Source organism: Pirellulales bacterium (assembly GCA_036267355.1).
Taxonomy (GTDB): domain Bacteria; phylum Planctomycetota; class Planctomycetia; order Pirellulales; family DATAWG01; genus DATAWG01.
In genome coordinates this window covers 57,672-98,105 of record DATAWG010000102.1, presented here as the reverse complement: position 1 = coordinate 98,105, position 40,434 = coordinate 57,672, and the positions used below count along the sequence as shown (strand labels likewise).

Genomic DNA, 40,434 nt, shown 5'->3' with positions numbered 1-40,434 from the left:
GCACTGCAAGACACGTTCGAAGGCCTGCTAGTCGGCCGGCTGGTCGGACAGTTGCATGCGCGCGTCGCCCGCGATGCGACCCATGAAGAACAATTCCTCCGGCCGCGATTCGTGCGGTTCGTGGCATCGCGGAAGGCTAGTGCAAAACCTTCCCATCTTACCAATATTGGGTCGCGTTTTGGGTTCCGCCAAATCTTACCCATTATATGCGCCTGTCCCCTTTATCCTGTCCCTTTATCCTGTCTGTCCCCTTTATCCTGTCCTGTCCCCTTTATCCTGTCCCGGCAGATTAGCTAGTCAATATTCCGCCCGGGTTGCAGTCGGCCGCAATTGCGTGTTCCGCCTTAATCAATTCCGCTATCAGCGCCCCTCTCGCACGAATGGATTTTGTTTCCGAAATTCATAACCGTCGGTTTCCGCGGCTCCCCAGTTGCCCGCATGGGCCTTTTGGATGATGGCTTCCAGAGACTGGGATTCCTCGTCGGTCAATTGGCCGGCCGAGTGGCGCGTGGCGACGCGCTTAGCCGCCGCATCGAGCAAGCTGGGGCTCCTCAAAGTGATCGCGGTAAGAAGCTGGTCCACCGCGCGGCGGTTGTCGCGATCCACCTCGGTCGGGCCGCCGCAGCCCGCGGCGAACAGCACGGCGGATAGCAGGAATTTCCAGCGATTTGGAGATTTCATTGGATCTTCGATTCCAGTCGTTTTCACCAAGGTTGGACTCCGGCCGCGCGACCGCATCGATCCTGGTTTCGTGAATCAGGATCTGCGACGGCTCCAAGTTGGTTTTGTCGAGACGATTGGAAACGTCTTCGTACGCAAAATCCAATCCTGCCAAGAATTCGCCGAGGCGGTCGGCAACGCAGAACCGGATGCGAATTTCATGGAACTTGCGACTCCGCGGAGATTGACCGTGCGGTCGAATCCGCTCGCGGTTCGTTGGTCTCCGACGCGCGGCCTAAGCGGGCAACCTCAAAGAGTAGGGCCATGTCGTTGCGGAACGGCAGATCTCCAAAGCCGACCCAAGAAACCTGGCCGTCGCGCCCGATCACGAATGTCCCGTGCAGCAGCAACTCCGATTGGGACGGGCCCTCGGGCCGAAACATGCCGTACGACCGCGCCACAGCATGGCCGGGATCGGACAACACCGGAAAACCGAATGCCCCGAACTGCTCGAAACGCTGTCGCGTGACCCCCGGGCCATCGCCACTGATGGCGATCACTTCAGCGCCCAATTCGTGAAAGCGATCGAGATCCGCATTCAATTCAAACAGATCGTGTACGCAGTAGTTGCAGTAGAAGCCGAGGTAGAACACCAGAACAACGGGGCCCCTTTTCAACTGGCTCTTCAAGTTCCACGGCTTGCCGCGATGATCGGAAAGCGTGAAATCTGGCGCGGCACGACCGACGAGCGGGCAGCTTTGCGTTGCGACCCGAAACGGAGGATTCGGAGCCAAAAGCTCGCGCCGCCACTCTCCTTTCGGAGCGCTTCGGCGGTCGTCGGCCAGAAGCTTCGCTAATAGGTCGAAATGGACCGTTCCGCCATGCTCCGGGCTTTTGTTTGCCCGCACCGTTTTCTCCGATTTTGCGGCGCCAGGCCGTTTGAGCGGCAAGTCGTAAGCGAGCAAGCCAATGCGTGCGGCCAGCGCCAGAATCGCGCCCACCAACAGCCACCGCCGCGCACCGATCTTTCGCAAGCGATCAATACTGTTCATTGATGGGTTCTCCGCCGTTGCGGCTGATTAGACCAACCCAGGTGGACAGCATGTGGGAGTCGGCATAGAAGTGAACTGAACCGTCGCCCATCAAGATATTTGCGCCGCCGGGATGCATGGACTCCATCTGGTCGCTATGACCGTAGGGACTGTTCGGCGGATGAATGACGACCGGATCTTCGTAGGGGCAAGGGCCGCCGTGGGCGCCAACGTAAGCACCGGGGCCGTCGTAGTTCGTGTTGAAGCCGCCGCTACCGACACTGGCGAACGGCGGATATGCGAAATGGCCGGATAGGGGCACGATGCCCGGCCAAACTGAATCGGCAATGTTCGCGGATCGCTCGCCAACGAATACGGTTTGGGTCAGGCCATCGGTCACATCGACGGTTCGGGTCGCGCTATTGCGAAACATGGCCCCATTCGGCTGAATCGTCACTGGCCAACTACACCACAGCGTGCTGCTGCCGACGCTTGAGACATAGTTCGACCGACCAAAGACGACTCCCATCGGCTCCTGGTTGGTATCGGTTACCATGACCGTCGCATCTTGGTTGGGGTTTTGGCCAAGGCTATCCGAAGGGCAGCGAAAGAGCGTTAGCGGTGTTTGAACGATTGCCGCATTCGCCGGATCCCAGCACGTAAGATTCCGGTTGAGCGATTGATAGACGCCGGTCTCTTCGAGATAAGGAAGCAAAAGCGTCATCCAACTCCAGCCGGGGCCGGCATCGTTGAAGTCTGGATCGATGGGACTCATGGCTGGGTTTTCGGGCTGACTGACGTAGCTCGGCGGAAAAACTCGCTTGCCGCTCTCGAAGTTAAGCAATCCCAAACCGATCTGTTTGAGATTGTTCTGGCACTGGGTCAGACGGGCGGCTTCGCGAGCCGCTTGGACGGCGGGCAGAAGCAAGCCGAGTAAGATTCCGATGATGGAAATTACGACCAGCAGTTCCACCAAGGTGAAGCCGGGCCGACGGCTTCTCCACCGGCTAAATAGGGAGTGCTTAAGCATTACTACCATCGCCACTAAAAACATTATTTAGGTTTGACTAACAACGCACAAAGGTAAGGCTATGAAACGGCGGCACGGATGTCAAGCGAGAGCCAGAAAATTTTCGGGCCAGAGCGTGACCGGGAGATTTGCGATCAATGCGCGCGAAAGCGGCGGGTTACGCGAGCGGGAAGAGCAATATGTTTGGTCCGCTTCTTAACCGGCTTCGCCTTTTCGCCGCGCCTTTTTTGCGGCGGGCCGGCAGGCCCGGGCAGGCGCGACCGGCTCGACGAGAAGACCGGCAAGCCCTTCAGCGCCCAAAACGGCAACCTGACCTCCGACCAGAACGTGGAAAGTGCCGTCGAGAGGTTGGCGGCTGACCAAAGTGACGAGGGCGCCGGGGCGAAGTCCGAGATCGGACCAGCGCCGCAATCGGTCGGGGCGATCGTCCTGCACTTCGCGAATCACCACGCGATCGCCGGGCTCGAAAGAATGCAACGGACGAAGATCTCGGTGGGTAAGCTTTCCTTCGCGAGTTGGGATCGGATGACCATGCGGATCCTCAAGCGGTTCCCCTAGGAATTCCGCAATCGCCTGCTCCAGACGGGCGGACATTGCATGCTCCAATGCCTCGGCTTCCGCGTCAACCTCGCTCCAATCCAACCCCAAAACGCGCGTGAGAAACAATTCCATCAGACGGTGTCGACGGATCACTCGCCGCGCTTCAGCCGTACCCTTGGCCGTCAAACGCGCGCCTTGCCCGACCGTGTAGGCGACCCATCCCCCTTCGGACAACCGCCTGAGCATTCCGGTCACGGAAGCGGCCCGGACTTGCAACCGTGCAGAAAGGTCCACGGGCGAGATCATCTTATCGACCCCGCCCAGGCGATGAATTGCCTTAAGATAGTCCTCGACGGCTCGGGTCAGTTGATTCGCCATTCTTGCCTTGCCGCCGATTCCAGGCCACTAGGTATGGGTTGACAAACACAGGACGCTCGCTCCCAGCCTAGTTTACCAGATGCTTTGCATCCTGTCTTAGATCGCCCGATAAATGCAGACATCTCAAGATAATGCACTGCTTTCAGGGCGCCCGGTTCCATACTGGGCGGAGGATGCCGTCGTGCGCCGGCAAATCCAGTTCTTGAATGGGCGAGTCAGGCCTTGCACCCCGCCTCTGCACAGCAACAGCCCTCGCCTCTAACCGCTGCCGACCTTCTTTCACGAGGAACGGAATCAGGCGGGCCAATAAAGCACTGTCATGGGCGGGCCAATAAAGGGGGGCCAATAAAGGGGACAGGCGCATATATTGGCAAGGATGGGTTGTTCGGGCAAGATGTTGGCCATCCTCGAATCGCACGAGTCGTGCCGCGGCGGGAGGGTTGTTTCACGTGCTGAACCGCGGCGTCGGGCGGATGCACCTGTTCCACCCCGACAGGGATTACCGAGCGTTCGCACGGGTCGTGGAAGAGACGCTGCGCGTGGCGCCGCTTCGCTCAAACAGGTTGCGCCTAACTTGGTGGCATTCGGCTGCGTCCCCTTTGTTGCGCGCTGCGATGATGCCGCAACGATTTTCGTTGGCTAGGCTCGGGCGAAGTCAGTGCCATTCGCCGGCGCGGGGTTGATATTCCCCAATGTCATGTCGATTTGCTGCTCCACCATGGCGCGATATTTTCCCCCTCTGGACATCAGTTCCGAATGCGTTCCGGTTTGGCTGATTCGGCCGTGTTCCACGACGACAATCAAATCGGCGCGGGCGATCGTGCTCAAGCGATGTGCGATTACGAAACTGGTCCGGCCGCGCATGAGATTCGCGAGGCTTTGCTGGATCAGTCGTTCGCTGTCGGTGTCAAGGTTGCTGGTGGCTTCGTCGAGAATCAACAATTTAGGATCCGCGAGGATTGCGCGGGCGATGGCCAGCCGCTGTCGTTGGCCGCCGCTGAGCCGCACGCCCCGCTCGCCGATGACCGTTTGCATTCCGTCGGTCATGCGATCGATGAACTCGGTGGCGTTGGCGGCAGCGGCCGCCGCACGGATTTCGCCGGGAGTCGCGTCGCGTCTGGCATAGCCGATGTTTTGAGCGATCGTCCCGTCGAACAGAAACACATCCTGCTCGACAATTCCCAGCAGCGTGCGAAACGATTCCACGTCGTAGTCGCGCAGGTCACGTCCGTCGAGGGCCACACGACCGGAAGTCGGATCATAAAAGCGGGCCACCAGATTACTGAGCGTTGTTTTGCCCGCGCCGCTGGGTCCAACCAAGGCAACCGTTTGCCCGGCGGCAACCGAGAGGCAGACGTCGCTGAGCGCGGGTTGGTCGGCGCCGGGATAGGTGAAGGACACATGCACCATTGCAATATCCCCGAGGATCGCATGGCGGTCCGCTTTCAAGGAGTCTGGAGTGGACGGCATCTCGCGCGATTCGCCCAACAGGTCGAGCACCCGATCGAGACCGCTGAGGCTGTTTTGAAATTGCGTAGCGCTTTGTGCAAGCGTGGCAAGCGGCTCCAGGAGCATCAGCAGATAAACCAGAAACATCATCAGATCGCCCACGGTCATGTGACCGGCGAGCACGCGCAGTCCGCCGAAGAAGAGCAGTCCGGCGCTGGCAACGGGAATCAGAACTTCCCAAGCCGTTTCGACACCACGCATCCACCACCAGGCGTATAGCTCCTGGCGGGCCATCAAGTTGTTCTCCGTTGTAAACCGAGCCGCCTCGCGCTTCTGTCGGCTGAATGCGCGGACGATCCTCATTCCGGCGAACGATTCCGTGGCGCCCGCGTCAATTTGCTCCCGCTGTTTGCGAATCACGCGAAATTGGGGCCGAATGTTGTTGATCCAAGCGCGATGGGTCACGAACACGGTTGGCAGAAGCACCAGCGCCCCGAGAAGCAGCGACCAGTCGACCCAGGCCAGAATTGCAAGGCTGCCGATCAACTGAATGATGGCGCTCCATGGATTGAACAGCATGCCGAACATCAACTCGCCGACGCTACCGCCATCTTCCCGCAGAATCGACGCCACACCTCCGGAACGAATCTCGTGCACGCGGTGGAGCGGCAATCGCACGGCATGCTCGAATACTCGGCGGCGAACGTCCAACTGGATTTGCTTGGAGATTTTCGTCGCGTACCAACGTCCGCAAATCTGGATCAGGATCTTCAAAAGCGAGACGATCGAAACGGCAAGCACCGTCAGTAATAGAAGGCGCCTGGGATCAGCGAGCGCCGGAAATAGCCGCAGCCAACGCTCCGGCGGCCGTTCATGGCCCAAACCGTAGTCGATGATAAACTTCGTTCCCGCCGGCGGCAGCAGACCGATCAAAGTCGCGGTCGTCGCCGATGCGAGAATCCAGAACGTTTCAAATCGATAGGGGATCAGCAGCCGCAAAAAATGCCAAACGAGTTGGGCTGCGGAACGAACGCGGTCCTGTGGACTCCGAGAATCCCCGGAGGAATGAATCCCGCCCTGGGGCAATTCCTGCCGCTTGAACTTCTGGCGATAGCGTTCGAATCGACGTCGGCTTGAATTCGGCTGCCGGTCGCTAGTCGCCGGCAACGTGCCGCGCTCGTCATGAGGTTCCGCTGGCGAATCCGCTATTTTCTTGTGCATGACCAATCGCAAGCTGCGCCGGGGGTCCTGCGCATCACGAGTCTGACTTGAGACAAGTCGGAGTCGGTGGGTAAATTGTTCGATCCGCTGCGCGGCCTCGCTGCCAAGAGAGCACTGATTTGGCCCTTAAGGCTTTTCGCAGCACCCTTCTTTCGGTACGTCGGCCGCGTCATTTGTGCCGCCGCGCTTCGTCGTGAAACGCCTCTAGAATTGCGGCGATCATAGGACCGAACCGCCTTTTGAGCTCGGCACATCGCGTTTGATTCTGGAGCTCAGTGCCTTTGCGGAGACTGCGGATCAGCCCTGACTCGCGCAGGATTCTGAAGTGCTGAGACACGGTCGACTTGGGCAACGGCCGCTTGTCAATGTGCAAGAACGCCGAACAGTTCTTGGCGCAGTCGGCATCGATCAACTCGACGAGGATTCGCACGCGCGCCGGATCGGACAGGGCATACAAGATGCCCTGAACAGTGATCTCGTCGAGTGAAGGATGATAGAGCGGACGCATGAAAAAACTATACGATGGATTGACTCGGTCGTCCAGTGATACTAACATGCCGATGTTCAGTTTTATTGAACAATTGAGGTGTTGCCCGGGCCGCGCCAAAAGGCCGGCTGCCCGGAGCGAGTTCCTCGGCATGGGGTCTCAGCCGGCTGGGCCACCTGTGGCGTTCGCGAAGCCGCTCGAATTGGTCATCGTGGCCTCCGCCGAAATCCGTAAGAATATCGCGCCATGACGCCACTTGCATTGAACACAACGGCGGCCAGGCGATCGTACGGCCAGGGGACGGGCTTTTTGCTGTTGTTGATCGTGGGTTTGGTGGGCTGCGGAAGATCGGAGCCGCCGATGACTCCGCCGCCTCCGCCCGAAGTGACCGTTGCACGGCCGATTCAAAAGGATGTCGTGGAGTGGGACGTTTACACGGGGCACTTGCAGGCGCCCGAGGTGGCAAACATCATGGCGCGGGTGAGCGGGCTGATCGTCAAGATGCCGTTTGGCGAAGGAGCGATTGTCAAGCAAGGCGATTTGCTGGCTGTCATCGATGATCGGCCGTTCAAGGCGGATCTCGATCTAAAGGAAGCCGAGCGGAAGAAATCGGAGGCCGCCTTGGCCATCGCGCGGGTGACCTCGCGGCGGCTGTCGGCCTTGCAGCGCGAAAACTCCGGCGCCGTTTCGCAGCAAGATGTGGATAATGCCTTGGCAGTCGTCGAGCAGGCCGAGGCGGCGCTCGAGTCGGCGAAGGCAGCGCTCGAATCGGCGCGGCTCGATCTGGAGTGGTGCCGCGTGTTGTCGCCGATCGATGGCCGGATCAGCTACAAAATGGTGACGGTCGGCAATCTTGTCAACGGCGGCGCCGGACAGGCGACATTGCTCACCACCGTCCAATCCGTCTCGCCGATCTACTGCTATGTCGATGTCGACGAGCAATCGGTGTTGAAGTATCAGCGGCTCGCGCAGGAGCGAAAGCTGCTCAGCGCGCGCGAAGGTGCATTGCCATGCAACGTTCAAATCGGGAGCGATCCTCCCACTCAAGGCGTCATCGACTTTCTCGACAATCACGTCGATCCCACGACGGGGACCTTGCGGATGCGGGCCGTGCTGAAGAACGCTTCCGGCGAGCTGATTCCGGGCCTGTTTGCCCGGCTTAGCGTGCCGGGGAGCGGGCGCTATCATGCCCAACTGGTGCCCGACGCCGCGATCGGCAACGACCAGAACCAGCACAATTTGCTGGTCGTCGGGAAGGACAACAAGGTGTCGGTTCGACCGGTGACGCTGGGCGCTTTGTTCGGCGATTTGCGCGCCGTTGCCTCGGGCATCGAGCCGGGCGATCGGGTCGTCGTCAACGGACAGATGCGGGCACGTCCGGGCGCGGTCGTCGTGCCCAACGAGGTTCCGATCAAGGTGAATCCCGGCTCGTTTTCCGATCCGGGAGACAGTGTCGCCGTGCCGCCGGCTGAATCGCCGAGCGGCAAGCGCGACGGAAGCGAATTCGCGGCTCAGCCGCGCTCCGTCAAGCCCAAAGCCGGGGATCGATAAGTGCGATTCGCGCATTTCTTCATCGATCGGCCGGTGTTCGCCGCCGTGCTTTCGATCGTCACGGTGATCGTGGGCGCGGTCGCCGCGTTCTCGTTGCCCATCTCGCAGTTTCCCGACATCGCGCCTCCCACGGTCACCGTCAGCGCGAGTTATCCCGGCGCCAACGCAAAAACAGTCGCGGCGACCGTGGCGACGCCGATCGAGGAGCAGGTCAACGGCGTCGAAGGCATGCTCTACATGTCGAGCCAAAGCACGAACGACGGCAACATGGCGTTGACCCTTACGTTCAAGTTGGGCACCGATCTGGACATCGCCCAGGTGCAAGTTCAAAACCGGGTAGCGATCGCGACGCCGGTGTTGCCGCCCGACGTGCAGCGCGCGGGGATCGTGGTGAAAAAGGCTTCGCCCAACATCACGTTGGGCATCGCGGTCTATTCGCCCGACGGAAGTCGCGATCCGCTGTATGTGAGTAATTATGTCACCTTGCAGATCAAGGACGAGTTGGCCCGGGTGCAGGGCGTCGGCGACTTGACGATCTTCGGAGCGCGCGATTATTCGATGCGTCTTTGGTTGAATCCGGAGAACATGGCGTCGCGAAATTTGACGGCCGGAGACGTCATCTCCGCGGTGCAAGAGCAGAACGTTCAGGTTGCCGCGGGCATCGTGGGGGCGGCGCCGTTGCCCCCCGGGAGAACCTCTTTCCAGTACACCGTCAGCGCCCAGGGGCGGCTGATCGAGCCGAAGGAATTCGGCGAAATCGTCGTCAAGACCGGCGCCGACGGGAGCGTGACCAGACTGCGGGACGTAGCGCGAGTCGAGTTGGGGGCCGCCGATTACACGACCAACACGCACTACAACGGTTTGCCGGCCGTGGGGATCGGCGTTTTCCAGCTTCCTGGCTCCAATGCCATCGCTACGGCAAACGCAATCTACAAGCGGTTGAATGAACTGCGGGCCGATTTTCCCTCGGGAATTGCCTACGCAATTCCCTACGACACGACGACGTTTGTCCGAGACAGCATTCATGACGTCGTGACAACGCTGTTCGAGGCGATTGCCTTGGTGGCGCTCGTCGTCTTGGTGTTCCTGCAGAATTGGCGCGCGGCGCTGGTGCCCCTGCTGGCCATTCCCGTGTCGCTGATCGGGACCTTTGCCGTGATGGCGATCTTCGGTTTTTCGCTCAACAATTTGTCGATGTTCGGATTGGTGCTGGCGATCGGCATCGTCGTCGACGATGCCATCGTGGTGGTCGAAAACGTCGATCGCTGGATCGAAGACGGCCTGTCGCCGCGCGAGGCATCCTTTCGGGCGCTCGAGGAAGTGACGCCGGCCGTCATCGCCATCGCCTGCGGGTTGACGGCCGTCTTCGTGCCTGTCGCGTTTATCAGCGGGATTACGGGCCAGTTTTATCGCCAATTCGCTTTGACGATCTCGTTCTCGACGCTCTTATCCGCCTTCAACTCGTTGACGCTGAGCCCCGCTCTCGCGGCGCTGATCCTCAAACCGCACAAGGCCAAGAAGGATCACCTGACGCGGTTGATCGACATGACCGTCGGCTGGTTTTTCCGGTTGTTCGACCGGGGGTTGGAGAAATTGAACGCCGGCTATGTGATCCTGCTGCGGCAGGCGATTCGGCTCTCGGTGCTGGTTTTGGCCGTGTATGCCGGTCTGCTGTTTCTGACGTATTTGGGCTTCAAATCGGTGCCGACGGGCTTCATTCCTCAACAGGACCAGGGATATCTGATCGTCGCCTTGGCATTGCCCGACGCGGCGGCGATCGATCGGACTGACGCCGTGCTGAACCGGATGTCGGCAATCGCGCTCAAGCGGCGCGGGATCGAGGGAACATTTGCGATTACGGGACTGAACCTCCTGACGGGCACGAATCAGACGAACACGGCCGCGATGTTTCTGCCGCTGAAGAGCTTTCGCGAACGAAGCGGGGATCCCGAACAGTCGGCAAAGGCGCTTACGGAGTATCTCACCGAGCAATACAGCCACATTCAAGAGGGGTTTTGCATCGTGCTGCTGCCCCCGCCGGTTCAAGGTATCGGGCAGGCCGGCGGGTTTAAGATGCAAGTGGAAGATCGCTCCGGCCGGGCGACGCCGCAGCAACTCGAAGCCGCTACCGATGCGGTCGTGGCTGACGCCAGCCAGGATCCGCGATTGACGTCGCTCTTCACGTCGTTTCGCGCGAACGTCCCTCAATTGTACGCCGACGTCGATCGAATCAAGGCGAAGAAGGAGAACGTCTCGGTCACGGACATTTTTCAAACCCTGCAGGTCGATCTGGGCAGTTTTTACATCAACGACTTCAACTATCTCGGCCGAACTTATAAAGTGATCGCCCACGCGGATGCTCCGTTCCGCGCCGTGGCTTCCGACGTCGGTCAACTCAAGACGCGCAATGGGGCAGGCGCAATGGTGCCGCTCCGCACGGTCATGAATCTGCGCGATATCAACGACGCCGATCGAATCAATCGCTACAACCTTTACCCGTCGGCGGAAATCAATGGCGCCGGCGCTCCGGGGATCAGCAGCGGGCAGGCCATCGAGATCATGGCTCGCTTGGCAAAGAAAGACCTGCCGCCGGGGATCACCTACGAATGGACGGAACTGGCATATCAGGAAGAGACGGCCGGCAACACAGCGTTGTTTATCTTTCCGCTATGCGTGTTGTTTGTCTTTCTGACGCATTCGGCGGAGTACGAAAGCTTCGCACTTTCGGCCTCGATCATTCTGATCGTGCCGATGTGTTTGTTGTGCGGCATCGCGGGTGTTTATCTCAGCCGGCTGGATGACAACATCTTCACGCAGATAGGATTCGTAGTGCTCGCGGGGATGAGCGTCAAGAATGCAGTGCTGATCGTTGAATTTGCCAAACAGCAGCAAGAACACCATCCGAACATGCGCGCCATGGACGCGGCGCTCAATGCGGCGCATTTGCGGCTGCGGCCAATCCTAATGACGAGCTTCGCGTTCATATTGGGCGCGGTGCCGCTGCTCGTGGCCACTGGCGCCGGCGCGGAAATGCGGCAGGCCCTTGGCACCGTGGTGTTTTACGGCATGCTCGGGGTCACATTCTTCGGATTGTTTCTCACCCCGGTGTTTTACACCGTGATCCGCAAGCTCGGCGGTGACAAACCGATCGGCGCTCCGCATGCGCCGCCCATCGCGGCCGGCACATTTGTCAGTGATCGCGCGGATCCGAGTCCGCGCTGATCGCCGTCGCCGCGCCATTGGAATCGTGCCCGCCGGCCGCGCTCCGCAGCCCCTCTCGCCTCGCGGGAGAGGGCACGCGGTGGGGTTTGAAAACCGGAAGTTGTTTTTCGGCCGATCCTCAATCGCTGATTTGTTGCAATTTTATGGCCAGAATTGCGAACGGCTAACCGCAGAGTCACAGAGAACAGCGAGAACGGCAGAAAGCATCCGAACTTCAGGAGCAAGACGCCCTGACGCAGACGGTAAAACACACGAGCCTTCGACTCGGTTTTGTGATCTCGGTGTTCTCGGTGACTCGGTGGTGAGAAAAGAGGCCGGCGAGACGCGTTTGGATAAGACACGCCATTTCGCAGACATTTCACAAGCTATGGCGAACAGTCATCTTGGCACGAGCCCGAAGGGGCATTCAAGCGCGTTAGCAAGGCGGCGACGACGAGACGTGCGACCGCGGACCCAGGAAAGGCAGGGAAGACGATTAACGAAGGAGGGCGGGTCGGGGCCTTCGCTGGGCTTAGTGGCTGCGAACGGCGAGATCTACTTTGCGGCCGGGCCGGCGGGTTCGTAGCGGTCGCGAAGCGCTAGGTTCATTTCCAGCACGTTGATCAGCTTCCCGCCCACCAGGCCGCCGAGCGGAGCCGTGGCGTGGTCTTGCAGCATCGCTTCGATTTCGCCGCGCACATCGCGGTTCGCGCGTTTCGTCCATTCGCCGCCGACGCGGTCGAGTTGATATTCGGCGCCGTCGAGCGTGATGTCGGGATCGAGGCCCGATCCGGAAGCCATCACCAAGTCGCCGGGAACCTGCTGCAATTCGGCGTCGGGATGCGCCTCGAGCCACATGTCGAACATCCACGACTGCACATCGCTTCCTTCGGACACCAAGGCGATCTGCTTTTCCGTCTTGCCGTTGACGGTGTGGTCTTGGGCGCTTGGGAATGTGCCGGGATGCTCCTTCGAGAGCGACTTGAAGAACACAATCGCAAGATCCGAAGGGGCGGGATCCGTCTTGTCGGGATTATCTTTCTTGAATCGAGCGATGTCGGCTGGACGCGTCTTTTCCCAATCCAACACATATTGCTGTTGCAGCGTCGGGCTCTTTGGGTCAAACGTGGTTCCGACCCAGTTCTGAGCCGTCGTGTTATGGGCATCGGCCCATTGGGCGACGATTCCGGGCTTGTCTTGAAAGCGGTCTTTCTTGAACCATGCTTCGATATCGGGCCCGACCAGCTTGTCTTTGTTCGGTCCGGCTGCGTATTTCACGATCGGGCCGAGCGATTGGGCCACGCGGTCGCGTAGCTGCGGATTGCTCGCCCCCCAGTTGCTCGCCCCCGAGGCGGCTGCGTTGTACGACGCGGCGGATGGGCGAGGCTGAAAATATTGGTCGCCGCTGAACGGCTGCGCGATCAAGCGTGATCCGATCGTCTGGCCGTTGCGATCGACGATCAGGCTTCCTTCGGCGCTAGTGGAAAATGCGATCTGCCCGACCGCGAGCAACATCAGCGGATACAGCACACAGCACATCAATAGCGACAAAACGATCAACCACAAGTTCGCACGCAAATTTTGAATCATATCGTGTCTCGCGTTTTAGATTAGAACGGCACCAACTCGCGGCTCAACACTGGCAGACTGCGCTTGCCATGGCGCACCATCCAACGTCCACGCCAACAATCGCTCGCCATGCCGTTCAAGGCACCATGTGCAGGTGCAACAGCACGACGTCGATGATTTTGATGCCCACGAACGGCACGATCACGCCACCCAGCCCCCAGATCAACAGATTTCGCCGCAGCAGCGCGTCGGCGCCGACGGGCCGATACGCCACGCCCTTCAGCGCGATGGGGATCAATAGTGGAATAATGACGGCATTGAAGATGACTGCCGAAAGGATCGCCGACGTCGCGGAGTGCAGATTCATGATGTCGAAGCTTTTGAGCCACGGCAGGTTGGCCGCGAACAAGGCCGGCACGATCGCGAAATACTTGGCCAGGTCGTTGGCGATCGAGAAGGTCGTCAGGGCGCCGCGGGTCATCAGAAGTTGCTTGCCGATTTCGACGACTTCGATCAACTTCGTCGGATCGCTGTCGAGATCGACCATGTTTCCCGCTTCCTTGGCGGCTTGCGTGCCGGAATTCATGGCGACGCCGACGTCGGCCTGGGCCAGCGCGGGGGCGTCGTTGGTGCCGTCGCCCATCATCGCGACGAGTTTGCCCGCCGCCTGTTCCTTGCGAATGTAGGCCAGCTTCGCCTCGGGCGTGGCTTGAGCGATGAAATCGTCGACGCCTGCCTGCCGGGCGATCGTCGAAGCGGTGAGTGGATTGTCGCCGGTGACCATTACCGTGCGCAGGCCCATCCGGCGCAACCGTTCGAAGCGATCGCGGATGTCGGGCTTCAAGATGTCTTCCAGCACGACCATGCCGGCAATTCGATTTCCTTCGCAAACCAAGAGCGGCGTCGCGCCTTGGGACGCGACCGTGTCGACCTGCTCCTTGCAGCGATGGGCGATATGCCCCTGCAGGGTTTTGACGTGGTCGAGCACCGCCTCGGGCGCGCCCTTGCGGATCGATCGCATGCCGGGCAAATCGATGCCGCTCATGCGCGTTTGAGCCGTGAATGCCACGAACCGAGCGTCCGCCGGAATCGCTTCGGCCAATCGAGCCGTTGCGCCGCCGGCGCCGCCAGCACTCTTCGCAAGCTGGCGGTGCAATTCGACGATGCTTTTGCCCTCGGGCGTCTGATCGGCAAACGACGCCAGTGCCGCGAGCTCCCCGAGTTGCTCGGCGGTGAAGCCGTCCATTGGCACGAATTGCGTTGCTTTGCGATTGCCGATCGTAATCGTGCCGGTCTTGTCGAGCAACAGCGTGTCAACATCGCCGGCGACCTCGACGGCCTTGCCGCTCTTGGCGAGGATGTTGGCCCGCAACGCACGGTCCATTCCAGCGATGCCGATCGCGGCCAACAGAGCGCCGATCGTGGTCGGAATCAAGCAAACCAGCAAGGCCACCAGCGTGGGAATATCGGTGCCAAGACTATGCAGCGGATTCGGACGGTTGGCGTATGCCTGCATATACGTTTCCGCGTTGAGGGCCATCGGCCAGAGCGCAGCGGTGACGATCAGGAAGATAAGCGTGAAGGCGGCGAGAACCAGCGACAGCGCAATTTCGTTCGGCGTTCGCTGGCGGATCGCTCCCTCGACGAGCGCGATCATGCGATCGAGAAACGATTTGCCGGCCGTGGCCGTGATCTCGACGACGATGCGGTCGGAAAGCACGCGCGTGCCGCCGGTCACGCCGGACCGATCGCCACCGGCTTCGCGGATGACGGGAGCCGATTCGCCCGTGATGGCCGATTCGTCGACCGACGCCACGCCTTCGATGATCTCACCGTCGCCGGGAATGAATTGCCCCGCTTCGACCACGACCTGATCGCCGGCTTGGAGCGCCGTCGAAACGGTTTCTTCCAGCATGCCGGTTTTCATCAGGCGAAACGCCGGCGTTTGCTGCCGTGTCTTGCGCAGGGCATCGGCCTGCGCCTTGCCGCGGGCCTCGGCCAATGCGGAAGCGAAGTTGGCAAACAGCACCGTCAGAAACAACCAAACATCCAACTGGATTAAATACGGAACCGGGGCCAAGCCCCCCGCGCCCGCGATGGTCGCGATCGTGAAAATAATGCTCAGCACGGTGCCGACTTCGACCACGAACATCACCGGGTTCTTCCACTGGATGTCGGGCCGGAGCATGACGAACGATTGTTTCAACGCCCTGCGGAGCAATTCCGGGGCGAACAATCCTTGCCGGCGGCTCAGCCGGCGGGCAAGCTTGGCATCCTGCGGCGAACCACCTTCGGCCGATGGTTTTTCTTGAATCATCATCGTAGACATACTTGCTTTCCTTAGATCGCACCTTTTCATCGCCGCTGCCGGAACGTCACGGCGCGGCGGAGCCGCAAGCAAAGTAGCAGGCACACGCCGTGTGCCGTCGGCGCTGCTCTGTGCGCAACGCGCCGCGGCGCACCGACGGCACACGGAGTGTGCCTGCTACAGTCCTCAGTTTCCAAACGGCATTGGTCCTAAATGCTCCGCCACCGGCCCCAGCACGGCCGCGGGGAGGAACAAAAGGGCTCCCACGAGCAGGATGGTTCCCAATATCACGAAGCCGAAAGTCAGCGTGTCGGTGCGCAAGGTTCCCACGGTGAACGGCGTTGGTTTCTTGACCGCCAGATAGCCCGCAATGGCCACCGGGGCGATGATCGGAATGAATCGGCTGATGAGCATTACAAGGCCGGTCGCGATATCCAGGGGCACGGCGTAGATGGCCGGCGGCGATGGATTTGCGTCGGGATTGTTGAAGCCGAATGTGTTTCCGACGCCGCCGCATTCCGATCCGTTGTTGGCCGAGGCGGACGTGAATTCATAGAGAATCTCGTAGAATCCGTGGGAGCCAGGGTTGCCCTCGGTTTTCAGTCCCCAGTCGGTGGCGACGAACAAACCGGCCGGCGCCAAAATCATCAGCGGATGGATCAACAGCGCGAGCGAGGCGAGCTTCATCTCGCGGGCCTCGACTTTCTTGCCGAGATACTCGGGCGTTCGACCGACCATCAATCCGGCGAGAAACACGCCGATGATCAGGTAGACCAACAAGTTGATCAAGCCGACGCCGACGCCGCCCCAAATGCAGTTGAGCCACATTCCGGTGAGCGGCGTGATGCAGGCGAGCGGATTGAGGCTGTCGTGCGAGCAGTTGGCCGAGCCGTTGGAGGTGTTGGTGGTAAACGCGACCCAGGTGGCTCCCGCGGCCGTGCCGAAGCGGAGCTCCTTCCCTTCCAAATTCCCCAGCGATTGATCGACCGGCAAACCGGCCAGCGCCGGCACGCTCAGGGCGATCTTGCCCCCGTCGGCCATCGGCGCATCGACGTCGTAGCTCTTGGAATTCTTCAGACCGGTAAGGCCGGGGTTAGGCCGTGCGGTGTCCCAGCGGATACACCACACGACCGTCGCGACCGAGAGGACGAACATGACGCCGTAGATCACACGAGCGTGCGGCATATTCCGCAGCATTCGGCCGAACATCACGAGGCAAGCGATTGGCAGCATGATGATGCACACGCATTCGATCAAGTTGCTCCATCCGTTCGGATTCTCGAAGGGATGGGCGGAGTTGGTTCCAAAAAATCCGCCGCCGTTGGTGCCGATTTGCTTGATCGCCACCACGGCCGCGACCGGTCCACGAGCGATTGCTTGCGGTTTGGCGGCTCCGTCGTCGGCATGGCCCATCGCGCCGGCCTCGACCGTCGCTACGTCGACATTGCCTTTCATCGTCATGGGCATGCCGCAGGCCATCAACATCACCGCGATAACGAGCGCCACCGGCAAGAACAGATAGACGACGCCGCGCCACATGTCGACATAGAAATTGCCCATATGGGGATCGCCGCGCAGTCCGCGGATCATTGCCACCAGCGCTGCCAGCCCGATCACAGGGCTGATGAATTGGCTCCAGGCGATGGCGAACAACTGGCTGCCATACGACAAATGCGCTTCGCCGGAGTAGTGCTGCAAATTGGTGTTGCTCAAGAACGAGCACATCGTGTTGAAAATCGTGCTCGGCGCGAGCATCCCCTTCCCATCGGGATTGAGAAAATGGGGATGAAATGGCTGCAAGGCCAACACCGCGAAACCAATCAGAAACGCGAATACATTGAAAGTCAGCAGCGCCATCAAATACTTCTGCCACTTCTGCGGACCGGTGTCGACGCGGCGCTCGAACCATGCCAAAAGCCGCGGCGGACGGAAATCGGTATCGAATATCCATGCCTGAAAATATCCCAGTGGAATCGCCACGACCGTGGCAATGACAAGAACAAGTGTCGGCAAAATCCAGAACATGAGCATGGACCTCTGGCGGCTGAAAGCAAAAACGAACTTAGAAATGCACGAAGCGTCAGCTTGTGCAGGGCAACCTTAGCTCGGCCGAAAAGTACTTCCGTTTTTCGAACCCCTCCACCCTGCCCTCTCCCGCAAGGAAGAGGGGGCGTGCGGAGAAGTTATTGTTCGGCCGAGCCTGATGCGCAATTCCGGCGGCGCAAGAATCGCGTCTCGTGCGATTCAAAACCATTCCGGGCGCATCAGCGCGGCAAATAGATAGACCAGCAACAGCAACGTCACGACGGCCGCAAGCAATGTCAGAAACACGGCACTTCCTTTCAAACGTGTTCACACGCCACGACGAAGGCGAACATCAATCCCAGCACCGCCAATCCGGCGACGACCAGAACCGGAATCCAAAACGCAAGATCCATGAAAATGTGCTCCCATCGCGGCATCACTCCCGCGACATTGTGTTCCGTCGATGCCAGGTGTTGTGTGCAACTCGCCGATCCGGACACGAGCCCGAAGCGTTAGCGAGGGCGCGCTCCTGCTGCGGATTGCCCTCGTTAACCGTCTAACAGGCGATTCACATTCGGCTTGGCCGTCATGCGGCCCGAGAAGATGCCCTCGTTGCAAGGCTCCCTCGCTTACGCTTCGGGCTAGTGTCTTGAGGCTGGGAAGCAACTCATGTGCCGCTCGTTCGCTCGCGATTGCAAACGGCTCTTGCACGCGGAGTTAAGAGAATTGCGGCGACAAACCGCAATCGACCGTGCATGGCAATTCGCACACTCGAAATCGCAAATTGCACGAATCGCACACGCGCCCTGTCGAATGTGCGCTCGCGTCCTTTCCAAAAGCCCGTCGTTTCGCGGGTAGAATTGGAGAGTTGTGCGTTCGCCCAAAAACGGCACAATGCTTGCGATGGTGCACGTTTCCCTTTTTTGCGCCATCCGGTTCGCATCCGTGAACTAGCGGTCGACTTCATGAATGTCTTGCTAATCGACGACGATCTAAGTTTGCGCCGCTCGCTGCGCTTGGCTTTGGAAACCCTCGATCATCGGGTCACCGAAGCCGATAGCGGTGATCGGGCCAAACAATTGCTCGGCCACCTGGTGTTCGACGTGGCCTTCCTCGACCTGCGGCTTGGATTGGAACACGGCCTCGACCTCCTGCCAGAGCTGCTCCAGCTTGCTCCCGGCCTGGATGTGATCGTCGTCACCGCATATGCCACGATCGAGACGGCCGTGGAAGCGATGCGCCGCGGCGCGTTCGATTATCTTCCAAAGCCGTTCACTCCGCAGCAGCTTCGGCTCGTGCTGGATCGTTCGCAGCGCATGCACCGCCTGCAGACCAAGGTGGAAGATCTCGAAGAGCAGGTGAGGGGCGTCGTCCCCGAGGCCGATCTGAAGACGGAAGTCGCAGTGATGCAGCTCGCGCTCGAAATGGCGTTCAAAGTCGCGGCGAGCGAAGCGACCGTGCTGCTGCGGGGCGAAAGCGGGACCGGCAAGGGCGTGCTGGCCCGCGCCATCCATGCCCGCAGTCCGCGCGCTGCAGGTCCCTTCGTAACGGTTCACTGCCCCAGCCTGTCGGCCGACTTGTTGGAAAGCGAACTATTCGGCCATGCCCGCGGCTCGTTTACCGGCGCCGTGCAAGACACGCTCGGAAAGGTCGCGGCCGCAAAAGGGGGCACGCTCTTTCTCGACGAAATCGGCGAGCTGCCGCTGGCGCTGCAGCCGAAGCTGCTGCGGTTGTTGCAGGAAAAACGATATGAGCGCGTCGGCGAAGCACAAACTCGCGTTTGCGATGTAAGGCTGATGGCGGCAACCAATCGCGATCTGAGCGCAGCGGTTGCCTCGGGCACGTTTCGAGAGGATCTCCTCTACCGGCTCAATGTGATCGAAATCGATCTGCCGCCGCTGCGCGAGCGCCGGGCCGATATTCCTGTTCTCGCAAATCATCTGCTGCGATTCTTTTCGCGACACGGCGTCAAGCCGGCGAAAAGCTTTACACCAGAAGCGATTGCCGCGATCGTGCGCTATCGCTGGCCCGGCAATGTTCGCGAGCTGCGCAACGCCATCGAGCGAGGCGTGATCCTGGCATCGACCGATTACGTCGGCCTATCCGATCTGCCCGCACAAATCGGCTCATCGCCGACCGGCGCCGCGGTGGAGGTCGGTGGCCGGGCCACGCTCGACGAACTCGAAGCCGAGCACATCCGCCGCATCCTCGGGTGCACCGAAACGATGGACGAAGCGGCCGCGGTGCTCGGCATCGATCCGAGCACGCTTTACCGAAAGCGAAAACGCTACGGACTGTGAATAGAAATGACGAATGTCGAATGACCGAATGTCTAAAGAATGACGAACGACCGGATGACGAAATCCCAAAGAGAGCGTGAATGGGCGCCTGCGCCGGACGTCGTATTATCCGGCGGACCGGGGTCGTCGGCTTGTTGTCATTCGACCTGCGTCATTCGTCATTCTTTCGTCGTTCGTGCTTCGTCATTCGACATTGTCAGCATCGCATGACTCTCCGTTCCCGCATTTTGCTTACGCTGCTGCCCTTGCTGGCCCTATTGGCCATCGTGGGCGGCGCGGCGGCGACGCTTTTGCATCGCGTCGGGGGCAGCATTGCCCTGATTCTGCGGGAAAATTATGGCAGCGTCGTCGCAATGGAACGGCTCAACGAAGCCTTGGGACGGATCGATTCATCGTTTCAATTTGCGATTGCCGGCGAAGAAAACAAGTCGCTCGAGCAATACCGTCGCGGTTGGCGAGGCTACGATGAGGCGCTGACCACCGAGCAAAAAAACGTCACGCTCTCGGGTGAACAGGACCTGGTCAACCAGCTAACATCGCTCACCGAGCAATATCGTCGCCAGGGAACTACCTACTACGCGTTTGCTCTCGGCGACACCAGGCGACGGCAGCTCTATTTCGGCACTTCGAATCAGCCCGGACTGTTGCAAACGTTTCAAGGAATCAAAACGGTTTCGGGCAATATCCGCGATCTAAATCAAACGAACATGGTCGACGCCAGCCATCGGTCGCGAAAATTGGCGGACGATTCGCTGTTCTGGTTTGGGATCGGGATGGCCGTCGCCGTGGTGCTCGCATTTCTCCTGGCGTTTCACACGATTCGCACGATTCTTCGGCCGATCCAGGCGGTGACGCATTCGGCATTGGCCATCGGCGCCGGCAATCTCGACCAGGTGATACCCGTCACATCGAGCGACGAGCTGGGCCAACTGGCCAACGCTTTCAACACGATGGGGCGGCAATTGCGGCTGTACCGGCAAACCGGTTATTCGCGTCTGCTCCGCGCTCAGCGCACGAGCCAAGCCACCGTGGATTCATTTCCCGATCCGGTCGTGGTGCTCGATTCGGAGCGGCGGTTGGAAATGGCAAATCCGGCCGCAAGACGGTTGTTAGGCGTCGCGCCGCCGGCGCCCGAGGCACAAGTGTTGGTCCCCTGGCAGCCTCCGGAATCGCTGCGGGCGCCGCTCGACGACGTAATGAGCCGTCGCGGCGATTATCTGCCCGAAGGGTTCAATTCGGCGGTGACGATTCCTTGCGACGGCCGGCCAAGGAGGTATTTGCCGCGAATCATGGCCATCCGCGATCCGCAGGAAAATGTGCTCGGCGCCGCCGTATTGCTTCAAGACGTGACCCGGTTTCAATTGCTGGATGAGGTCAAGAACAATCTCGTGGCCACGGTGAGCCATGAGTTGAAAACGCCGCTCACGAGCATCGGCCTGGCAGTGCACCTGCTCCTGGAAGAAGCGGCCGGCCCGCTGACGCCGAAGCAAACCGAGCTTCTTATCGACGCTCGCGAAAACAGCGAACGCTTGCTGGCCACGATCAACAATCTGCTCGACCTGACGCGCTTCGAGGGCGGACGACAACGGCTGGATCTCCGCGTGCAATCGCCGGCCGATCTGTTGCACGCGGCGGCAAACGTGGTGCGGCCGCGCGTCGAAGACAAGCAGATCACGATCAAAGTAGATGCGCCCGATGGTTTGCCGATGGTCGAAGTCGATGTGCCGCGATTCTCCCATGCGCTCGACAACCTCGTCGACAACGCGATCACGTACACGCCCTGCGGCGGGCGGATCGTGCTCGCCGCCGAGGCGGTCGGGTCGACGGTCAGGTTGAGCGTGTCCGACACCGGAGTCGGGATTCCTGCCGAGCATTTGCCGCGGCTGTTCGAGCGGTTTTTTCAGGTTCCCGGCCGCAGCGGAGGGCGTGGCACCGGCCTGGGCCTGGCGATCGTCCGCGAGATTGTCACGGCGCATGGCGGCACGATCGCGTGCGAAAGCCAGCCGGGCGCCGGCACCAGGTTTACGATCGCGCTGCCTGCGTCCACCGGCCAGGCAATCGCTGCGCCCGATAGCGCCGTTCAGCACACCAACGGCGCGAGGCCGCAAGGTTAGAAAGAGAATTCAGTTCGGCACCGAGTTGTCACGAACTCCACCACGATTGTCACGAACCGCGCGCGAACATCCGCCTGCCAACGATCGCGTTATGCCAGCCGACGAAGCCCACCAACGAGCCGAACATTTCTTGACGCTCATTCGCCAGCGGCAGCGTGGCCGGCTGAAATTGTATCTCGGCTTTGCGGCCGGCGTGGGCAAAACCTACGAAATGCTGCAGGAAGGCCACCGGCTCAAACGGCAGAATGTCGACGTGGTGATCGGCGTGGTGGAGACGCACGGCCGCGCGGAAACGATGGCCCTGGTGAGCAATGTGGAGCAAGTGCCGCGGCGGCGAATCGAGTACCGCGGCGTCGTGCTGGAAGAATTGGATTGCGATGCGGTGTTGACGCGGCGGCCGACCGTGGCCCTGATCGACGAATTGGCGCATAGCAACGCACCCGGCAGCCGGCATGCAAAACGGTATCAGGATGTCGAGGAATTGTTGCGCGCCGGCATCAATGTCATCGCGACGCTCAACATCCAGCATTTGGAAAGCTTGTACGACGTGATCGAGCGCGACATGGGCGTGCCGGTCAAGGAGCGGATTCCCGACTATGTGCTCGGTTTGGCCGATGAAATCGTGAATGTCGATCTGCCGGCGGAAGATCTGCGCGAGCGGCTCTTGGCCGGTAAGATTTATCCGCAGGGGCGCGTCAACCAGGCGCTGGAAAACTTCTTCACCGCCGATAATCTCACCCGGCTGCGCGAAATGACGCTCGGCGAAATTGCCCACGCCCTCGACCGGCGGCGCCGCGAACAATCGGGCGCGACGCAGCGGCTCGGCTCCGATCGGTTGATGGTCTGCCTCGGCTCGCGCGGTCCGAGCCCCGAGTCGCTGTTGCGCAAAGCGGCGCGGATCGCCGATCGGCTCTATGCGCCGTGGTATGCCATCTATATCCAGACGCCGCGCGAATCGATCGAGCGGATCGACGCGGCCGCGCAGCGGCGCGTGGAAAATGTGCTCGAATTGGCTCGTCAGTTGGGCGGCGTGGTTTGGAAACCGAAAGGAACCGACGTGGTCAGCACGATCGCCACGTTCGCCGAGGAATACGCGATCACCCACATCGTGCTCGGCCGCACCCAGCGCCCTTGGTACCTCCGCATCTTCAGCCAATCGATTCTCGATCGGCTCATGCAAACGATTCGCGGCATTACCGTGATCATCGTCGACACCACCTGACCGCGCTCGCGACGGAAGACGAAAGCGCGGCGGACCGCAAAGGCGGAGAGGCACAGCACGCTTTGACTGGCTAGAATGGGAACTTTGCAGCCCGTTCACCGCCGCTCGTGACACCAATGGAAAGGGCCATTTTCATGCTCCTCTGGTTCGTTCGCCGTTCGCTTGTCTGCCTTGTTGTTCCGGCAATGCAGCTCTTTCTGGGAGCTACGGCACTTGCGGCTGACCCGGCGACTCCGGCGGCTGGGCTGCGAGCCGGGATCATCGGGCTCGACACGTCGCATGCGGTGGAGTTCGCGAAGCTGTTGAACAATCCGAATGCGCCGCCCGATTTGGCGGGCGTGCGGATTGTCGCCGCATTTCCCGGTGGGAGCGATATCCCTGCCAGCCGCGATCGCCGTGCGAAATTCACCGCCGAGATAAAGACCATGAACATCGACGTTGTCGATTCAATTCCCGCGCTGCTCGACAAGGTCGATGTCGTGCTGCTGGAGAGCGTCGACGGCCGGCAACATCTCGAGCAAGTCAGGCCGGTGATGAAAGCCGGAAAGCCCGTGTTTATCGACAAGCCGTTGGCCGGCTCGTTGGTCGATGCCGTGGCGATTGCCGAATTGGGCGAGCGGAGCAAAACGCCCTGGTTCAGCAGTTCCGCATTGCGGTTTGGCCCACGCACGCAAGCGGCAAGATCGGATCCGAAAATCGGCGAGATCACCGGCTGCTCGACCTGGGGCCCGTGCCCACTCGAGCCGACGCATCCCGATCTGTATTGGTATGGAATTCACGGCGTGGAGACACTCTACACAATAATGGGGCGCGGTTGCGAAACGGTCGCGCGCACGCACACCACCGGCACCGACTTCGCCATCGGCGTTTGGAAGGGGGGCCGCATCGGAACCTTTCGCGGCATCCGCGAGGGCAAAGCCGACTACGGCGCGAGCGTTTTCGGAAAAACCGGAATCGGAACCGCGGGAAAGTTCGAAAGTTATCAGCCGCTGGTCGTGGAGATCGTGAAATTCTTCAAGACGCGCGTCGCCCCCGTGGATCCGCAGGAAACGATCGAAATGATGACGTTCATGGAAGCGGCCGACGAAAGCGAGCGCCAAGGCGGCCGCCCGGTAAAGTTGGCCGATGTGTTGGCCAAAGCCCGCCAGCAAGCGCAGGGGCGAGAATAACTTCTCGCAGCGCGGCCGGTTCGCTGAAAAAGCGTTACCTGAACGTAGCTCGGGAAGAGTGGCGGAAGCAGTTCCGCAAACCCTGTCCATTCCTCGCGTCGAAATGAACCACAAATGAAATTCGCGCGAATTGTCGTCGTCTTTCTCCCGGCGATCCTATTTGCCGGTTCCTTGACCGCTCAAGCTCCGCCCCCCGCTGGCTTTCGCGGGCCGCCGCGTTTTCGCATGCCGCCGCGCACTTTCGCCGAACGGCCGGACCGATTGAAAGTCGATCTCAGCGAGCCGCCGGCCGGGCTGGTGAAGAATCCGCGATTCGTGAAGCAAGGGGCCGACAAGAACGCGCCCGCCGATTACACGCTCGTCGGCGCCGCCGCATGGGTCTGGTGCGGCGACGTGCATGAATACACCGACGCCGGGATCGCGCTGGATTCGGGGCCGGGCGCGGCAAAAAAAGCGTCTCGGGCCGGCTCGGTCACACAGCGCGTCAGCGGTTTCGAAGGCGGCTTCGGACGCTGGTTCCGTTTTACATTTCGCGGGCTGCCTGAGTCGAATTTCTCCGTGGCCGACAATCAGCTCTACATGCGAGTGGCCTATTTTGGCGACAAGGGGGCCAACGCCCTCGACGCCGTTACGCAGTTCATCTATCCGCTCGTGGAACAAGATCGCAAATCATTGGCGACCAATGGCGATTATTTCAAGAATGGCGGCGCGGCATGGAAAACCTACGCCTTCGAATTCCGGCTGCCCTTCGCCGAAATCGACACGATGGATCTCAGCGTCGGCTTCAAGCGCGGAAATGCCGCGAGCGACAAAGACGCGGCCTTTTACGTAACCGAGTTCGGGCTCGAGCCGATCCCCGATCCGGCCGATGCTCCGAAGATCATTCGCACGCCGGAAGGACCAAGGCCCGACGTGAAGTCGCTAGTGCATATCGGTGGCCGCTGGTATTGGAACCCCGTAGGTCAGGCTTTCCAGCCGGACGGAATCTCCTCGACCGCCGCGCCGCATTCACTGATCGTTACCGCGAAAAATGCCGACCGCCTGTTCTACATGGATGGCCGGCTTTCCAATCCGTTCGGCGAAAACATGACGGCCTGGCTGCGCAAAGGGTTTTTGGACCTGCAGGGAAAACGGGTCGAAGAAGATCGCTTCGTGCCCGACAACGTGGTGCTCGAATTCGTCGACGGCAAGGAATTGCTCGTTCACACGCGGAACCTGCCCAACCATCCGACCGCTAAATTTCCCGATTTCGGCGGCCTGCGGAATCCGAATTCGATCCAAGAACTCGATCGCACCTACTACCTGCCGCTCGAGCCGACGCGAAAACCGAATGCCATCGCGATGAACAAAACCAACTCGAACCACGCCCTGCCCGGCGGCCCGATCGCCTTTGCCATCAATGGCGTCGCGTTTTACAATCCGTTCGACGCCGAGGGAATGGAAGCCGTGAGCATCATGGACCGCTGCTGCGGGCATCCGTCGCCCGACAATCGCTACCACTACCACAAGTATCCGGTGTGCGTGAAAACGCCGTTCGTCGATTTTGGCCAGGAGCATTCGCCGCTGATCGGTTTTGCGCTCGATGGATTTCCGATCTATGGGCCGTATGTCGCGAAAGGGCTGATGGCGAAGGACGACAAGCAGCATCCGCTCGACGCATTCAACATGCGTTACGACGACGATCGCGGTTGGCACTACCACGTCACGCCCGGCAAATTCCCGTACGTAATCGGCGGCTTTGCGGGCACGGTCGATCCGCGAAATCACGCCGGCGGCCCGCCGCGCTAAGGCTCGGCCGAAAAATAGCTTCTCCACAGACGCTGCTCCCCTTTTGGGGGAGAGGCCAGGGTGCGGGGTTCCAAAAGAGGAAGTTATCTTTCGGCTGAGCCGAAGCGGCACATCGGCATCGCCAAGATGCGCTATCAACGCCGTAGGTGTGCATCGGCCGACGGTATAGGCGCCATTCTCTTTGCCGCGCGCATTCTAGAAATTATTTGGATCGATTTTCCGACGACGAACAAGATGAGAAGCTCGGGAAATAGGATCAGGCCGATAATCGCCACTGCGCCTTCGCTAAGGAAGGGGTGCAGAAAATTAACGAAGATCACCAAGCCGCATCCGAAGAATTGGAGCAAGACAACGAGCCCCGCTATCCGGACAAAGCGGTTTGCGCGTTTCGCTGCCATCATCCGTCCTCCCACGTCGGCGATTGCCGCCGGGCATCGCGTGAACGAGCCCTGTGCTACTTATTCAGCTTCCCGAGCTTCTCTTCGACCGATTTGATTTTTTCCGCGTTGCCCTCTTTTTTGTAGCCCTTCAAGGCGCGCTCGAAGTTTTCGCGGGCTTCGGCCGCTTTGTGGGCGGAAGTGAGAACGTCGGCGTAGTGCTCGAGCACGGTCGGATCGGGATTTTCGTCCATTGTCACGGCTTTTTTCAATTCGGCGAGCGCTTCGTCGGTTTTGCCGAGCCGATAATAAACCCAGCCGAGGCTATCGCGGTAGGCGGCGTTGTCGGGCTCGGCGGCCACGGCTTGCTGAATCATCGCCAGCGATCGGTCGAGCTGCTTGTTTTCGTCGGCCCACAGATAGCCGAGATCGTTCAGCGCGCCCGGATCGTCGGGATATTCGTCGAGCGCCTGCTCGAGCCATTCTTCCGCCTCGGGCAAGCGATGCTGGATGACGGCGATATTCGACAGCGCGCTGCGGGCGTCGCGCAGCGACTCGCGGTTTTCTTCCGAGGAAAAATCGGCGTCGTGCTTTTCCACCAGGTCTTTGTAGGCCTTGTAGGCTTCGTCGTAGCGCTTGGCGTGAAACAATATCCAGGCCGGGCGGGAAAGGAATCGCAAATCCTGCCCGCTTTTTTTCTCCATCATTTTTCGGGCGACGGCCAGCGCCGCGTCGGTCTTGCCGCTCATTTCGAGCGCACCGGCCAGATAGTATTCGAATGCCGGCGGCTTGTCGGCTGAGAGCACCTTTTCATCCACGCCGCGCTGGAGCACTTTCACCGCTTCGGCGTTTTTATCCGCGGCCACGAGCGTCAGGCCCCAGGCGAGCAGCAACTCGGCTTTGTGTTTCGGATCGGCCTTGATCGCCAGATCGTAGAACTTGCCGGCCCGTTCGAATTGCTTGCGGTCGGCGGCCAGCGTGGCGGCGGCCAGAAGCGGTCCGAAGTTGGCCGGCTTGGCGTCGGAATGCTTCTTTTCCGCCAGATCCAAGAGCGAGTCGACCAGCTTGTTGTCGGCGGCCAGCGATTTGCCTTCGTCGCCGAGTACTTCGAGTGAATCGGTTTTCTCGGCCACTTCGCCGAGCAGCTTCAGCAGCGCTTCCTTCCGATCCTTGCCGCGATCGATGGCCGCGAGCGCGCGATACGCTTCGGCCGTCGGTTTCTTCGTCAAAATGGCTTCATACAGGGGCGCGGCTTCGGCGAGCTTGCCCGCTTTGCGATATTGCTCGGCCAGATCGAATGCGACGGCGATCGAATCGGGCATCGCCTTGTGCAGTTTTTCCAGCCGTGGAATGAACTGATCGGATTGCTTTAACTCCGTGAGCACGTCGGACAGCAATTCCAACGCGGCGAGATTCAGGTCGGCCGGATGTGAATCGAAATAGGTTTGAAGCTTGTCGAGCGCCGTGGCCGGGTGCTTTGCTTTGAGATCGACGCGAGCCAGATTGAGCGCGAGCGAGGCTGGATTCGGCGCCAGATCGTTCAGCTTGTGAAACGCTTTCGCGGCGTCGTCGGGACGGCCCACTTCGAGATACGCATCGCCCATGAGTTCATACGTGAGACCGCCTTCGCCCACCAGCGAGCGCACGGCAGCCTCGTCGAGGCCAAACGCTTTCGGCTTCGCCAAAGCGGATGCCACCTTGTCGAATAGGGCGGCGGCGTCGCTGAATTTTTCAGCGAGGAAGTCGAGCCGGGCCAGCTCCGCCTCGACCGGAAGCCGATCCGCGGCCGGCTTGCCCGATGAATCCATCGTCTTCACCGACCGCTCGAGCAATTTGATTGCCGGTTTCCAGCTTCCATTTTCGGCCAGGTACATTCCGATGCGGCGCGGCAGATCGGGATCCGAGGTTTCTTGCTCGGCCAACTTGACGGCATAGCGCAGCGACTCCTCGCGCCGATTGAGGCTGAACGCCAACGGCACGATCTCCTCAAGCGCCGCGACGGCGTTGTGGTCCAAGCGATAAGCGCGCTGGTAGAGCCGCAAGGCAGCGACGGGCTCTTGCCGCTGCTCCATCGTTCGGGCCGTGGCGAGCAAGGCGGCTGCTTGAACGCGATTTTCATCCGCGTCGGTGCGCGGGTGCTTCGGCGTAAATGGCTGCGGGCGGTCTTCCTGCGGAAGCGACGTCGTGTCGGCTGCGCGGCCGGATTGCTTCGGCGGATCGGCCTTGGCCGTGGAGCCATGCACGAGAAAAACAAGCGGGACCACCGCCGACGCCGCGAGACATCCGACAACAACGAACGAAAGTTTGTAGCGCATGATCGATGGATCCGAGTTGATGGCGCCGGGGCGCGGTGGAGCGGAGACGGCAGCGGAGCCGACATCGCGCGAACGGCGCGATGTATCTTGTGGACCGCGAACAACACTGCGAATTATAGCAGGGCCTGGCGCTAGCGCGGCTTGCGTTTCGAGAGTTGCTTGCTTGCCGACTTTGGCTTGGCGGCGACCGGATGCGGCTTGGCCGCCGGACGGTGCTTTGTCTCACCGTGTTTGTGGTCGGCGTGCTTACTTTCGCTGTGCTTGCCTTCGCTCGGCTTGCCTTCGCTGTGCTTGCCTTCGCTGTGCTTGCCTTCGCTGTGCTTGCCTTCGCTCGGCTTACCTTCGCTCGGCTTACCGGCGGCAGGGGCGGATTTTTTGGTGACGGCTCGCTCGGTTTTTTCCGCGGTGCGACGCGGTTTTTCGGCTGGCTTGGCGGCCGATTTCGCCGGGATTTTCTCGGCCGACTTTTCGGTTTCTTTGCCTGCCGCTGGCTTCGATGCCGCCTCTTTGCCGCTCACTTTTTCGCCCGCGGCCTTTTCCGCGGCGTGTTTTGCTCTGCCATCGATCGCGTGCTTTTTTGCTCCGTGGTCGCCGGTCGCGGGCGCGCCTGCATGATGAGCGGCGGAGTGGGCTTCTTCGTGTGCGTCGTCTTTTTTCTCGCGCCGCTTTGGGAAGCGGTCTTTCGCGTCCGGATTGATGCTCAGCAGCAGCTTGCGAACCGCCGGCGAAAACGGATTGGCGACGTATTCCGCCGCCAATTGATGCAACAGCGATCCGAATTCGAGTCCCTTGTTTTTCGGTATCACGCGTTCCAAACCGCTGACCCGGCCCGACTCGGCCTCGCCTTCACTGATAATTCCCAACACGGCCAGCACGTCGAGCGCCCCGCGGTCGAGCGGAATGGCATGGCCGCCGAGCGCGACTTGCGTGACATACGCAAGGCTGAACGGCGTCGTGCCGCCGAGCCGTTCGAGTTGTTTGATTGCCGCCGAAATATTCTGCTTTTTCACCGGTTCGAGGTCGAAGGAATAGGTCGATTCGAAGACGCCCTGCAAGACGCGCTTGATGTTCGAGGCGGTGGCCCCCGGATCGGGCAGCGGCCGGGCAACCTCCGATAATTCCATCACCGTGCTGACACGGACCTCGTTCCAATCGAAGAAATTCTTCGACAGATGGGTGTAGATCTTTTCCGCGGCGTCGAACGGAGCGTTTTCCAAAACCAGGGCAAACAGCAGATGCTCCAAAAGCGGCCGCTCGAGCGGGACCCCGATCGGCGTGTAGTGCTGCTTGAGAATACGATGCGCCTTGGTCAACAGCGCCGTGCGATTCGAATTGCCCATGAGTTTTAACGTCTCGTTCTTACCGAAAGGCTTGATGGGGAGCTACTGCCCTGCGGGCCTTGCGTCGCTATCATCGGAACTGTTATTCGTGGCTGCCGCTGCCGTGCGAATCGCCCTGCTCGGGATCGATATTCTCAGAATCGCTTTCGTCCAGATCCAAATCGTCGAGCTCGTCGTCGCTATCGTCGTGCGCGGCGCCGGCATGCTCGCCGGCCACTGCTTGGTCAACCACTGCTTGGTCAACCACTGCTTGGTCTGGGGAATATTCCGGGGCCGGCGGCGCTTCGCCCGATTGCTCGGACGGCTTCGGCGGCAACACTTCGTGGAGAATCCTCGCGATCTCCAGCGAATGCTTTACCCCCATGTCCAAAATAAATTGAAGCCGCGGAGTATAGCGAGTTTCAATGCGCTCGGCCAGTTTCGCTTGCAGGAATCCTCGGGCGCTCTGCAATCCGTGCAAGCACAAGTTCTGCTTCGCCGTGTCGCCCATGACCGACACATACACCTTTGCCTCGCGCATATCGGGGCTGACAATGACTCGGGTGATCGTCACATCGCGGACGCGCGGATCGCGCATCTCGGCGAGAATCGCCATTCCGACGACCTGGCGAATCGCCTCGGCAGCCTTTAGTAATCGACGTGTTGTCATGGATAAACACGATCACCCAGGTGGAGCATGCACGCCACGCATGCGGTTCACGCTGCGATGCACGCGACGCACCGCGGCGCGCCGACGGCACACGGAGTGTGCCTGCTACATTCAGAAGGTGCGCGCGACCTCCTCGATCTTGTAGGCCTCGAGCACATCTCCCTCTTTCACATCATTGAATCCGGCGAGCTTGATGCCGCACTCGAATCCCTCGCGCACCTCGCGGACATCTTCCTTCTCGCGGCGCAGCGATTCGACGGGATAATCGCCGATCACGCGGCTATCGCGGATCACGCGCATGCGGCCATTGCGCGGGATGGTGCCGGCGATCACCCGGCAGCCGGCGATCGTGCCGATGCGGCTGTTGGAGAATGTGCGCTGCACGATGACGCGGCCCAATTCGGCCTCGCGGCGCTCGGGCGTCAGCATTCCCTCGAGCGCGGCCCGGAGGTCTTCGGTGAGCTTGTAGATGATTTCGTAGCGGCGGATTTGAATCTTGCGGTTGTCGGCCAGTTGGCGTGCCTTTTCGTCGGGTACGACGTTGAAGCCGAAGATCACCGCGTCGGAGGCGTCAGCCAGATGCACGTCGGCTTCGGAAATCCCGCCCACCGTGGCCTGAAGCACCTTGATTTTCACCTCGGGATGCTCGAGCTTGGTGAGTTCTTTCTGAATCGCTTCGATCGAACCGCGCGTGTCGGCGCGGAGGATCATATTGAACTGCTTGACTTCGTCTTCGCCCAGCTTATCGAAAAGCGTTTCCAGCGTGATGTGAGTCGGGGCCGAACCCAAGACCGACTGCCGGCTTTCCTGGCGGCGCTTCTCGGCAATTTGCCGGGCCTGGGCGATGTCTTGCAACACGTAGAATCGCTCGCCCGCCTGCGGCGGAATGTCCAAACCGGTGAGATTGACCGGCGTCGAGGGGCCAGCGGTCGGAACGCGGCGGTTGGTGTCGAGCGTGTCGTACATGGCCTTCACGTGGCCGGTGGCCGTGCCGCATACCACGGCATCGCCGACGCGGAGTGTCCCCTTTTGCACGATCACCTTTGCCACGACCCCACGCCCCTCGTGCACCGATGCTTCGAGGCACGTGCCGACCGCCGAGCGATCGGGATTGGCTTTCAGGTCGTGCAACTCGGCGATGGTGAACAGCGTTTCCAGCAGATCGTCGATCCCTTGCCCGGTGTGAGCGCTGGTCTTGATGACTTCGACGTCGCCGCCCCACTCGGTGGGCAGCAGGCCAGCGGTGGCCAATTGTTGGAAAATGCGTTGCACGTCGACGCCCGGAAGATCGATCTTATTGAGCGCCACGACGATCGGCACATTGGCTGCCCGCGCATGGCTGATGGCTTCTTCGGTTTGCGGCATGACACCGTCGTCGGCCGCAACGACCAGCACGGCGATATCGGTGACATTCGCGCCGCGAGCCCGCATTTCGGTGAACGCTTCGTGGCCGGGCGTATCGACGAATGAAATCCGCCGGCCCGATTTTTCGATTTCATACGCTCGAATATGCTGTGTGATGCCGCCGCTCTCGCCGCTGGCGACATCGATGCCGATGATTTTGTCCAACAGCGATGTCTTGCCGTGGTCGACGTGGCCGAGGAAGGTGATAACCGGCGGACGAGGCTGGAGCGATTCGGCGGCGTCGGGCAGCGTATCCAAGACGGATAGAAGTTGATCTTCCAAATTGACCGCTTGCCGCAAGTCGACTTCGAGCCCCAATTCAACGGAGAGCAACTCGACCATTTCGGGATCGATCGAGGAATTCATGTTGGCCAGGGTGCCCAGGCCGAGCAATTTGGCCAACACTTGATTTGCGCCGATGCCCGCCGCTTCGGAAAAGCTGCGGACGGTGGCCGGCAATTGGAGGACGATTTTCCCTTTGCGCGGCGCTGCGGTGCTCCCCTTGCCGGTCCGTTTCAACCGCGTGAGCGCGCGACGGTGCGAGACGACCGGTTCTTCGTCTTCCCCCATGCCTGGCTTTCGCGCCGGCGTGGCGGTGCGCTTGCGAATCAACTGCCGTGCTTCGCGGCCGCCGAGAGCGGAAGCGAACTCGTCGGGCGCGCCTGCCTTGGCCGCGGCCGGACGCGCTCCGCGCCGCCCGCGCTCGCGCGTGGTTTCTTCCGACGGAGTCGCGGGCGGAGCGGCCGGCGCTCCAGCAGGTCCGCGGCCCGGGGCCAGGCCCGCTCCGGGACGCGTCTCGGCCTTGCGCTTTTGCTCGTGCTTTCGCAGATGTTCCGACAAGGGCTTAGCGCCGCTGCGGCCAGCGCGAATCGCGTCGACCGGGAGCTTTAGATCGGGTTTTTGAGGGGCGAGCTCCGCTTCCACCGGCTTCGGCGGCGGCAACATCGAAGGCGGCATCGGCGCCAGTTTGATGGCCGGACCGCTCTTTACCGCCGGCTTGGCTCCGTCGCCGTCGATCGGCCGTTTGCGTGGCTCGCTCGGCCGCTCGGCCTTGATTTCGATCACCGGCGGACGCGCGGAAACTCCGCCCGGAGCGATATAATCTTCGCGCCGCATCACGTCGGGCTCGATCGGCGCGACGGGGGCCGCAGGCGCCTTCGCAGGCGCTGCGATGGGCGCCGGCTTCGGGCTCCGCACAGGAACGGGCGCCGGCGCGTGCGCGCTAGGGCCGGCCGGCCGAGACCCGCGATTCGCAAGGTACTCCTTCAGCCGAACGACCTCGTCGTCGGCAAGGCTTGCCAACGGAGATGCCTTGCCGCTGAGGCCAGCCTTGGTGCATAGCTCCACCAGCTCTTTGCTATCGATCCTGAGTTCTTTGGCCAAGCTGTAGATACGAACGGGCAAGTGATCTTCTCCGGAGTGCCGCTGCCGGCGACTAAGAACACGCGCGACGTGTCGATCGCGACGGCAGCGAACGGTCGTTTAACCTAAATCATAGTCCAACTCTCCCGGCAATGCCTTTGGCGAACGGAGCATAGGGGACGCGACAGGATGGTCGAGGCTGTGTCTTTGATTTCTGACGAACCACAATATCGACAATTATACCGCGTGCATCAAATCATCAGCCGGCCACGAGCCGGAAATCGCCGTTCGGGGCGGGCTTGGTTGCATCTGGCCAGCCCGGCCCAGTCGCTGGCTGAGGCGAATGGTGCATTGGCCCAAATGCGACTCAGCCCGCCCCGCCCTCTTTCGGCTCCGCACCGCCGCCGGGGCTCGGCTGCGTTTCGCCGGCCGGCGGTTCGCCGTGGCTGCCGTTTCCGGCGGGCCGGGCGGGTGCCCCATCGTCGGCAGGCGTTTGTTCGCTTGCCGGCGGCTCCGCGGCAGGCGACTCGCCCGTCGGTCGGGCGGCGAAGGTTGCTTCGGCGGCCGTCTCGCGAATGGCAGCCTCGCGGGCCGCTTTTGCAGCGGCCTCGAGCGCATCGGCTTCGGCGGTCGCGGCTTCGATGCGCTCCTGTTCGCGTTGCCGGCGGCGTTCGTCGGCGGCTGCAGCCTCGGCTTCCTTCGCTTTAACTTCCGCTTGGGCGACGATCGTATCCACCTGCTCGGCCGACAATCCCCCCATTTCCATCAATGCATCGGGTTCGATCACCGACAAATCGTCGTACGACAAGAATCCTTCGCCGACCAATTTGTCGGCCAGCATTTCATCGACCCCGTCGAGTTCCGAAAATCCGGAAACCGCGCGGCCGATCTGCTCGTCGAGCTCTTCGCGAGTCATGATTTCGATGTCCCACCCGCACAGCTTGCTGGCCAGCCGGACGTTTTGCCCGCGGCGGCCAATGGCCAGCGACAGTTGGTCCTCGCGCACCAGCACGATCGCCCGGCCGAGCATCTGGCACAGGATCACCTCTTCGACTTCGGCGGGCTGCAACGCGTTTGGAATCAGCACATGCAGTTCGTCGCTCCAGCGGACGATATCGATCCGTTCGCCGCCAAGTTCGTCGACGATGTTCTTGATCCGATTTCCGCGCACGCCGACGCAGGCTCCGACGCAATCGACGCGCTGGTCCGAACTGCTCACGGCCACCTTGCTGCGATAGCCGGGCTCGCGGGCAATGGCGCGGATTTCGATCACGCCTTCGGCAATTTCGGGAATTTCTTGCTCGAACAACCGCTGCACCAAGTGGGTGCGGGTGCGGCTGAGGATGATCTTCACGCGGCTTCCGGCCTTGCGCACCTCGCACACGGTGGCCCGAACTCGTTCGTTGGGATGATGCGTTTCGCCTGGAATTTGTTCGCTGCGCGGCAGCAGGGCCTCGCTATTGCCAAGGCTCACCGTGGCGGCGCTTCCCTCATAGCGCTGGACGATGCCCGATACGAGTTGCCCGATCTGCTCGAAGTATTCGTCGTAGAGGGCGTCGCGTTCGGCTTCGCGGATTTTCTGGATAATGACTTGCTTGGCGGTTTGGGCGACGATGCGGCCCATTGTTTCCTCGGGATCGAGCGGCACACCATTATGGGTGCCGGAGATCGCGCCGTCCTTGCGGTCGATATTCAGAACGATTTCCTGGTCTTCGCCGTATTGCTTCTTTGCGGCCGACACGAGCGCTGCCTCGATGGCCTGAAAGACAATTTCCTTGCCGATATTTTTATCCCTGTGGATCGCATCCACGATTCGCAAGACTTCGCCGGCGTTCATGTCGGTCTTCACTTTCCCCGCGATTGCGGTCGCACCGCCGCGCCCCGAGCCGGTTCAAGCGAACCGGAGCTGAGCGGCAAGCTGGTATCGTCCCCGTGACAATTGCACTGCCGCAAATTGCGCTGCCGCAAATTGCGCTGCCGAGATTTGCGATACCGCAAAATGCGCCGCCGCAATATGCATTGCCTGGTTTTGCACCGCCTCACCGATTGCTGATTAAATTATGGCTGTCTTATTATGGCTGTCTTGGTTCTTACCGCCCCTCCTCGATCGCCAACGACCGCATCGCGAATGGCGCTGGGCTCCCCCCGTTCAACTCGAAACATCGATCTACCAATAAAAAAACGGGAACAAGTCCCGCCGAGCGACATCTCAAAAATCCACAATCCGCCGCGAGAGCGGCGGCTTCTGGGTGGCCCCCCGACGGGACCGCAAACCCATTTTGAGATAGACTCTCACTCCGCGCCGTTGAGCAGCATGCCGGCTGCTCGACGGTTTTCCGGTCGAAAATCATTCTTGGCACACAACTTAGTGCACCTTGGGCAATCCAATAAACATACCGATGCCCTGATAGGGTGTCAAGATGCACGGAAAAGGCCGCTAGCGGATGGCCGGCGGCCGTCTGCGGTTTGAAAGTTGGATTGCAAGATCAATGTGTTTCCGCAGGCTTGCGATGAAGCTGCTTTGCCTCATTTCGCAGCTTAGCCGCTTGCTCGGTCGAGCCGATCTTCTCCAGCAGGCTTGCCAGATCTTCCATCACCATGACCGTCGCCGGATGGCCCGGCGCCAATACGCGGCGATCGATCGCCAGCGATTCCTCGAGCAACGGTTTGGCTTCGGCCGGTTTTTTTTCACGCACCAATAGCATCGCCAGGGCGTGAAGATAATCGGCTCGCAACGGGTGATTCGCCGCCTGTGATTCAAACAGCTTGTCGAGTTCGTCGAGGGCTTGCCGATAATCGTCGGTGGCCGCGGTGTAGTTTTGCAGTTCGCCGGCTAGCTCGCCTTCGGCAGCGAGCAAAGCGGCAAATTCGGGCGTCGCGGGAAGCGCGACGCTGCTTTCCGACGATGGATTCTCTTTCAATGGACGAAGCAGTTTCATTGCCCGATCGAATTGCCGCTCGGCATTCTCGCGGTTTCCTTGGCGCAACAGAGCCAAGCCGGAAATCCGCAATGCGTCGGCCGCCGATCGCGACGCGCCAAGACCCGCATCTTCCAGAATTCGCTGCGCTGCGCTCGCGGTTGCTTGAGCCCGAGCATTGTCGCCGGCCTGCAAAAGGGCGTCGGCGAGGCGAAGCATGAGAATTGCAACATAGGGATGATTGCTCGACAATCCGTCGTGGCCGAGTTCGGCTTCACGAATCAAGCCGCTCAAACTCGCGATTGCGCGGCGGTAATGCCCAGCGCTCGCCTCGAATTGGGCACCCGTTGCTTTGAATGCCGACAGGCTCGGATCCTCCGCTCCGGAAGCGGAAGGTGAATCGGCTCCATCGCGGCTTTTGGATTCTGCCCGGGACCATCGGCCCTCGATGAGGTCGAGCTGCGCGATCGCGTTGAGATTAATCTCCCTGCCGATTCGCAGCGGCGAGTTCGAAAAATTCCGCCAGGCGGCCAAAGAATCCGCCAAGATCGCCGCGGCTTGGTCGTAGCGCGCTTGATAGAGCGCGGCTGCCCCGAGGTTGTAGCGGGCCAACGCGGCGCGCGGCTCGGCGGCGTCGTTCGGCTGGCTTCGCCCCGATGCGCGATCGAGCCACAGGTCTTTGGCGAGCGCAAATTCGCTCGCCGGCGATGCGTGGGTCGACGGATTGCTGCCGGCGAGCAACCCAATCACGGCCGCATTGTTCACGAACGCGGGATCTTGCGGAAGCGGTGCGCCGTAGGCATCGTGGGGCGTCGGGATTTCAGTTCCACGGCTCGCCATCGATTGGCTGACGCGAAGCGCTTCGGCATTGTCGCCGGCCAAGAGACGCACGGTGGCGAGCAAATTCGCGGCCTCGACCGTCCGCAATGATACACGGCTGCGGGCAAGCGCTTGTTCGAGTAGTTGCCGTGCCCTGGCCGTGGCTGTGGCGAACTCGCCGCCGAGCGCAGCGGCGAAGGCTCCATGCGCCAAAAAATCTTCGCGCCGCGGCTCGATCTGCAGCATTTCAAGATAGCGGCGGCTCGCGGCCGCATATTGGCCGCGGTAGAGATCGAGCTGCGCGCGGATCTCGTGAACTCGATCCGCACCCGATCCAACCGGCGCCCGGCTCAAGAGCGTTTCGGCTTCGTCGAACTTGCTTGAGGCGATCGCAACCAAAGCACTGCGTAACGGGTCGGCATGCGTGGCGAATGTCTTGGCGGCTTGCTGGGCATCGAACGACGGAGCGGGCCGAACGAGCGTCGCCAGATTGGTGTCGACAATTTGCAAAGCAGGGTGATTCAGCCCTGCCTCGAGCAACCGCCACAAGTCGGGTTCCGGTTGTCCTGCCGGAATGGGCGCCCAAGGGCTTAACCACCAAGCGAACACCGCGACGAAGACCAGCGCGCCGGCCACGCGACTCGTGCTCACGCGTCCCATCAGGGGAACCGGCACGCGATTCAGGCGCTTGCCGTATTCGCGAATCGCGAACATCACCACGAGCATCGTCAGCAGCGCGTCGGCAATGCCGACGAGCCGCTGGAAAAACGTCGGCAAGCGAACGCCCGGCGCTTGAAACCAGACGACCAGCATGAACACGATCCACAGCAGGCCGGTAATCAGCGTGCGGGTAGGCTGCCGTGGCGGCCGCGATGCCGCGCCTTTATTGCCGCGAGCGCTGCGGGCGAGTTTTTTCTTTTGAGATCGCGGCGTGGTCATGGTCGGTCGACCGACTTCGACGATTCGGGAAGAGGCGGATGCGAAAGCGCCTCTATCCTAACCGACTCGGCCCTGCCGCCGGACCACTTTCCCGTCGAAAATTGCGCCGCTTGGGAGGAGCCGGCTCAGAGCCGAACGCCAACTTCTTCGGCCCGCATTCTTAGCGCGTGCTCGAAATACTGCATTTGAAATTTCGGCTTTCGGCGGGCCCAAAGAAAAGTGCTCTGCACCATTTCAAGCGAAAGTTGCCTCCGGTCGACCATTCGGACGACTCGATCGACGAACTGAAATTCCTCGGGAAGCCGAGCCTTTAGCCCGGCATCGAGTGTGTCTTTGAGCGAGGGGGTCGGTCGGGTGTCGGTGAACGCCGTGCCGTCATCGGCGGCAAGGGCCTGCGGTTGACACAATGAATAACGATTGGCCGAGAACGATGCGGCAAACCCGACGAATGAGGCGGTGGAGAAAATCGCCAGTTTTGCGCAAATGGCCAAAGTTCGCTGCATCGCGGTGGTACCTCGGAAAATGCATGACCCGCTAAATCCGCAACGTGAGCCGCCGACGAACGGGCGCAGGACTAGGGCGGAACTTGTAGCGAATCGACGACTTCGCCGCAAGGCGGATCTGAAACGGCGCCAAACAAGCTAATCGCGGTCGAAGGCCGGCTGCGTCGAGGCATGATAGTTGCATTTTGGCCGTATGCGGCGATCGACCACGGTGCGTAGCCCGATTTGGTCCAGCGACGACCGCTCCGGCCCAAATCACGCCGATAACAGCGAACCCCAAGAGCTTGCCATGTTAGAAAACCCTTCGTCCCAACTCGACACATCGGCTCGCGGAGCGCGAGATGCTGACTCTGTCATGGCGGAGCATGCTGCACCGCGGATCGAAGCTCAGAATGCCCGCTCACGGCGCGAATTCGTCGGGCTCGCGGCCGCGTCGCTTGCCGGCGCAGCGATCGCCGGTTATGGGCAGCCGAGTCGCGGAGCGGAAACCGAATCGCAGGGTCGGCCGGTCGCTAGCGATCTCGGCCCGCAGAGCAAATCGCTCGACGCGCGGAATCCCGACAGTTATGTGCCCCCCGCCAGCGACCATGGCGAAGTGCAAAGCTTCTGGAACTCGTTTTCCGTATCGCATCGCCGCATTCAGACGGGCGGTTGGACCCGGCAGGTGAACGTGAACGATTTTCCCATCGCCAAGGAAATGGCGGGGGTAAACATGCGGCTAACGGCAGGCGGAATTCGCGAATTGCATTGGCACTCAGCGGCTGAATGGGCGCTGATGCTCAGCGGCAATGCACGGCTGACGACGTTCGATTTTGAGCACCGCCCGTTCGTCGGCGATGTCGCGGAGGGAGATCTTTGGTATTTCCCCGCCGGGCAGCCGCACTCGATCCAAGGCCTCGGGCCGGACGGCTGCGAATTCTTGCTCGTGTTCGACGACGGCAAGTTTTCCGAAGGAGACACGACTCTTCTAACCGATTGGGCGCTCCATACTCCGCGCGAAGTGCTTGGGAAGGATTGGAGCGTGTCGCAAGCGGCGCTCTCAGGGATTTCCGGCTTGCCGCCGGAGGGGAAATATATTTTTCAGGGCAAGATCCCCGGCACGTTGGCCGACGACAAAAAGGCCGCGGCCCATTCGCGCAAACTCTCGCCGGAAGCGTTCACTTTCCGATTGCAGAACACCTTGCCGGCGAAGAAAACCGGGTCGGGCGAGGTGCGCATTGCCGATTCAACCAATTTCACCATCGCCACGAACATCGCCGTCGCGTGGGTCAAGGTGAAGCCCGGCGGATTGCGGGAGCTTCATTGGCACCCCAATTCCGACGAGTGGCAATACTATTTGCAAGGCAAAGGGCGGATGACGGTGTTTTTCAACGCCGGCAAGGCGCGCACCGCCGATTTCGGCCCCAGCGACGTGGGCTATGTGCCCCGAACCTTGGGCCATTACATCGAAAACACCGGCACGACGGATCTGATTTTCCTGGAACTCTTCAAGGCGCAGCGTTATCAAGACTTCTCGCTTTCGGACTGGATCACGCACACGCCGCCCGAGCTGATCCTCGATCATTTGCCGATCGATCAAAAGACGCTCGACGGAATCCCGCGATCAGATTTCGCCGTCGTCCCGCCGTGAAATGCGGCGACTGCCGATGGGCGGCAATTAGGCGGTTTGATTTTCTCCCCGCGGAGCCGCGGTGGATGCTAAACAAAAACGCCGCCACAGAAATTCGGCTGACGCCCGATTTCCGGTCAGACTTCGATCGCTTGC

At 60.8% G+C, this 40,434-nt stretch carries 25 protein-coding genes; 8 read left to right on the top strand and 17 right to left on the bottom strand.

The window, feature by feature from the left end:
* Window positions 1-360 precede the first annotated feature (360 nt).
* From VHX65_16355 to VHX65_16330, 6 genes are all read right to left on the bottom strand, one after another.
* Window positions 361-681: a hypothetical protein gene (locus tag VHX65_16355; GenBank protein HEX4000127.1), complete on the bottom strand. Its 321-nt coding sequence runs from the start codon at window positions 679-681 to the stop codon at window positions 361-363.
* Window positions 682-878: 197 nt separating this feature from the next.
* Window positions 879-1,712, bottom strand: a complete 834-nt coding sequence (locus VHX65_16350; protein HEX4000126.1) for a peroxiredoxin family protein — start codon at window positions 1,710-1,712, stop codon at window positions 879-881.
* Window positions 1,699-2,721, bottom strand: coding sequence for a DUF1559 domain-containing protein (locus tag VHX65_16345; GenBank protein HEX4000125.1), 1,023 nt, complete (start codon window positions 2,719-2,721; stop codon window positions 1,699-1,701). Before VHX65_16345 ends, VHX65_16350 begins: the two co-directional genes overlap by 14 nt.
* Before the next feature lie 195 nt (window positions 2,722-2,916).
* On the bottom strand, window positions 2,917-3,639 hold the full coding sequence (locus VHX65_16340; GenBank protein ID HEX4000124.1) for a metal-dependent transcriptional regulator: 723 nt from the start codon (window positions 3,637-3,639) through the stop codon (window positions 2,917-2,919).
* A gap of 639 nt (window positions 3,640-4,278) precedes the next feature.
* The gene (locus tag VHX65_16335) at window positions 4,279-6,087 is read right to left on the bottom strand and encodes an ABC transporter ATP-binding protein (protein HEX4000123.1); all 1,809 of its coding nucleotides are present in this window, start codon (window positions 6,085-6,087) and stop codon (window positions 4,279-4,281) included.
* Window positions 6,088-6,478: 391 nt separating this feature from the next.
* Window positions 6,479-6,865, bottom strand: a complete 387-nt coding sequence (locus VHX65_16330) for an ArsR family transcriptional regulator (GenBank protein ID HEX4000122.1) — start codon at window positions 6,863-6,865, stop codon at window positions 6,479-6,481.
* 177 nt (window positions 6,866-7,042) lie between these two features.
* Between VHX65_16330 and VHX65_16325 the strand changes: the two genes are divergently transcribed.
* Both VHX65_16325 and VHX65_16320 read left to right on the top strand, forming a co-directional pair.
* Window positions 7,043-8,347 (top strand): efflux RND transporter periplasmic adaptor subunit, encoded by a 1,305-nt coding sequence (locus VHX65_16325; protein ID HEX4000121.1) that lies wholly within the window; start codon window positions 7,043-7,045, stop codon window positions 8,345-8,347.
* Window positions 8,348-11,569 (top strand): multidrug efflux RND transporter permease subunit, encoded by a 3,222-nt coding sequence (locus tag VHX65_16320; protein HEX4000120.1) that lies wholly within the window; start codon window positions 8,348-8,350, stop codon window positions 11,567-11,569.
* 534 nt (window positions 11,570-12,103) lie between these two features.
* Here VHX65_16320 and VHX65_16315 read toward each other — a convergent pair.
* From VHX65_16315 to kdpF, 4 genes are all read right to left on the bottom strand, one after another.
* Window positions 12,104-13,138 (bottom strand): potassium-transporting ATPase subunit C, encoded by a 1,035-nt coding sequence (locus VHX65_16315; protein ID HEX4000119.1) that lies wholly within the window; start codon window positions 13,136-13,138, stop codon window positions 12,104-12,106.
* A gap of 115 nt (window positions 13,139-13,253) precedes the next feature.
* On the bottom strand, window positions 13,254-15,446 hold the full coding sequence (gene kdpB, locus VHX65_16310; GenBank protein HEX4000118.1) for a potassium-transporting ATPase subunit KdpB: 2,193 nt from the start codon (window positions 15,444-15,446) through the stop codon (window positions 13,254-13,256).
* A gap of 165 nt (window positions 15,447-15,611) precedes the next feature.
* Window positions 15,612-17,450 (bottom strand): potassium-transporting ATPase subunit KdpA, encoded by a 1,839-nt coding sequence (gene kdpA, locus VHX65_16305; protein HEX4000117.1) that lies wholly within the window; start codon window positions 17,448-17,450, stop codon window positions 15,612-15,614.
* A 219-nt stretch (window positions 17,451-17,669) separates the two neighbouring features.
* Entirely contained in the window at window positions 17,670-17,771 is a 102-nt protein-coding gene (gene kdpF, locus VHX65_16300; protein ID HEX4000116.1) for a K(+)-transporting ATPase subunit F, read from the bottom strand.
* Between the two features lie 644 nt (window positions 17,772-18,415).
* Between kdpF and VHX65_16295 the strand changes: the two genes are divergently transcribed.
* The 5 genes from VHX65_16295 (at window position 18,416) to VHX65_16275 (ending at window position 26,043) form a co-directional block, all read left to right on the top strand.
* Window positions 18,416-19,750, top strand: a complete 1,335-nt coding sequence (locus tag VHX65_16295; GenBank protein ID HEX4000115.1) for a sigma-54 dependent transcriptional regulator — start codon at window positions 18,416-18,418, stop codon at window positions 19,748-19,750.
* A 206-nt stretch (window positions 19,751-19,956) separates the two neighbouring features.
* Complete coding sequence (locus VHX65_16290; GenBank protein ID HEX4000114.1) at window positions 19,957-21,864, top strand: ATP-binding protein; 1,908 nt, start codon at window positions 19,957-19,959, stop codon at window positions 21,862-21,864.
* 91 nt (window positions 21,865-21,955) lie between these two features.
* Complete coding sequence (locus VHX65_16285; protein HEX4000113.1) at window positions 21,956-23,086, top strand: universal stress protein; 1,131 nt, start codon at window positions 21,956-21,958, stop codon at window positions 23,084-23,086.
* Window positions 23,087-23,220: 134 nt separating this feature from the next.
* Window positions 23,221-24,255, top strand: a complete 1,035-nt coding sequence (locus VHX65_16280) for a Gfo/Idh/MocA family oxidoreductase (GenBank protein ID HEX4000112.1) — start codon at window positions 23,221-23,223, stop codon at window positions 24,253-24,255.
* A gap of 114 nt (window positions 24,256-24,369) precedes the next feature.
* Complete coding sequence (locus VHX65_16275) at window positions 24,370-26,043, top strand: YHYH protein (GenBank protein ID HEX4000111.1); 1,674 nt, start codon at window positions 24,370-24,372, stop codon at window positions 26,041-26,043.
* 454 nt (window positions 26,044-26,497) lie between these two features.
* Here VHX65_16275 and VHX65_16270 read toward each other — a convergent pair whose 3' ends face one another.
* The 7 genes from VHX65_16270 to VHX65_16240 all read right to left on the bottom strand — a co-directional run bounded on the left by VHX65_16270 (window position 26,498) and on the right by VHX65_16240 (window position 38,669).
* On the bottom strand, window positions 26,498-28,735 hold the full coding sequence (locus tag VHX65_16270) for a tetratricopeptide repeat protein (protein ID HEX4000110.1): 2,238 nt from the start codon (window positions 28,733-28,735) through the stop codon (window positions 26,498-26,500).
* Between the two features lie 131 nt (window positions 28,736-28,866).
* On the bottom strand, window positions 28,867-30,075 hold the full coding sequence (locus VHX65_16265; GenBank protein HEX4000109.1) for a hypothetical protein: 1,209 nt from the start codon (window positions 30,073-30,075) through the stop codon (window positions 28,867-28,869).
* 82 nt (window positions 30,076-30,157) lie between these two features.
* Window positions 30,158-30,724: a 30S ribosome-binding factor RbfA gene (rbfA, locus tag VHX65_16260; GenBank protein HEX4000108.1), complete on the bottom strand. Its 567-nt coding sequence runs from the start codon at window positions 30,722-30,724 to the stop codon at window positions 30,158-30,160.
* Window positions 30,725-30,835: 111 nt separating this feature from the next.
* A complete protein-coding gene (infB, locus tag VHX65_16255; protein HEX4000107.1) occupies window positions 30,836-33,532 on the bottom strand; it encodes a translation initiation factor IF-2 in 2,697 nt (898 codons plus the stop codon).
* Window positions 33,533-33,857: 325 nt separating this feature from the next.
* Window positions 33,858-35,327, bottom strand: a complete 1,470-nt coding sequence (gene nusA / locus VHX65_16250) for a transcription termination factor NusA (GenBank protein ID HEX4000106.1) — start codon at window positions 35,325-35,327, stop codon at window positions 33,858-33,860.
* A 649-nt stretch (window positions 35,328-35,976) separates the two neighbouring features.
* Complete coding sequence (locus VHX65_16245; protein ID HEX4000105.1) at window positions 35,977-38,166, bottom strand: tetratricopeptide repeat protein; 2,190 nt, start codon at window positions 38,164-38,166, stop codon at window positions 35,977-35,979.
* Between the two features lie 125 nt (window positions 38,167-38,291).
* Window positions 38,292-38,669, bottom strand: coding sequence for a hypothetical protein (locus VHX65_16240; protein ID HEX4000104.1), 378 nt, complete (start codon window positions 38,667-38,669; stop codon window positions 38,292-38,294).
* 355 nt (window positions 38,670-39,024) lie between these two features.
* On the opposite strand from VHX65_16240, the gene VHX65_16235 reads away from it, so the two are divergent.
* A complete protein-coding gene (locus VHX65_16235) occupies window positions 39,025-40,299 on the top strand; it encodes a cupin domain-containing protein (GenBank protein ID HEX4000103.1) in 1,275 nt (424 codons plus the stop codon).
* Window positions 40,300-40,434: the final 135 nt, after the last annotated feature.

Bases quoted from the DNA above. Each gene is read 5' to 3' on its own strand.
- VHX65_16355 (HEX4000127.1), bottom strand. From the start codon at position 681: ATGAAATCTCCAAATCGCTGGAAATTCCTGCTATCCGCCGTGCTGTTC.
- VHX65_16350 (HEX4000126.1), bottom strand. From the start codon at position 1,712: ATGAACAGTATTGATCGCTTGCGAAAGATCGGTGCGCGGCGGTGGCTG.
- VHX65_16345 (HEX4000125.1), bottom strand. From the start codon at position 2,721: ATGCTTAAGCACTCCCTATTTAGCCGGTGGAGAAGCCGTCGGCCCGGC.
- VHX65_16340 (HEX4000124.1), bottom strand. From the start codon at position 3,639: ATGGCGAATCAACTGACCCGAGCCGTCGAGGACTATCTTAAGGCAATT.
- VHX65_16330 (HEX4000122.1), bottom strand. From the start codon at position 6,865: ATGTTAGTATCACTGGACGACCGAGTCAATCCATCGTATAGTTTTTTC.
- VHX65_16325 (HEX4000121.1), top strand. From the start codon at position 7,043: ATGACGCCACTTGCATTGAACACAACGGCGGCCAGGCGATCGTACGGC.
- VHX65_16315 (HEX4000119.1), bottom strand. From the start codon at position 13,138: ATGATTCAAAATTTGCGTGCGAACTTGTGGTTGATCGTTTTGTCGCTA.
- kdpB (HEX4000118.1), bottom strand. From the start codon at position 15,446: ATGTCTACGATGATGATTCAAGAAAAACCATCGGCCGAAGGTGGTTCG.
- kdpA (HEX4000117.1), bottom strand. From the start codon at position 17,450: ATGTTCTGGATTTTGCCGACACTTGTTCTTGTCATTGCCACGGTCGTG.
- VHX65_16295 (HEX4000115.1), top strand. From the start codon at position 18,416: ATGAATGTCTTGCTAATCGACGACGATCTAAGTTTGCGCCGCTCGCTG.
- VHX65_16290 (HEX4000114.1), top strand. From the start codon at position 19,957: ATGACTCTCCGTTCCCGCATTTTGCTTACGCTGCTGCCCTTGCTGGCC.
- VHX65_16285 (HEX4000113.1), top strand. From the start codon at position 21,956: ATGCCAGCCGACGAAGCCCACCAACGAGCCGAACATTTCTTGACGCTC.
- VHX65_16280 (HEX4000112.1), top strand. From the start codon at position 23,221: ATGCTCCTCTGGTTCGTTCGCCGTTCGCTTGTCTGCCTTGTTGTTCCG.
- VHX65_16275 (HEX4000111.1), top strand. From the start codon at position 24,370: ATGAAATTCGCGCGAATTGTCGTCGTCTTTCTCCCGGCGATCCTATTT.
- VHX65_16270 (HEX4000110.1), bottom strand. From the start codon at position 28,735: ATGCGCTACAAACTTTCGTTCGTTGTTGTCGGATGTCTCGCGGCGTCG.
- VHX65_16265 (HEX4000109.1), bottom strand. From the start codon at position 30,075: ATGGGCAATTCGAATCGCACGGCGCTGTTGACCAAGGCGCATCGTATT.
- rbfA (HEX4000108.1), bottom strand. From the start codon at position 30,724: ATGACAACACGTCGATTACTAAAGGCTGCCGAGGCGATTCGCCAGGTC.
- nusA (HEX4000106.1), bottom strand. From the start codon at position 35,327: ATGAACGCCGGCGAAGTCTTGCGAATCGTGGATGCGATCCACAGGGAT.
- VHX65_16245 (HEX4000105.1), bottom strand. From the start codon at position 38,166: ATGACCACGCCGCGATCTCAAAAGAAAAAACTCGCCCGCAGCGCTCGC.
- VHX65_16240 (HEX4000104.1), bottom strand. From the start codon at position 38,669: ATGCAGCGAACTTTGGCCATTTGCGCAAAACTGGCGATTTTCTCCACC.
- VHX65_16235 (HEX4000103.1), top strand. From the start codon at position 39,025: ATGGCGGAGCATGCTGCACCGCGGATCGAAGCTCAGAATGCCCGCTCA.